The 57,671-nt window shown below is 32.8% G+C and carries 49 protein-coding genes (1 of these 49 running past the window's edge); 46 read left to right on the forward strand and 3 right to left on the reverse strand.

The genetic code is table 11. The features are described from left to right. From pknB to ACJQQZ_RS03275, 4 genes are all read left to right on the forward strand, one after another. Positions 1–86 carry the 3' portion of a Stk1 family PASTA domain-containing Ser/Thr kinase gene (pknB, locus tag ACJQQZ_RS03260; RefSeq protein WP_124228363.1) on the forward strand. The gene continues 1,951 nt to the left of window position 1, outside the view, so 86 of the gene's 2,037 nt are visible here — the last part of the coding sequence; its start codon lies beyond the left edge, outside the window; the stop codon is at positions 84–86. A 137-nt stretch (positions 87–223) separates the two neighbouring features. Continuing rightward, complete coding sequence (gene rsgA, locus ACJQQZ_RS03265) at positions 224–1,099, forward strand: ribosome small subunit-dependent GTPase A (protein ID WP_049424982.1); 876 nt, start codon at positions 224–226, stop codon at positions 1,097–1,099. Beyond that, complete coding sequence (gene rpe / locus ACJQQZ_RS03270; RefSeq protein WP_124228362.1) at positions 1,100–1,744, forward strand: ribulose-phosphate 3-epimerase; 645 nt, start codon at positions 1,100–1,102, stop codon at positions 1,742–1,744. 6 nt (positions 1,745–1,750) lie between these two features. Continuing rightward, positions 1,751–2,389, forward strand: a complete 639-nt coding sequence (locus ACJQQZ_RS03275) for a thiamine diphosphokinase (RefSeq protein ID WP_124228361.1) — start codon at positions 1,751–1,753, stop codon at positions 2,387–2,389. An 84-nt stretch (positions 2,390–2,473) separates the two neighbouring features. On the opposite strand, the gene rpmB is transcribed toward ACJQQZ_RS03275, so the two are convergent. Then, the gene (rpmB, locus tag ACJQQZ_RS03280) at positions 2,474–2,662 is read right to left on the reverse strand and encodes a 50S ribosomal protein L28 (protein WP_002435210.1); all 189 of its coding nucleotides are present in this window, start codon (positions 2,660–2,662) and stop codon (positions 2,474–2,476) included. Positions 2,663–2,969: 307 nt separating this feature from the next. On the opposite strand from rpmB, the gene ACJQQZ_RS03285 reads away from it, so the two are divergent. The 17 genes from ACJQQZ_RS03285 to rplS all read left to right on the forward strand — a co-directional run bounded on the left by ACJQQZ_RS03285 (position 2,970) and on the right by rplS (position 21,518). Continuing rightward, on the forward strand, positions 2,970–3,344 hold the full coding sequence (locus ACJQQZ_RS03285) for an Asp23/Gls24 family envelope stress response protein (protein WP_002466916.1): 375 nt from the start codon (positions 2,970–2,972) through the stop codon (positions 3,342–3,344). Positions 3,345–3,358: 14 nt separating this feature from the next. Continuing rightward, positions 3,359–5,008 (forward strand): fatty acid kinase catalytic subunit FakA, encoded by a 1,650-nt coding sequence (gene fakA, locus ACJQQZ_RS03290; protein ID WP_124228360.1) that lies wholly within the window; start codon positions 3,359–3,361, stop codon positions 5,006–5,008. A gap of 257 nt (positions 5,009–5,265) precedes the next feature. Then, positions 5,266–7,314, forward strand: a complete 2,049-nt coding sequence (gene recG, locus ACJQQZ_RS03295) for an ATP-dependent DNA helicase RecG (RefSeq protein WP_145505186.1) — start codon at positions 5,266–5,268, stop codon at positions 7,312–7,314. Positions 7,315–7,462: 148 nt separating this feature from the next. After that, complete coding sequence (fapR, locus tag ACJQQZ_RS03300; RefSeq protein WP_002450582.1) at positions 7,463–8,032, forward strand: transcription factor FapR; 570 nt, start codon at positions 7,463–7,465, stop codon at positions 8,030–8,032. Continuing rightward, positions 8,025–9,011: a phosphate acyltransferase PlsX gene (plsX, locus tag ACJQQZ_RS03305; RefSeq protein WP_002450581.1), complete on the forward strand. Its 987-nt coding sequence runs from the start codon at positions 8,025–8,027 to the stop codon at positions 9,009–9,011. The genes fapR and plsX overlap by 8 nt, the downstream gene beginning before the upstream one ends. Beyond that, a complete protein-coding gene (gene fabD / locus ACJQQZ_RS03310; protein WP_124228358.1) occupies positions 9,004–9,924 on the forward strand; it encodes an ACP S-malonyltransferase in 921 nt (306 codons plus the stop codon). The genes plsX and fabD overlap by 8 nt, the downstream gene beginning before the upstream one ends. Continuing rightward, positions 9,924–10,658 (forward strand): 3-oxoacyl-[acyl-carrier-protein] reductase, encoded by a 735-nt coding sequence (gene fabG, locus ACJQQZ_RS03315; RefSeq protein ID WP_002450579.1) that lies wholly within the window; start codon positions 9,924–9,926, stop codon positions 10,656–10,658. The genes fabD and fabG overlap by 1 nt, the downstream gene beginning before the upstream one ends. A 519-nt stretch (positions 10,659–11,177) precedes the next feature. Next, positions 11,178–11,411, forward strand: coding sequence for an acyl carrier protein (locus tag ACJQQZ_RS03320; RefSeq protein ID WP_408023065.1), 234 nt, complete (start codon positions 11,178–11,180; stop codon positions 11,409–11,411). A gap of 110 nt (positions 11,412–11,521) precedes the next feature. Next, a complete protein-coding gene (rnc, locus tag ACJQQZ_RS03325; RefSeq protein ID WP_002450578.1) occupies positions 11,522–12,253 on the forward strand; it encodes a ribonuclease III in 732 nt (243 codons plus the stop codon). A 150-nt stretch (positions 12,254–12,403) separates the two neighbouring features. Continuing rightward, positions 12,404–15,973: a chromosome segregation protein SMC gene (smc, locus tag ACJQQZ_RS03330; RefSeq protein WP_145505190.1), complete on the forward strand. Its 3,570-nt coding sequence runs from the start codon at positions 12,404–12,406 to the stop codon at positions 15,971–15,973. Beyond that, a complete protein-coding gene (gene ftsY, locus ACJQQZ_RS03335) occupies positions 15,970–17,214 on the forward strand; it encodes a signal recognition particle-docking protein FtsY (RefSeq protein ID WP_107535785.1) in 1,245 nt (414 codons plus the stop codon). Before smc ends, ftsY begins: the two co-directional genes overlap by 4 nt. Then, positions 17,201–17,533 (forward strand): putative DNA-binding protein, encoded by a 333-nt coding sequence (locus ACJQQZ_RS03340; RefSeq protein ID WP_049424999.1) that lies wholly within the window; start codon positions 17,201–17,203, stop codon positions 17,531–17,533. Before ftsY ends, ACJQQZ_RS03340 begins: the two co-directional genes overlap by 14 nt. A 23-nt stretch (positions 17,534–17,556) precedes the next feature. After that, complete coding sequence (gene ffh / locus ACJQQZ_RS03345; RefSeq protein WP_049425000.1) at positions 17,557–18,924, forward strand: signal recognition particle protein; 1,368 nt, start codon at positions 17,557–17,559, stop codon at positions 18,922–18,924. 453 nt (positions 18,925–19,377) lie between these two features. Beyond that, complete coding sequence (gene rpsP / locus ACJQQZ_RS03350; RefSeq protein ID WP_023375169.1) at positions 19,378–19,653, forward strand: 30S ribosomal protein S16; 276 nt, start codon at positions 19,378–19,380, stop codon at positions 19,651–19,653. Positions 19,654–19,821: 168 nt separating this feature from the next. Continuing rightward, positions 19,822–20,325, forward strand: coding sequence for a ribosome maturation factor RimM (rimM, locus tag ACJQQZ_RS03355; RefSeq protein WP_002450572.1), 504 nt, complete (start codon positions 19,822–19,824; stop codon positions 20,323–20,325). Further along, positions 20,325–21,062: a tRNA (guanosine(37)-N1)-methyltransferase TrmD gene (gene trmD, locus ACJQQZ_RS03360; RefSeq protein WP_145505193.1), complete on the forward strand. Its 738-nt coding sequence runs from the start codon at positions 20,325–20,327 to the stop codon at positions 21,060–21,062. Before rimM ends, trmD begins: the two co-directional genes overlap by 1 nt. Positions 21,063–21,167: 105 nt before the next feature. Then, a complete protein-coding gene (rplS, locus tag ACJQQZ_RS03365) occupies positions 21,168–21,518 on the forward strand; it encodes a 50S ribosomal protein L19 (RefSeq protein WP_002450570.1) in 351 nt (116 codons plus the stop codon). Positions 21,519–21,679: 161 nt separating this feature from the next. On the opposite strand, the gene ACJQQZ_RS03370 is transcribed toward rplS, so the two are convergent. Then, positions 21,680–24,289: a YfhO family protein gene (locus ACJQQZ_RS03370; protein ID WP_145505196.1), complete on the reverse strand. Its 2,610-nt coding sequence runs from the start codon at positions 24,287–24,289 to the stop codon at positions 21,680–21,682. Then, complete coding sequence (locus tag ACJQQZ_RS03375) at positions 24,282–26,882, reverse strand: YfhO family protein (protein WP_242238332.1); 2,601 nt, start codon at positions 26,880–26,882, stop codon at positions 24,282–24,284. Before ACJQQZ_RS03375 ends, ACJQQZ_RS03370 begins: the two co-directional genes overlap by 8 nt. A 300-nt stretch (positions 26,883–27,182) precedes the next feature. Between ACJQQZ_RS03375 and ylqF the strand changes: the two genes are divergently transcribed. From ylqF to infB, 25 genes are all read left to right on the forward strand, one after another. Next, on the forward strand, positions 27,183–28,058 hold the full coding sequence (gene ylqF / locus ACJQQZ_RS03380) for a ribosome biogenesis GTPase YlqF (RefSeq protein WP_408023066.1): 876 nt from the start codon (positions 27,183–27,185) through the stop codon (positions 28,056–28,058). Then, positions 28,051–28,821: a ribonuclease HII gene (locus ACJQQZ_RS03385; RefSeq protein WP_124228352.1), complete on the forward strand. Its 771-nt coding sequence runs from the start codon at positions 28,051–28,053 to the stop codon at positions 28,819–28,821. The genes ylqF and ACJQQZ_RS03385 overlap by 8 nt, the downstream gene beginning before the upstream one ends. 107 nt (positions 28,822–28,928) lie before the next feature. Further along, entirely contained in the window at positions 28,929–30,095 is a 1,167-nt protein-coding gene (sucC, locus tag ACJQQZ_RS03390) for an ADP-forming succinate--CoA ligase subunit beta (protein WP_002450565.1), read from the forward strand. Between the two features lie 21 nt (positions 30,096–30,116). Then, entirely contained in the window at positions 30,117–31,022 is a 906-nt protein-coding gene (gene sucD, locus ACJQQZ_RS03395; RefSeq protein WP_002450564.1) for a succinate--CoA ligase subunit alpha, read from the forward strand. A 221-nt stretch (positions 31,023–31,243) separates the two neighbouring features. Continuing rightward, positions 31,244–32,119, forward strand: coding sequence for a DNA-processing protein DprA (dprA, locus tag ACJQQZ_RS03400; protein WP_408023067.1), 876 nt, complete (start codon positions 31,244–31,246; stop codon positions 32,117–32,119). 177 nt (positions 32,120–32,296) lie between these two features. Next, a complete protein-coding gene (gene topA / locus ACJQQZ_RS03405; protein ID WP_186364154.1) occupies positions 32,297–34,372 on the forward strand; it encodes a type I DNA topoisomerase in 2,076 nt (691 codons plus the stop codon). A 116-nt stretch (positions 34,373–34,488) separates the two neighbouring features. After that, positions 34,489–35,796 carry an FADH(2)-oxidizing methylenetetrahydrofolate--tRNA-(uracil(54)-C(5))-methyltransferase TrmFO gene (trmFO, locus tag ACJQQZ_RS03410; RefSeq protein ID WP_049425631.1) on the forward strand — a complete coding sequence of 436 codons (1,308 nt, stop codon included), beginning with the start codon at positions 34,489–34,491 and terminating at the stop codon, positions 35,794–35,796. Positions 35,797–35,960: 164 nt separating this feature from the next. Beyond that, positions 35,961–36,854: a tyrosine recombinase XerC gene (gene xerC, locus ACJQQZ_RS03415; RefSeq protein WP_002450560.1), complete on the forward strand. Its 894-nt coding sequence runs from the start codon at positions 35,961–35,963 to the stop codon at positions 36,852–36,854. Beyond that, entirely contained in the window at positions 36,851–37,396 is a 546-nt protein-coding gene (hslV, locus tag ACJQQZ_RS03420) for an ATP-dependent protease subunit HslV (protein ID WP_002450559.1), read from the forward strand. Before xerC ends, hslV begins: the two co-directional genes overlap by 4 nt. 87 nt (positions 37,397–37,483) lie before the next feature. Then, positions 37,484–38,887, forward strand: coding sequence for an ATP-dependent protease ATPase subunit HslU (gene hslU, locus ACJQQZ_RS03425; RefSeq protein WP_124228349.1), 1,404 nt, complete (start codon positions 37,484–37,486; stop codon positions 38,885–38,887). A gap of 23 nt (positions 38,888–38,910) precedes the next feature. Next, positions 38,911–39,684, forward strand: a complete 774-nt coding sequence (gene codY / locus ACJQQZ_RS03430; RefSeq protein ID WP_002450557.1) for a GTP-sensing pleiotropic transcriptional regulator CodY — start codon at positions 38,911–38,913, stop codon at positions 39,682–39,684. Positions 39,685–39,991: 307 nt separating this feature from the next. Beyond that, the gene (gene rpsB, locus ACJQQZ_RS03435; protein ID WP_002466032.1) at positions 39,992–40,780 is read left to right on the forward strand and encodes a 30S ribosomal protein S2; all 789 of its coding nucleotides are present in this window, start codon (positions 39,992–39,994) and stop codon (positions 40,778–40,780) included. Between the two features lie 151 nt (positions 40,781–40,931). Beyond that, positions 40,932–41,810, forward strand: coding sequence for a translation elongation factor Ts (gene tsf, locus ACJQQZ_RS03440; RefSeq protein WP_002450555.1), 879 nt, complete (start codon positions 40,932–40,934; stop codon positions 41,808–41,810). A 140-nt stretch (positions 41,811–41,950) separates the two neighbouring features. Then, the gene (gene pyrH / locus ACJQQZ_RS03445; RefSeq protein ID WP_002450554.1) at positions 41,951–42,673 is read left to right on the forward strand and encodes a UMP kinase; all 723 of its coding nucleotides are present in this window, start codon (positions 41,951–41,953) and stop codon (positions 42,671–42,673) included. A 15-nt stretch (positions 42,674–42,688) separates the two neighbouring features. Then, entirely contained in the window at positions 42,689–43,243 is a 555-nt protein-coding gene (frr, locus tag ACJQQZ_RS03450) for a ribosome recycling factor (RefSeq protein ID WP_002450553.1), read from the forward strand. A gap of 233 nt (positions 43,244–43,476) precedes the next feature. Next, complete coding sequence (gene uppS, locus ACJQQZ_RS03455) at positions 43,477–44,247, forward strand: undecaprenyl pyrophosphate synthase (RefSeq protein WP_124228348.1); 771 nt, start codon at positions 43,477–43,479, stop codon at positions 44,245–44,247. Positions 44,248–44,250: 3 nt separating this feature from the next. Next, the gene (locus tag ACJQQZ_RS03460; protein ID WP_002450551.1) at positions 44,251–45,033 is read left to right on the forward strand and encodes a phosphatidate cytidylyltransferase; all 783 of its coding nucleotides are present in this window, start codon (positions 44,251–44,253) and stop codon (positions 45,031–45,033) included. Between the two features lie 240 nt (positions 45,034–45,273). Beyond that, entirely contained in the window at positions 45,274–46,560 is a 1,287-nt protein-coding gene (gene rseP / locus ACJQQZ_RS03465) for an RIP metalloprotease RseP (RefSeq protein WP_107541011.1), read from the forward strand. Positions 46,561–46,579: 19 nt separating this feature from the next. After that, the gene (locus tag ACJQQZ_RS03470; protein ID WP_124228347.1) at positions 46,580–48,283 is read left to right on the forward strand and encodes a proline--tRNA ligase; all 1,704 of its coding nucleotides are present in this window, start codon (positions 46,580–46,582) and stop codon (positions 48,281–48,283) included. A gap of 265 nt (positions 48,284–48,548) precedes the next feature. Beyond that, positions 48,549–52,859, forward strand: a complete 4,311-nt coding sequence (locus tag ACJQQZ_RS03475) for a PolC-type DNA polymerase III (RefSeq protein ID WP_145505348.1) — start codon at positions 48,549–48,551, stop codon at positions 52,857–52,859. Positions 52,860–53,041: 182 nt separating this feature from the next. After that, positions 53,042–53,509: a ribosome maturation factor RimP gene (rimP, locus tag ACJQQZ_RS03480; protein ID WP_049425144.1), complete on the forward strand. Its 468-nt coding sequence runs from the start codon at positions 53,042–53,044 to the stop codon at positions 53,507–53,509. Positions 53,510–53,529: 20 nt separating this feature from the next. Further along, a complete protein-coding gene (nusA, locus tag ACJQQZ_RS03485; protein WP_002450546.1) occupies positions 53,530–54,762 on the forward strand; it encodes a transcription termination factor NusA in 1,233 nt (410 codons plus the stop codon). 19 nt (positions 54,763–54,781) lie between these two features. Continuing rightward, positions 54,782–55,069, forward strand: a complete 288-nt coding sequence (gene rnpM, locus ACJQQZ_RS03490; protein ID WP_002450545.1) for an RNase P modulator RnpM — start codon at positions 54,782–54,784, stop codon at positions 55,067–55,069. Continuing rightward, entirely contained in the window at positions 55,066–55,383 is a 318-nt protein-coding gene (locus ACJQQZ_RS03495; RefSeq protein ID WP_002450544.1) for a L7Ae/L30e/S12e/Gadd45 family ribosomal protein, read from the forward strand. Before rnpM ends, ACJQQZ_RS03495 begins: the two co-directional genes overlap by 4 nt. 4 nt (positions 55,384–55,387) lie before the next feature. Beyond that, the gene (gene infB, locus ACJQQZ_RS03500; protein WP_002450543.1) at positions 55,388–57,553 is read left to right on the forward strand and encodes a translation initiation factor IF-2; all 2,166 of its coding nucleotides are present in this window, start codon (positions 55,388–55,390) and stop codon (positions 57,551–57,553) included. Positions 57,554–57,671 lie beyond the last annotated feature (118 nt).

The following is a 57,671-nucleotide window of genomic DNA, read 5'->3' on the forward strand; positions in this document are numbered from 1 at the left end:
AAATCGAAAAAGGCAAAACAGCTGGTTATACTATCAGAGTAGATAATAAAGTTGTTGCAGATAAAGATGTAGGATATGATGATTAAATCTATACAATATAGTACTACAGGTCAGACGGTGAGTTGAAAATAATACTCACCGTCTTTTTATATATAAAAAGATATATAAATAGTTATGATTTTGATATACTAATAACAGTAAAATAAAATTGAGAGGTGTCCTTTTGAAGACTGGTCGAATTGTAAAATTGATAAGTGGTGTTTATCAAGTTGATGTGAATGGCACTAGGTATAATACCAAGCCTCGTGGCTTATTTAGAAAAAAGAAATTTTCACCAATCGTTGGCGATATTGTTGACTTTGATGTTCAAAATGAAACGGAAGGTTACATCCAACATGTTCATGAAAGAGAGAATGCTTTAAAACGACCACCTGTCAGTAATATAGATACATTAGTTATAGTCATGAGTGCAGTTGAACCACAGTTTTCTACTCAATTATTAGATAGATTCTTAGTCATAGCACATTCTTATGGCTTAGATACTAGAATATTAGTTACTAAAAAAGATATGGCTGACGATAATCAAATTGAAAAAATCAATAGTTATTTAGCTATATATGAAGAAATAGGTTATTCAACTCAATTTGTTGGTATTAATGACGATCAACATGCTTTGGTACAAGAATGGGGAGAGGGTTTGATTGTATTAAGTGGTCAATCTGGTGTGGGTAAATCAACCTTTTTAAATCGTTTTAAACCAGAACTAAATCTTGATACTAACGATATTTCAAAATCTTTGAATCGTGGTAAACATACAACAAGACATGTTGAACTTCACGAAACAGTTAATGGGTTTATTGCAGATACACCTGGATTTAGCGCATTAGATTTTGATCATATTGATAAAGATGAACTTAAAGATTACTTCATCGAAATCGCACAATATGGCACACAATGTAAGTTCCGTAATTGTAATCATTTAAAGGAACCGAAATGTAAAGTCAAAGAAGAATTAGATGTTGGGAATATTGCTCAATTTAGATATGAACATTATTTACAGTTATTCAATGAAATTTCAGAAAGAAAGGTACGATATTAAATGACAAAAGTATTACCTTCATTATTATCAGTAGATTTTTTAAATTTAAAGGATGAATTAGTTAAATTGGAAGAAGCAGGTGTAGATGGCTTACATTTCGATGTAATGGATGGACAATTTGTGCCAAATATTTCAATTGGCATACCTATTTTAGACGCTGTGCGACAACAATCAAAGTTACCAATTGATGTTCATTTGATGATTGAAAATCCAGAACAGTATATTGAACTTTTTGCAGATCATGGTGCAGACTTAATTTCTGTGCATTTAGAAGCGACTGCACATATCCATAGAGCTATCGAACAAATTAAGAATAAAGGGAAAAAAGCAGGCGTAGTGATTAATCCGGGAACACCCGTGAGCCAAATTTTACCTATTATCAATGCAGTGGACTATGTTTTAATTATGACAGTAAATCCTGGATTTGGTGGCCAATCATTTATTGAGGATTGTGTGGATAAAGTGTTGGAATTAAATACTTTAAAAAATGAAAAGCAACTCACTTTTGATATTGAAGTTGATGGTGGAATTAATGCAGAAACAGCCGAAATTTGCGTTAAAAATGGCGCTAAGATGTTAGTGACAGGTTCATACTTCTTCAAACAAGATGATTATCAAGCTGTTACACAAAATTTAAAGGGCTGATTGAATATGAAAATCAATTTATTATGTTCAGATAGACATATCCCTAAAGATCTATTTCAACATCATGCTCAAGAAACATGGGCTGGTATTGATAGGGGAGCATTGATTTTAATTCAGAATCAAATTGACCCTGTTTTCTCAGTGGGGGATTTTGATTCTGTTAATAATCAAGAACGTCAACTTTTAGCAACACAATTGAATATTCATCCTGTTAAAGCTGAAAAAGATGATACAGATTTAGGTTTAGGAGTTGCTCAAGCTGTTGAAGAGGGGTATCAAGATATTCATATATATGGTGCTACTGGTGGTCGATTAGATCATTTTATGGGTGTCATTCAAATTTTGTTGAAATCAGAATATATTAATAAAGGTATCAAATTTAAAATAATAGATGAGCAAAATGAAATCATACTATTGACTTCTGGTATGCACAATATATCACCACATGCGCAATATCAATATGTTTCCTTTATACCCGTGAGTGGAGAACCTATATTAACGTTGGCAGGATTTAAATATAATTTGGAAAAGGAAAAGTTAGTAAGGGGATCGACATTAACGATTTCTAATGAGGTTGAAAAACCTAATGCCAAAATAGAAATTCATAATGGTCTTGTGTTACAAATTAGAAGTAAAGACTTGTAGAAAAAAAGAACTTAAAGGATATCCTTTAAGTTCTTTTAAAATATGTCCTCCACATAAGGACTATTTATATGTGCATTATATTTATTAAACTCTAGTAACTTTACCAGATTTTAAAGCACGTGCAGAAACCCAAACTTTTTTAGGTTTTCCGTCAACAAGAATTCTAACTTTTTGAAGGTTAGCGTTCCATCTGCGTTTGTTCGCATTTAAAGCGTGTGAACGATTATTACCAGTCGAAGCTTTACGACCTGTTACGTAACATTGTTTACCCATGAAAGTACCTCCTTTAATAAATATAAATACACGTCACTACTTATATACTTTATTAAGATACCACAATTGTTTAAGATTAGCAATAAATAGTTATATAAATCATGAATTATATACAGAAACGTTTGATAAATTATGATATAATTGTAAGCTGTGGAGTAATATAGTATGATACTTTAAAGAAATAGGAAATTTAAACATTAAAAATTCGAATGAATTAGTAATAATAATTAATGCAGACTAGCAAAGAGATTGCTTATCTATATAAGACAAGAAACACATAACTTTTATTTTCAGGAGGAATATTAATATGACATTAGAAATTTCAAATGATTACGGTAAAATTGATATTTCGAATGAAGTCATCGCCTCAGTTGTAGGTGGAAAAGCTGTTGAATGTTACGGCATTGTTGGTATGGCATCTAGACAGCAAGTAAGAGATGGCATCGCAGAAATTTTAGGCCATGAAAATTATGCAAGAGGCATCAAAGTTCGTGAAGAGGACGGAAATGTTGATATAGACATGTATATTATAGTAAGTTATGGTGTGAAAATTTCAGAAGTGGCGAACAATGTTCAGTCAACTGTTAAATATACATTAGAGTCTACGCTTAATGTAAAAGTGAATTCAGTTAATATCTTTGTACAAGGTGTTAGATTAAACCAAACGGGCAAAAAGATTTAGGAGGACAACGTGAAATGATTAGCAAAATCAATGGTAAATTATTTGCCGATATGATTATACAAGGGGCACAAAATTTATCTAATAATGCAGATTTAGTGGATTCGCTTAATGTATATCCAGTTCCAGATGGAGATACAGGGACAAATATGAATCTAACAATCACTTCTGGTCGTGAGGAAGTTGAAAATAATTTATCTCAAAATATTGGAGAACTTGGTAAAACATTCTCTAAAGGTTTATTAATGGGTGCAAGAGGGAACTCTGGCGTTATTTTATCTCAATTATTTAGAGGATTCTGTAAAAATATCGAGACAGAATCTGAAATTGATGCACAACAGTTAGCTGAAAGTCTTCAAGCAGGTGTCGAAACAGCTTATAAGGCTGTAATGAAACCAGTTGAAGGGACGATCTTAACTGTTGCTAAAGATGCAGCTCAAGCAGCTATTGATAAAGCTGAGTCATCTAAAGATTGTGTTGAAATCATGGAAGCAACGATTGAAGCTGCTGAAAAGTCATTAGACAATACACCTAATTTACTAGCTGTATTAAAAGAAGTTGGCGTTGTAGATAGTGGTGGTAAAGGATTATTATCTGTATATGAAGGATTCTTAAAAGGTTTAAATGGCGAAACGATTGAAGCAAGTAAACCTAAATTAGATACAGATACGTTAGTTAATGACGAGCATGATTTCCATGGCGTGATTAATACAGAAGATATTGTTTATGGATATTGTACTGAAATGATGGTTCGTTTTGGTAAAGATAAGAAAGAATTTAAAGAAGATGAATTCCGTCAAGATATGAGCGAATTTGGCGATTCATTATTAGTAATCAATGATGATGAAATTGTTAAAGTGCATGTTCATACAGAATATCCTGGACAAGTATTTAATTACGGACAACAATATGGAGAATTAATTAAACTTAAAGTTGAAAATATGAGAGAGCAACACCGTGAAGTAATTAAAAAAGAAGCGAATAATCATAAAGATGACACACCACAAACTGTCGAAACAGCTATTATTACTATTTCTATGGGTGATGGTATCTCAGATTTATTTAAATCAATGGGAGCTACACATATTATCAGTGGTGGACAAACAATGAATCCATCTACTGAAGATATAGTTAAAGTCATTGAGCAATCAGAATGTAAGCGTGCGATTATTTTACCAAATAATAAAAATATTTTAATGGCCAGTGAACAAGCAGCAGAAATTGTTGATGCAGAGGCAGTAGTGATTCCTACAAAATCTGTTCCTCAAGGTATTGCAGCTTTATTCCAATATGACGAAGGTTCTTCATTAGAAGATAATAAGAGTCATATGGTTACTGCATTAGATGTCGTTAAATCTGGTTCGGTTACATTTGCAGTGAGAGACACTAAAATTGATGGTGTTGAAATTAAAAAAGATGAATTTATGGGTCTTGCTGAAGATAAAATCATAACAAGCGATGTTGATCAATATACTGCTACTAAACAATTGTTAGAAGCCATGCTTTCTGAAGATAGTGAAATTTTAACAATTATTGTTGGTGAAGATGCAAATCAACAAACAACAGATCAACTTGTTGAATGGATAGAATCTACGTATCCAGATGTTGAAATTGAAAATCATAATGGTCAACAACCTATTTATCAGTATTTATTTGCTGTTGAATAAACATATTTAATGAATAAAACGAGATTGAAAGTATATTCAGAATAATACTCTGACTACTTTTATCTCGTTTTATTTTTGTTAATCATCATATAACAATAGCATTAAGATACTATAGTATATAGTCCGTAAAAATATTATGTAAACTAAAATACATCAATGCGTTTTAATCCACCATTGAAGGAACTAAATGGTAGAATGAATGTATTATTTAAGTGACAATATAGATTAAAGATTAATACATAATAAGGTGATCGAATATGGCGAAAGTCAATTTAATAGAAAGTCCCTATCCATTAAATCAAATTAAGGGTATAGGACCGAAGCGTTTAGCTGTATTACAAGAATTAAATATTAACACTGTCGAAGATCTCATACTATATTTACCTACGCGTTATGAGGATAATACTGTTATAGATTTAAACGAGGCAGAAGACCAAAGTACTGTAACTGTTCAAGGTGAAGTATACTCCTCTCCAACAGTAGCATTTTTTGGGAGAAATAAATCTAAGCTAACTGTACATATTATGGTGAATCAAATTGCAGTCAAATGCGTCTTTTTTAATCAACCTTATTTAAAAAAGAAAATTGAATTACATGGTACTGTAACGGTTAAAGGGAAATGGAATCGCTCAAAACAAGAAATAAATGGTAATAGAATGTTCTTTAATCAACAGGAAAATCTTAATGATACACAATTAGAGCCCGTTTATCGTATTAAAGAAGGTATTAAACAAAAGCAATTGCGTGATCATATACGTCAGTCATTAAATGATGTAGTCATACATGAGTGGTTATCAGATGAGCTCAGAAATAAGTATAAATTAGAAACTTTAGAATTTACCCTTAATCATTTACATCATCCCCAAGGTAAACAAGACTTACTTAGAGCAAGACGTACTTATGCATTTACAGAATTATTTATGTTTGAATTACGCATGCAATGGTTGAATCGATTAGAAAAGGCGTCAGACGATGCCATAGAAATTGATTATGATATTCAAAAAGTAAAATCATTTATTGATAGTTTACCGTTCGAATTAACAGATGCCCAAAAGACGAGTGTTAATGAAATATTTAGAGATTTAAAAGCATCTATTCGTATGCATAGATTATTACAAGGAGATGTTGGATCAGGTAAAACGGTCGTAGCTGCTATATGTATGTATGCCTTAAAAACAGCTGGATACCAATCAGCACTTATGGTACCTACAGAAATACTTGCTGAACAACATGCCGAAAGTTTAATTCAATTATTCGGTGACACAATGAATGTCGCTTTATTAACAGGATCAGTCAAAGGGAAAAAACGTCGTATTTTGTTAGAACAACTTGAAAATGGAACGATAGATTGCTTAATTGGTACACATGCTTTAATTCAAGATGATGTTGCCTTTGACAATGTTGGTTTAGTCATTACGGATGAACAACATCGTTTTGGAGTGAATCAACGTCAAAAATTAAGAGAAAAAGGTGCGATGACCAATGTCTTGTTTATGACAGCCACACCGATTCCTAGAACATTAGCAATATCAGTGTTTGGAGAAATGGACGTTTCATCTATTAAACAGTTACCTAAAGGTAGAAAACCGATTATGACGAGTTGGGCAAAGCATGAGCAATATGAACAAGTATTAACTCAAATGACAAGTGAATTAAAAAAAGGAAGACAAGCCTATGTCATTTGTCCACTTATTGAAAGCTCTGAACATTTAGAAGATGTACAGAATGTGGTAGAACTATTTGAATCATTACAACAATACTATGGTGAAAACAAAGTAGGTTTATTACACGGTAAACTAAGCAATGAAGAAAAAGATGAAGTCATGCACCGTTTTAGTGAACATGAAATTGATATATTAGTTTCAACGACAGTGGTTGAAGTAGGTGTTAATGTACCTAATGCGACTTTTATGATGATATATGATGCTGACCGCTTCGGTTTATCAACTTTACATCAATTACGTGGAAGAGTAGGTAGAAGTGAACATCAAAGTTATTGTGTGCTCATTGCTTCGCCTAAAACTGAAACTGGAATCGAAAGAATGGCGATTATGACACAAACAACAGATGGGTTTGAATTGAGTGAACGAGATCTAGAAATGCGTGGTCCAGGTGATTTCTTCGGTGTGAAGCAAAGTGGTTTGCCTGATTTCTTAGTTGCCAATATTGTAGAAGATTATCGTATGTTAGAAGTAGCAAGAGACGAAGCAGGTGAATTAATTCAATCTGGTGAATTTTTCAATGAAAATTATGATCATCTTAGACATTTTATCGAAGATAATTTACTTGATATGAGCTTTGATTGATAAAATGCTATCATTTAAAACGAGGAATTTAATAACCAATAAATAAATTTATGTATGTATTATAGTTAATTGTTGAGGGATTGAAATAGAAAGTGTTATGATATGTGAGGAATGTTTAAGACTTGGTACTAAAATGAGGGGTGAGAATGTGAAATTAAAGAAAAATGAACGTAGACAGGCGATTCAGCAAGCCATTGAAAACAACCCCTTTATCACAGACAATGAACTATGTGAAATGTTCCAAGTGAGTATTCAAACCATTCGACTTGATCGAACACATTTGAATATTCCAGAATTAAGAAAACGAGTAAAATTAGTAGCTGAACACAATTACGATCAAATTAAATCAATTGAGGCTAATGAAATTATAGGTGATTTAGTTCAATTGAAACCCAATGATACAGCTACATCGATGATTGAAATTACAAGCGATTCCGTTTTCTCTAAATCACAAATTGCACGTGGTCATGTTTTATTTGCACAGGCCAACTCTTTGTGTGTTGCACTTATACATAATCCAACGGTATTAACGCAAGAAAGTGATGTTAAATTTCTGGATAAAGTAAAATTAAATGATACAGTGAAAGCAGTAGCCAACGTAATCAATCAAACGAACAAACATTATTTAATAGAAGTAAACTCTTATGTGAAAGATAAATTAGTTTTTATTGGTAAATTTAAAATGTTCTATATAAGTGAGGATGAATTAAATGGTTAAAATTGCAGTAGATATGATGGGCGGAGATGACGCACCTGGAATCGTACTTGAAGCTGTTAAAAAAGCAGTCGACGATTTTAAAGATTTAGAAATCATCTTATTCGGTGATCAAGAGCAATATACATTAAATCATGGACGTATCGATTTTAGACACTGCTCTGAAAAAATCGAAATGGAAGATGAACCAGTACGTGCCATTAAACGTAAAAAAGATAGTTCAATGGTTAAAATGGCTGAAGCGGTTAAGTCTGGCGAAGCGGATGGATGTGTTTCAGCTGGTAATACAGGGGCATTAATGTCAGCAGGTTTATTCATTGTTGGTCGTATCAAAGGTGTATCAAGACCAGCATTAGTTGTTACTTTACCTACGATAGACGGTAAAGGATTTGTATTCCTAGACGTAGGTGCGAATGCAGATGCTAAACCAGAACATTTATTACAATATGCTCAGTTGGGTAATATCTATGCACAAAAAATTAGAGGCATCAAACAACCATCAGTTTCATTATTGAATATTGGTACAGAAGCAGCTAAAGGTAATACGTTAACTAAGAAAACTTATGAGTTAATGGAAGCACAAGATGACTTCAAATTTACTGGTAATGTTGAGGCGAAAACATTAATGGATGGTAACGTAGACGTCGTCGTTACAGATGGTTTTACAGGAAATATGGTACTTAAGAACTTAGAGGGCACTGCTAAATCAATTGGCAAAATGTTAAAAGAAACATTATTAAGTAGCTTTAAAAATAAAATAGCAGCCTTAGTACTTAAAAAAGACTTAAATCAATTCTCTCAAAAAATGGATTACTCAGAGTATGGTGGTTCAGTATTATTAGGTTTAGATGGTACAGTTGTTAAAGCGCATGGAAGTTCAAATGCTAAAGCGTTTTATTCAGCTATCCGTCAGGCTAAAATTGCGGGAGAACAACAAATTGTACAAACAATGAGAGAAACGGTAGGTGGAACAAATGGGTAAAACAGCGATCATTTTCCCAGGTCAAGGTGCACAAAAAGTGGGAATGGCACAAGATTTATATAATGTAGATGAAAAAGCTACTGCAGTATTAAACACAGCACAAGAATCAGTAGATTTTGATTTATTAGAAACAATGTTTACAGATGAAGAAGGTAAAATAGGTGAAACTGAAAATACACAACCAGCTTTATTAACGCACAGTGTTGCATTATTAGAAGCGTTAAATCATATCGATGCAGATTATACTATGGGTCATAGTTTAGGCGAGTATTCAAGTTTAGTGGCAAGCGGTGTTTTATCATTTGAAGATGCCGTGAAGATTGTTCGTAAACGTGGTGAACTTATGGCTCAAGCATTCCCTAATGGTGTAGGTAGTATGGCTGCTGTTTTAGGTTTAGATTTTGACGAAGTAGATAAAATTTGTAAAGAACTATCAACAGAAGATCAATTAATTGAACCGGCAAATATTAATTCACCTGGTCAAATCGTAGTTTCAGGTCATAAAACATTAATTGATGAATTAGTTGAAAAAGGTAAATCATTAGGAGCGAAACGTGTATTACCATTAGCTGTGTCAGGTCCTTTCCATTCTTCAATGATGAATGTTATAGAAGAAGATTTTGCGGCATATATTAATCAATTTGAATGGCATGATGCAAAGTTCCCAGTCGTTCAAAATTACAATGCTGAAGGTGAAACTGATGCAGAGGTTATCAAATACCATATGGTAAAACAACTATACTCTCCAGTTCAATTTATCAAATCAACTGAATGGTTAATTGAACAAGGTGTCGATCACTTTATTGAAATTGGTCCAGGAAAAGTATTATCTGGTTTAATTAAAAAAATTAACAGAGACGTAAAATTAACATCAATTCAAACACTAGAAGATGTGAAAGGATGGAATGAATAATGGCTAAAAATGCTTTAGTAACAGGTGCTTCACGAGGTATTGGTCGTAGTATAGCAATTCAATTAGCTGAGGAAGGTTATAATGTTGCAGTCAATTATGCAGGTAACCAAGATAAAGCTGAGGCAGTTGTATCAGAAATTAAAGAAAAAGGTGTCGAAAGCTTTGCGATTCAAGCGAATGTTGCTAACGGTGACGAAGTAAAAGCAATGATTAAAGAAGTTGTAAGTCAATTTGGTTCTATTGATGTATTAGTTAACAATGCTGGCATAACACGTGATAATTTATTAATGCGTATGAAAGAGCAAGAATGGGATGATGTGATTGATACTAACTTAAAAGGTGTATTCAATTGTATCCAAAAGGTTACGCCACAAATGTTAAGACAACGTAGTGGCTCTATCATTAATTTATCAAGCGTAGTAGGCGCTGTTGGTAATCCAGGTCAAGCAAACTACGTAGCTACTAAAGCTGGTGTAGTAGGGTTAACTAAATCTGCTGCACGTGAGTTAGCTTCACGTGGAATTACTGTAAATGCTGTTGCACCTGGTTTTATTGTTTCCGATATGACTGATGCTTTAAGTGATGACTTGAAAGAACAAATGTTAGGTCAAATTCCTTTAGCACGTTTTGGTGAAGATACTGATATTGCGAATACAGTTGCATTCTTAGCTTCTGAAAAAGCAAAATACATTACTGGTCAAACGATTCATGTAAATGGCGGTATGTACATGTAATGAACTACATACAGTTCTATAATGATACAAACTCCTAAAAAATGGAAATTGAAAAAAAGAAATTCAACAAGCAATGCAAGTTGGGGTTGGGGCCCCAACAAAGAGAATTTCAAAAAAAGAAATTCAACAAGCAATGCAAGTTGGGGTTAATAAAGAACGGATTACCTGAGCTAAAGCTCATTACGTAGTAGTTGACTGGTTATCCACTCTATGACTAACCTAGTCACCTTTACGGGGGTAATTCTAAAAAAATCAAATAGATTTAAGAATTACTCCCTAAGAAACACTAATCATTTTAATGATAGAGAAGATGAACACACAAGCTAAAGCTTATGTAACGCAGTAGTTGACTGTCCACTCATGTCAAAAGCCATGATTGAACTAGTCAACCTTGCGGGTGCAAGACAACGAAATCTATAGAATTTCTGTCTTGCAACCAAATTCTACTTGTTTTTTATATTCTAAAATGGGAAAATATAATAGTCTATGGATAGACGCTTTTAAAGGAGGTGAATCGACGTGGAAAACTTCGATAAAGTAAAGGATATCATCGTTGACCGTTTAGGTGTTGATACTGATAAAGTAACTGAAGATGCATCTTTCAAAGATGATTTAGGCGCTGACTCACTTGATATCGCTGAATTAGTAATGGAATTAGAAGATGAATTTGGTACTGAAATTCCAGATGAAGAAGCTGAAAAAATCAACACTGTTGGTGATGCTGTTAAGTATATCAATAGTCTTGAAAAATAATAAACCTATATCTGAGTCGTCATTGCGTCGGCTCAGATTTTTTCTTTTGTTTTGGTGTGATTTCACGTAAAATTAGAGTTAACATATCATTAATTGAGGAGGTATATTTAATGACCAATCATAAAAAGACAGAAATGATTAATCACTTTCGAGAGCAATTTGCACAGAAAATGCATGAACTAGGCTTTGAATATAATAATATAGAATTATATCAACAGGCATTTTCACATTCTAGTTTTATTAACGATTTTAATATGGATCGTTTAGACCATAATGAAAGATTAGAATTTTTAGGTGATGCGGTATTAGAATTGACGGTTTCACGTTATCTATTTGATAAACACCCAGATTTACCAGAGGGTAATTTAACAAAGATGAGAGCAACTATCGTATGTGAACCTTCACTTGTAATATTTGCAAATAAAATAAAATTAAATGAACTGATTTTATTAGGAAAAGGCGAAGAGAAGACAGGTGGTAGAACACGTCCTTCACTTATTTCTGATGCATTTGAAGCATTCGTTGGTGCTTTATATTTAGATCAAGGATTAGATACAGTATGGGACTTTGCTGACAAAATTATATTCCCATACGTAGAAGATGATGAACTAGATGGTGTAGTCGATTTTAAAACACAATTCCAAGAATTTGTACACAGACAAAATAAAGGTGATGTCACTTATCGCTTAATCAAAGAAGAAGGTCCAGCACACCATCGTTTATTTACATCAGAAGTTATTTTAGAAAAGCAAGCTATCGCAGAAGGTCAAGGTAAAACTAAAAAAGAGTCTGAACAAAAGGCAGCTGAACGTGCTTACAAACAGATGAAGACTAAAAAGTAATTAAAAAATCTAATAAATCATCTTAATTGAAATCATTACGATCAATTAAGGTTAAACTTTAAAGGAAGATGTAACGTTAATAACTTTGCATCATATATTAAGTTGATTGTAAAGATATGGATCAACTAGGATTTGGATAAGGAGAATAACATGGTTTATTTAAAATCAATAGACGCCGTAGGATTTAAATCATTTGCAGACCATACTGATGTGCAGTTTGATAAAGGCGTAACAGCTATTGTTGGTCCAAATGGTAGCGGTAAAAGTAATATTACGGATGCAATCAAATGGGTATTAGGTGAGCAATCAGCGAAGTCACTTCGTGGTTCTAAAATGGAAGATATTATCTTTTCAGGTGCTGAACATCGTAAGCCTCAAAATTTTGCAGAAGTAAAATTAAAATTAGATAATCATTCAAAAAAATTACAAATAGATGCAGAAGTGGTAGAGGTTACACGACGTCTTTATAGAAATGGCGAAAGTGAATACTATTTAAATAATGATCGCGCTCGATTAAAAGATATCATTGATTTATTTTTAGATTCTGGTTTAGGTAAAGAAGCATTCTCAATCATATCTCAAGGTAGAGTGGACGAGATTTTAAATGCAAAACCAATTGATCGTAGACAAATTATTGAAGAATCAGCAGGCGTTTTAAAATATAAAAAGCGTAAAGCAGAATCTGTGCAAAAATTAGATCAAACTGAAGATAATTTATCACGTGTAGAAGATATTCTTTATGATTTAGAAGGAAGAGTTGAACCTTTAAAAGAAGAAGCAGCCATTGCTAAAGAATATAAACAACTGTCATCTGAAATGAAAAAAAGTGACGTAATTGTGACTGTTCATGATATTGATCAATATACACAGGATAATAGTCAGTTAGATGAACAACTCAATGATTTAAAAGGGAAACAAGCGAATAAAGAAGCTGAACAAAGTCAAATCAATCAATTATTACAAAAGTATAAAGGCCAAAGGCAAGAGCTAGATCAAAGTATAGAACGATTAAATTATGAACTAGTAAAAGCTACAGAAGAATTCGAAAAGTACTCTGGTCAACTTAATGTGCTTGAAGAAAGAAAAAAGAATCAATCAGAAACCAATGCTAGGTTTGAAGAAGAACAAGATAATTTAATGTCACAATTAGACAACCTTAAATCTGAAAAAGAACAAGCAGTACAAACATTAAACCAATTAAAACAAAAGCAAAAAGAACTTAATCAGACGATACAAACGTTAGAATCAAAGTTATATGTTTCAGACGAACAACACGATGAGAAATTAGAAGAAATCAAAAATAAATATTACACGTTGATGTCCGAACAATCGGATGTCAATAATGATATACGCTTTTTAGAACATACAATCAATGAAAACGAAGCGAAAAAATCACGTTTAGATTCCAGATTAGTTGAAGCATTTAATCAATTAAAAGATATTCAAAATAGTATTTCGAATACCGAACAAGAATATCAACAAGTACAGAAAGATATGCATCAAACTGAACAACAAATCAAAAATGTCGAAAAACAATTAACTGAATCGAAGCAACTACAAACTGAATTCGAAAATAAATTGTATCAAGCGTATAGATATAACGAAAAGTTAAAATCACGTATTGATAGTCTTGCTACTCAAGAAGAAGATTACACTTACTTCTTTAATGGTGTTAAACATATTCTTAAAGCTAAAGATAAAGAATTAAATGGTATTCACGGTGCTGTTGCGGAAATTATAGATGTTCCTTCACAATTAACGCAAGCGATAGAAACAGCTTTAGGAGCATCGTTACAACATGTCATTGTAGAAGATGAAAAAGATGGCCGTCAGGCAATACAATTTTTAAAACAACGTAGTTTAGGACGTGCCACATTCCTGCCTTTAAATGTTATTCAACCGAGGTATTTAGCTGCAGATATTAAATCGACAGCACAAGCTTTTGACGGCTTTGTGAACATTGCTTCAGATGCAGTGAAAGTATCTTCTAAATATAAAAATATCGTGGAAAATTTACTAGGTAATACTATTATTGTAGATGATTTAAAACATGCAAATGAATTAGCAAGATCGATACGTTATCGTACAAGAATTGTGACGCTTGAAGGCGATGTTGTTAATCCAGGTGGTTCCATGACTGGTGGGGGCGCCCGTAAAACTAAAAGCATCTTAACACAAAAAGATGAGCTAACAACGATGCGTCATCAATTAGAAAATTATCAAAAGCAGACACAAGAGTTTGAGAAACAGTTCCAATCACATCAAGCACAATCTGAAAAGTTAAGTGAAAAATATTTTGAGTTAAGTCAAAGTTATAATAACTTAAAAGAAAAAGCACATGGCTATGAGTTAGAGCTTGATCGCTTGAAGAAACAAGAAACACATTTAAAAGATGAACATGAAGAGTTTGAATTTGAAAAAAATGATGGTTATCAAAGTGATAAAAGTAAAGCAACACTGGAGCAAAAACAACAACAACTATCTGAAATTCAATCTCAACTTAAACAATTAGAAGCAGATATTGAAAAATATACGAAGCTATCTAAAGAAGGTAAAGAAACGACTACCCAAACTCAACAACACTTACATCAAAAACAATCTGATCTTGCAGTTGTTAAAGAACGAATTAAAGGGCAACAACAAGAAATCGAGCGCTTAGAAAAACAATTACAAAGTACCGAACAACAACTTGATACAGTTAAAGAAAAAATACAATTATTTAATTCTGATGAAATGATGGGTGAACAGGCTTTTGATAAAATTAAGGCACAAATTGCTGATAAAGAGCGAACTCGAACGGAATTAAATGAACAACTTGATGAAATGAAGCAACGACGAGTTGACTTAAATCAGATGATTGAAGACAATGATAGTAAGCTACAAGAATGTCATCAAGACTTATTATCTATCGAAAACCATTATCAAGATATTAAAGCCAATCAATCTAAATTAGATGTCCTTATTAATCATGCGATTGATCATTTGAATGATGAATATCAACTGACTGTCGAACGTGCACGTATGCTTTATGACAACGATGAGGATATTGATCAGCTACGTAAAAAGGTCAAACTAACTAAAATGTCAATTGACGAATTAGGTCCAGTTAATTTAAATGCGATTGAGCAATTTGAAGAATTAAATGAACGATATACATTTTTAAATGAACAAAGAACAGATTTAAGAGAAGCTAAATCAACATTAGAACAGATCATCAACGAAATGGATAAAGAAGTAGAAGACAGATTTAAAGAAACGTTCCATGCTGTACAAAGTCACTTTAGTGATGTCTTTAAACAACTATTCGGTGGTGGACAAGCTGAATTACAATTAACAGAAGATGATTATTTAGCAGCTGGTGTCGATATTATTGTTCAACCCCCAGGTAAAAAACTACAACATTTATCTTTATTAAGTGGTGGAGAGCGCGCATTAAGTGCAATTGCTTTATTATTTGCTATATTAAAAGTAAGATCAGCACCATTTGTTATATTAGATGAGGTAGAAGCGGCATTAGATGAAGCCAATGTGATTCGTTACGCACAATACCTCAATGAATTATCTGATCAAACACAATTTATAGTTATTACACACCGAAAAGGTACGATGGAATTTTCAGACCGACTATACGGTGTAACTATGCAAGAATCAGGAGTATCAAAATTAGTAAGTGTTAACCTAAATACAATAGATGAGGTTATGAAGGAGGAAGAAGCATGAGCTTTTTTAAACGCTTAAAAGATAAATTTTCAGGACCAAGTGAAGAAGACATAGAAAAGGAATTATCCAGTGAAGAGGTTTCAGATGATTCTTCTAAACAGATGGATGATGAACCACAAGCATCTCAACATGAACAAGAAGAAGATAAACCCAAAAAGAAACCTAGAAAATTAAGTGAAGCAGATTTTGATGAAGATGGCTTAATTTCCATTGAAGATTTTGAAGAGATAGAAGCACAAAAAATCGGTGCAAAATTTAAAGCTGGTTTAGAAAAATCTAGAGAAAACTTCCAAGAACAGTTAAACAATTTAATTGCGCGCTATAGAAAAGTCGATGAAGAATTCTTTGAAGCTTTAGAAGAAATGTTAATAACAGCCGATGTAGGTTTTAATACGGTAATGCAATTAACTGAAGAACTTCGTGCTGAAGCACAACGTCGTAACATTCAAGAAACAGAAGATTTACGTGAAGTTATTGTTGAAAAAATCGTAGAAATTTATCACCAAGAAGATGATAAATCAGAAGCGATGAATCTTGAAGATGGACGCTTAAATGTTATTTTAATGGTCGGCGTCAATGGTGTAGGTAAAACGACAACAATTGGTAAATTAGCATACCGTTATAAAATGGAAGGTAAAAAAGTCATGCTTGCTGCAGGTGATACATTTAGAGCAGGAGCTATTGAACAATTAAAAGTTTGGGGAGAACGAGTTGGCGTTGAAGTTATTAGTCAAAGCGAAGGTTCAGACCCAGCCGCAGTGATGTATGACGCAATTAATGCCGCTAAAAATAAACAAGTAGATATTTTAATTTGTGATACTGCAGGACGTTTACAAAATAAATCTAATTTAATGCAAGAATTAGAAAAAGTAAAACGTGTTATTGGTAGAGCTGTTCCTGACGCACCTCATGAAGCTTTACTGTGCTTAGATGCTACAACTGGTCAAAATGCATTATCACAAGCCCGTACATTCAAAGAAGTAACGAATGTTTCAGGTATCGTATTAACTAAATTAGATGGTACTGCCAAAGGTGGTATTGTTTTAGCAATCAGAAACGAACTTAAAATACCTGTTAAATATGTAGGTTTAGGTGAAAAATTAGATGACCTACAACCATTCAATCCTGAAAGCTATGTTTATGGACTATTTGCTGATATGATTGAACAAAATGAAGAGATTCCAGATGAATTAGCAGAATCTCCATCTGATAATGGAGATGCATCTCATGAGCCAAAATGATTTAGTAAAAACACTACGAATGAATTATCTTTTTGATTTTTATCAAACTTTGCTGACTGATAAACAAAGAAACTACTTAGAATTATTTTACTTACAAGATTATGCATTAAGTGAAATTGCTGATACTTTTAATGTGAGTAGACAAGCAGTTTATGATAATATAAGAAGAACTGGCGATTTAGTAGAAGATTATGAAACTAAATTAGGATTATACAAAAGGTTTGAACAACGACGAGATATTTATGATCAAATGAAACAATCTCTTGATAAACCAGAATTATTGAAGCAATATATAGATCAATTAGAAGAATTAGAATAGCGAAAAAAGAGGAGGGAATAATTATGGCATTTGAAGGATTGTCGGATCGCTTACAGGCATCTATGCAAAGAATGCGTGGCAAGGGTAAAGTAACAGAAGCAGATATCAAAGCAATGATGCGTGAAGTTCGTCTTGCGTTATTAGAAGCCGACGTTAACTTTAAAGTCGTAAAGGATTTCGTCAAAACTGTCTCAGATCGAGCATTAGGCTCAGATGTGATGCAGTCATTAACACCTGGACAACAAGTTATTAAAATTGTTCAAGATGAATTAACTAATTTAATGGGTGGCGAGAATTCAACGATTAAAATGGCTAATAAGCCCCCAACTGTTGTCATGATGGTTGGTTTGCAAGGTGCAGGTAAAACTACAACTGCAGGTAAATTAGCACTTTTAATGCGTAAAAAATATAATAAAAAACCAATGTTAGTTGCTGGAGATATTTATCGTCCAGCTGCCATTGATCAGTTACAAACAGTAGGTAAACAACTAGATGTCCCAGTTTATAGTGAAGGAGATCAAGTTAAACCACAACAAATCGTTCAAAATGCATTAGCACATGCTAAAGAAGAGCATTTAGACTTTGTCATTATTGATACAGCAGGTCGTTTGCATATTGACGAAGCATTGATGAATGAATTGCAAGAAGTTAAAGAAATTGCTAAACCAGATGAAATTATGTTGGTTGTCGATGCAATGACTGGTCAAGATGCGGTTAATGTTGCACAATCATTTGATGAACAATTAGATGTAACGGGTGTGACATTAACTAAATTAGATGGTGACACTCGTGGTGGTGCTGCATTATCAATACGTTCAGTAACTCAAAAACCAATTAAATTTGTAGGTATGAGTGAAAAGCTTGATGGTTTAGAATTATTCCACCCAGAACGTATGGCGTCCCGTATTTTAGGTATGGGTGATGTTTTAAGTTTAATTGAAAAAGCGCAACAAGATGTCGATCAAGATAAAGCTAAAGATTTAGAAAAGAAAATGAGAGACTCGTCATTCACATTAGATGATTTCCTAGAACAACTGGATCAAGTTAAAAATCTTGGACCACTAGACGACATCATGAAAATGATTCCAGGTATGAATAAGATGAAAGGCTTAGATCAACTTAATATGAGTGACAAACAAATCGATCATATTAAAGCGATTATTCAATCCATGACACCAAGTGAAAGAGCGAATCCAGCGATGTTAAACGTTTCTCGTAAAAAACGTATCGCAAAAGGGTCTGGACGTTCTTTACAAGAAGTCAATCGTTTGATGAAGCAATTTAATGACATGAAGAAAATGATGAAACAATTCACTGGTGGCGGTAAAGGTAAGAAAGCGAAGCGAAGCCAGATGGAAAATATGCTAAAAGGTATGAACTTACCTTTCTAATATGAAGTTTTGATTCCAACAGATGTATGTCTGTTGGAATTTTTATATTTAATTAAAATCGAATGTTTGATTAGGGTCATAAAAATCAATTTATTACGTGAATTTAATGAAGATGAAACGCTTGAGATAGATGAATATCATGGTCTAAATTTATATGTGGAGTAGCTGACTGGCAGAAAATACGCTTATTCTAAGCTACTTTCTAGCCTAGTCAACATTGCCGGGGTGAGACATAGAAATAATAACAATTATTTCTGTCTCACTCCCATAACCAACACTAATTTTTCTGAAAGAAAGGAACGCCTTAGCTAAAGCTAATGCATAACCAAATCTACAATTCATTCCATGAATTTAGATTTGGTAAAGCAAAATGTCTTTACAAAGTTTAATATACCTGTTATTATTTATTCTTGTAGAAAATAAAAATTGAAATGTTTAAAGGAGAGTTTTATAATGGCAGTTAAAATTCGTTTAACTCGTTTAGGTTCAAAAAGAAATCCATTCTATCGTATCGTAGTTGCAGATGCTCGTTCACCACGTGATGGTCGTATCATCGAACAAATCGGTACTTACAATCCAGCACACGTTAATGCTCCAGAAGTTAAAATTGACGAAGAATTAGCATTAAAATGGTTAAAAGACGGTGCAAAACCAACTGATACAGTTCATAATATCTTATCAAGAGAAGGTATTTTGAAAAAATTCGATGACCAAAAAAACGCTAAATAATCATAGTCACTTGTGACGTGTTTATATATTTAGTTGAAAGGGCGCCATATATTGGTGTCCTTTTTTATTTTTGATTGATTAAGAAAAAATGCATGTATAACGTATTAATCAATGATATAGTAAAATCATTAATTAACAATATTTAAATTTACAAGGAGGTTAGTCATTATGGAAGTGGAGGTAGGACAAATCGTCAATACCCATGGAATTAAAGGAGAAGTCAAAGTGAAATCTAATTCAGATTTTACAGATACACGTTTTCAACCGGGTGAAGTGTTAACAGCAAAATTAAATCAAATTGAAAAAGAGTTGACTGTGACGTCATATCGTACACACAAAGGATTTCATATGTTGAAATTTGAAGGTATTGACAACATCAATGATATCGAGTATTTAAAAGGCGCTGTACTATATCAAGAACGAGATCATGAAGATATCGAACTTGAAGAAAATGAATTTTATTATTCAGATATTATAGGATGTACTGTATTTGATGATGAACAACAGCCAATTGGTCGCATAACTAGTATTTTTGAAACAGGCGCTAATGATGTGTGGGTTGTAAAAGGAGACAAAGAATATTTAATTCCTTACATAGCAGATGTTGTTAAAGACGTTGATGTAGAAAATAAAACAGTCATTATCACACCAATGGAAGGACTGTTAGATTAATGAAAATCGATTATTTAACTTTATTTCCGGAAATGTTTGATGGCGTACTCAATCATTCTATTTTAAAAAGAGCGCAAGACAAAGAAATTATAAATGTGAATACTATCAATTTTAGAGATTATTCGGTAAATAAACATAATCAAGTAGATGACTATCCATTTGGTGGAGGACAAGGTATGGTATTAAAGCCTGAGCCAGTGTTTAATGCGATGGAAGACATCAATAGGACCGATGATACTCGCGTTATATTAATGTGTCCTCAAGGGCGTCCATTTACGCAAGACATTGCCCAAGAATTAAGTGAAGCCAAACATATTGTGTTTATATGCGGTCATTATGAAGGTTATGATGAACGTATAAGAGAACATTTAGTAACTGACGAAATTTCCATGGGAGATTATGTGTTAACAGGTGGCGAATTACCTGCAATGACTATGACTGATGCTATCGTTAGATTAATTCCCGGAGTACTTGGTAATGAACAGTCACACCAGGATGATTCATTCTCTGATGGATTACTAGAATTCCCACAATATACAAGACCACGTGAGTATAATGGAATGAAGGTACCAGATGTATTATTATCTGGCAATCATGCTCATATTGATCGATGGCGTCATGAACAGAAACTGATTCGCACTTTGAATAAGAGACCTGATTTATTAGAGCAATATGATTTAACAGATAAAGATAAAAAAATAATCCAAACATACAAAAACCAATTGAAAAATGACTAACGTTATGCTAACATAATTTAAGTGTGAAAAAACACTAAAAATCACTATGATCCGCTGCTATACATTTGTCTAGGCAAGAACATAGGTTGAAGAGGAGAATTTATAATGAGTAATCATAAGTTAATCGAAGCAGTAACTAAATCACAATTACGTACAGATTTACCTTCATTCCGTCCAGGTGACACTTTACGTGTACACGTTCGTATCATTGAAGGTTCACGTGAACGTATCCAAGTATTCGAAGGTGTTGTAATTAAACGCCGTGGTGGAGGAATTTCAGAAACTTTCACAGTTCGTAAAATTTCTTCAGGTGTAGGTGTGGAACGTACATTCCCATTACACACTCCAAAAATCGAAAAAATCGAAGTTAAACGTCGCGGTAAAGTACGTCGTGCTAAATTATACTACTTACGTAATTTACGTGGTAAAGCTGCTAGAATTCAAGAAATTCGTTAATCAGCCAATTCGATCAATAAAATGGAATCATAACAGATTCAAACATCAAGCATTAAACTGTTGTCACTTTAGACAAAGTTTAATGCTTTTTTATTTATATTCATATAAAAAAGATGGTCGAGGAACTCACTATTGTGTCCTACGACCATCTTTTTCATCAATTAATTATTCTTTTTCATCTTTCTAGCAAATATCATACTAAGGACAACACCAATAATTGAGATAACAATAAGTAAATAAAAGTGTGGCGGAGTGTATGTTAATCGAATTATTTCTTGGCCTTTATTTACAGGTATAGCTGTCATAATACCATTTGCTTTTTTAACATCCACTGCGTGACCGTCAATCGTTGCCTTCATCCCTTTGGCATACGGGATAGGCATGATTAAATAGCCATTTTGTTGTTTATCTTTTTTAATTGTATAGCCATTTCTTTGTTTATGAATTTCCACTTTTTTCAATTGTTTTGCTGATTTGCGTAAAGTTTGATAGTTTTCCCCATAAATGCCGTTAATCTTAAGTCGATATTTACCTGGTGAAAGCTTAATATTTAATAGGTCAGACGATGTTACTCTCATAGTGACTGGACTTACAAATCTACGATATTTATATGTGAGAGGATTCCTTTCTTGACTATATTCATTAACACCAACGCGATGTTTCTTGTCAGGTGCTAACAATTCGACATCCATTTCTACATATAAATCTTTATAACGTTGTGCATAAGATTTTGGTAATTGAAGCTCTATACCACCGTTATTTTTGGTAACTTCAATCTGATGGTTTTTGATTTGCTTAGCATGATTTAATTTAATATTAGCTTGGGATATAAGGTTAGGGTTTGGCTTAAATGATTTATTTGGTTTTGAACTTTTATCATTCAATACGACGCCTTGAATCATTGCTTGTTCACGGTCTAAAGGTGATTTTAAATCACTTGAATCATAAATTTTATTTGTGATATGTGCTGCAGGATAATCAATCATATTATGTGAATGAATCCATTGATCATCTTTATCTTTTATTAACTTTTCCTTTTCGAATCCATAAGGCATATTTATATCGTTAGGATGTCTAAGACGATCTTCAACACCCCAAAGTGCCATTAAGTTAGCACGATTTCCTAAATAGCGATAGGTACTGTTTTTATCTACTGGCATATTGATTTGCATCATTTTATCGTAATATTTCAAAATGTCTCCATCAAATATACTTGAATAGAGAGAAATACCGTTATAGTGGTAAATAAATGGTGAATTTAAACCATAGAATGACATATAATCTATTCTTGATAATGGATTAGATTGAGATCTTTTAATATGTTGAATAGTTTTATTTAATGCTTTACCTCTGTAGCTTGGGTCATCAATTGTTTTCATCGTTGTTTGGTATGGCTCAATTGTATTTTGCGTAGTGATATGTTCAATACCAAGTTGTTGCATGAATATCAACAACACGAGTGCGATTTGAATCCATCTTTTTGATTGAAGTTGTGGTTGCTTAATCAGTAAAGCTAATAAACATATCAATACGATTGACACTGGAATCCAGAATAAGTTTTTTTCTGCTAATGCAAAATAAACAATCCCGTAAATGGTGATAGGGATAGCAATCAGACTATATCTTTTAAGAGATAATTCACTGATATGTTGTATGAATAATGCGACTAAAGCACTTGAAGAAAGTGTTAAAGCGTATACCCAACGTCTTTGTGGCATCGAAAAACCATTAAAAGCACTATCAAAGTATTGAGATAGAGAACCAATAAGTAATATCCAAGTAATCATCGCAAATAATTTAAAATAATAATGACGATATAATTTAAATGAAAATAAAGCAATAATAGTAATAAACGTAATGGTTATATAAAAGCCATCTGAAAAAATATTAAAATTAGGATTAACAAGATCTGTAAATAATGGTGTTTTAAGTTTAGGATTTTGTGCTCGGTCATTATTAAAAAATGACGATAATCCTGTATATAAGCCTAAAATACTACTCATTACGCTTAATAAAACACCGATAATGAGTAAATAGCATTTTTGCCATCTATTAACGATATCATTAGGGTGAACGACGATGACTCTATACATAAAGTAAAAGCCTAAGACAATTGCTTGATAATAGCTAAAATAGAAATTCATAAATAAAGTTAAAGCAATGACAAAGATAAATAACCCTATTTTCTTCTCTTTGAAGAAGCGTTCCATCGCAAATAATGATAGTGGTAATAGAATTAACAAATTACCGTAAAATGACCATGTAAAGTTATAGTAGATAACTACGGTTGACATACCATACATTATCGTTGCCACTATAATTGCTAGAGGTTTTAACTTTATGTATTTAAAGAAATAAAACGTACAGATAAATGTAATAACTGTTCTAACATATGCCATAATGAGTTGATTAATTGGCCAATAACTAATATCGTGAGGATTTGCTAACCCCATGTTTTCTAATATCCATATCGTTAAAAAGTTTAACCACATTAAAGGCGACATGGAATAATAATATGCCAAGCCCTTTACATAATCTCCACCTAATCCAAAGGATTCATCATAAAATCCTTTGAATTGCGTGAAGTGTTCATATAGATACATTTGAAAGGGCATCATTTGCCTAAAGCCATCACCTTCACCACTAAAGACAATACCTTGAGTGATAAAACGGTAAATGAATGGAATATATATGCATAATGATAAAATGCAACTTAAAATAATAATTGAAGATAATAATAAGAATGGCTTAGAAACAATTTTTTTAAACACTATGTGTCCTCTTCTTTCTCTTTTTAGGATAAATGTATTTAATGAATAACCAACTTATAATAATGCTTAAAATCGAAACGAATATCATTGTATTCCATAAAGGTGGTTGATATTTAATGACTATTGTTTTGGCATTTTTTTCTACTGGTACAGCTGTCATCATGCCATTGGCTTTATAAACATTTTCTTGTTCTCCATCAACAAAAGCTTTCATACCATTTCGATATGGAATGTTAATAGTTGCTATACCTTTTGAATGTTTATCTAAATTAACTTTGACGCCATTTTTAATGTCATGATATTTCAAATTAAAGTTTGCGTTTTCATGTGCTTTTTTGAGCTTATCATAATTTTCACCATTTAGGTTCAATAATTGAAAATCAAAAGTGCCTTTTGGTGATAGTTGAATCGTTATATCACCATTCTTATCGGGTTGTGTTCGGTAAAGTTGTGTATCTACACCGATTCTATAAACAGAATCATTGTATAAACGATTGTTACTATATTGATTAATACCCACTGTATAATTACTATCTGGTAAACCTCTTTTAATTTTCATAGTTAAATAAAAATCAGTATAACGTTTTTGTAAGGACTTAGGTAAATGAAGTTTAACTTTACCTGAAGATTGAGTGACTTTAATATGATGTTTATTTGATTTAACAATGTTTTGACTAGAGATATCAACTTGATTTAATAAATTTTTAGCTTTTTGTTTATAGTTTGTTCCTTTATTATTTAATACCACACCGTCTAACATTGCATGTTCTCTATCTATAGGGGTCTTTAAAGATTTACTATCATAAATATGATTTGTCACTTTAACTGAAGGAAGATTAAGTGCATTTTCGTAAATAGAATATTGACCGGCAGATTTAACTTTTTTAAAGAAACTTGGGATATTATGTTGATACTCTTTCAACATGACGTATCGAATAGAAAACAGACTGGCAATATTTTGTCTACCATTCGTCGATTGATAACGACTCAGTGATTCTTCAGCCATGTTAATCTTTAAATCGTCATAATAATCATCGAGTATATTATGATGGAAAATACTTGAATACAAACTTAATCCTTTGAAATGTTGATACATAGGTGTGTTGTCCTGTTCGTTGACACGCCAATCAATACGCTCATCATTACGTTTAGAATCATTCATTTGCTTAACTAACGCGCGTTGTAATTCGGAACTATACATATTGGAATTAAGGTAGTACGTATTTGCTCTATCTTTATGATCTTCAAAGTATATTTGATTCTTTATAAAAACAAATGACACCATAATGTTAAGTATGGCAATGGCAATAATAAATAGATAGGTCAATTTGGTACGACTCGTTCTATCGTTGATAATTAAAATACATAAACCAATGATAGATACGATAGGCACCAATATAATCCATGCAACATACGTATGATATATAATTGCACTAATAAATATGACGCTTTGAGCCAATATACTTGTGATGAGATATGATTTAATCGATATAGTTTTAAAATATTTTACATAAAGGCCTATAAGCATTGCTGAATTAAATGCAATGATAAAATGCCATCTTTTTTGAGGTGCAGAAAACCCATTAAATAATTGGTCTATAAATGGAATAAAATTAAAACATATAAATATAATAGTTAAAATGGCAAATATTCGATAATAAAAGTGTTTATATAATTTGAAACTTAAAATAGCTTGGATAGTTATAAATAAAATGACGATTAAATAATTATCAAAAAATAAATTTGTATTTGCATCCAAATGTTCAAAGTGTGGCACCTTACCTGAGAAAGGTACTCTACGGTTATTTAAATAACTTTGAACACTATGGTAAAAAATAAAAAGACTATTACCGAACGATAAAAAACCACTGATACCAAAGATACAGAGCGCTTGCTTACGATTGGCTAAATCATTAGGATGTCTAAAGAGAATTCTAAGAATGATATAACCAGCACCAATGATAAGTAAGTAATAAGCAAAATAAAAATTATTAATCAATATGAGCGACGTTGTAACAATAAATAAACCTATTTTTTTACATGTCAAATATCGTTCTATAGATAAAAGTAACAAAGGCATGAAAATGAAAACATCACTAAAAAATGGCCAGTATACGGTGAATCTAAAATATAACGGTGATATTACAAATAAAAAGGCCATAAGTAGACTGATAAGATGATGTTTTGTCAGATGCTTTGCAAATAAATATGTACAATAAAGTGCAATACTTGCTTTAATAATAGAAACGATAAGTGCGTTATTCATCCAAAATAATAATTGAGATGTGTCTAAATGAATAAACAGCTTGAACAGCATAATGACGAATGCGTTGATTATAAAGAGTATATTTGTAGAAAAGTAATAGCTTAAATCGGTGAAGAAGTCACCACCTAATCCAAAATCTGATGAATAAAACCAGTTACCGTGACTCCATTGATTAAATAGAAACATTTGGATAGGAACTATTTGTTCCATACCATCATTAGGTCCGGTAAAAAGTATGCCATCATGATAAAATTTATATATAACGTAGCTATGACCAACAAGTGATAAAAGTACGAATATGAATATGTATTTAAGTAATTTTTTCATGTCTTTCTCCTACTTGCATATATTTATCATGAGCATGTTTTACACTACCAAAAGTTAAGTGGTTTATATGTTAATTTTAAATTCATGCTTATTATCAAATTGTAGGTGATAGTATGATTGATGAAAAGTATTTATGCTTTTGTTTTAGACATTTTACAAAATCTTAAAATATAAAAATTGAAGTAAAATGGTCAAACAAGCTTATCGTGTTAAACTAAACCTAGTCTAGATGAAGATGTTAGCGTATAATTTGAACAATATGTATTTTAGAAAAATTGATAGTAACGAAAGGTGATAACTATGGCAATTCAATGGTATCCAGGACATATGGCTAAAGCCAAAAGGGAAGTAAGTGAGCAATTAAAAAAAGTTGATGTTGTGTTTGAACTTGTCGATGCTCGTATTCCTTATAGCTCAAGAAACCCAATGATTGATGAAGTAATTAAACAAAAACCTAGAGTGGTTATTTTAAATAAAAAAGATATGACAAACTTAAAAGAACTAGAAAAATGGGAACAATTTTTTGAAGAGAAAGGGTATTATCCAGTTGCTGTAGATGCGAAGCATGGTAAAAATTTAAAAGATGTTGAGAAAGCAGCAATACAAGCTACTAAAGAGAAATTTGAGCGTGAAAAAGCGAAAGGTTTAAGACCAAGAGCGATAAGAGCAATGATTGTTGGTATACCTAATGTTGGTAAATCAACACTCATTAATAAACTTGCCAATCGTAATATTGCACAAACTGGTAATAAACCAGGTGTTACGAAACAACAACAATGGATTAATGTAGGTAATTCTTTACAATTATTAGATACACCAGGAATTTTATGGCCAAAATTCGAAGACGAAGAAGTAGGTAAAAAATTGAGTCTAACAGGTGCAATTAAAGATAGCATTGTTCATTTAGACGAAGTAGCCATTTACGGTCTTCAATTTATGATTGAAAGAGATTTAGATGGATTAAAAAATCACTATAATATTGACGTTGATGAACAAGCTGAAATATTAGAATGGTTTGATGCAATTGGTCGTCGTAGAGGCCTTCTACAAAAGGGTAACGAAGTAGATTATGAAGCAGTTATTGAACTTATTATTTATGAAATTCGTAATGCTAAAATTGGTACATATTGCTTTGATATTTTTAAAGAAATGAAGCGTGACATAGAACATGAGTAAAACAATTAAAGAGATGAAATCAATTATTGATCAAATTGATTCTCTAGAGGTGCTTGAACAACATGAATGTAATAACGATGCGCGTAAAGGTGTTCAAAAAGCCATTGCTTCACGTAGAAAACAATTAGAAAAAGAATTAGCATTAATTCGTAATTATGAAGATATGAATTGGTATGAAAATGATATATTAGCTCAAAATAACAAAGCAATTATTTGCGGTATTGATGAAGTTGGAAGAGGACCGCTTGCTGGACCGGTCGTGGCATGTGCAGTGATTTTAAATCCAGGACATCGATATCTAGGTCTAAACGATTCAAAAAAAGTATCTGCCAAAAATAGAGCAATCTTGAATCAACAATTAAAAGAGGGTGTGACAGATTATGCATATGGCATTGCGACATCAGCAGAAATTGATGAAATGAATATCTATCAAGCAACGCGGTTGGCTATGCAACGTGCTATTGATCAATTAAACGTTCGACCAACTCAATTATTAATTGATGCGATGATTTTAGATAATGAGATTAGCCAAACTTCGATTATTAAAGGTGATGCTAAAAGTGTATCTATTGCAGCTGCAAGTATCATGGCCAAAGAGTACCGAGATCATTATATGAAGGAATTAGCGAAACAATATCCTGGTTATGATTTCGAAAAAAATGTTGGTTATGGTACTAAAGCTCATCTTGAAGGTATAGCTCAAAATGGTGTCATATCAGAGCATCGTAAAACTTTTGAACCGATTAAATCAATCTTACAATAGTTTGAATTTTAAATTAATTGCAAAAAAGATGGTGTATCAGTTTACAATAACGCTTACATTTTTTATAATTAAAAGGGAACTTAACCTAAGAAACAGGAGGATGGAAGATGAATATCCACGAGTATCAAGGTAAAGAAATATTTCGTTCAATGGGCGTAGCCGTTCCAGAAGGACGAGTAGCATTTACTGCTGAAGAAGCGGTGGAAAAAGCGAAAGAATTAGATTCAGATGTATATGTGGTTAAAGCACAAATACACGCTGGGGGTAGAGGTAAAGCAGGCGGTGTTAAAATTGCTAAATCACTATCTGAAGTTGAAACTTACGCTAATGAATTATTAGGTAAACAATTAGTTACACATCAAACAGGACCTGAAGGTAAAGAAGTTAAACGCTTATATATCGAACAAGGTTGCGATATTCAAAAAGAATATTATGTAGGTTTTGTAATTGATCGTGCTACTGACAAAGTGACTTTAATGGCTTCAGAAGAAGGCGGTACTGAAATTGAAGAAGTAGCTGCTAAAACACCTGAAAAAATCTTTAAAGAAACAATTGATCCAGTTGTAGGATTATCACCTTACCAAGCACGTAGAATTGCTTTCAATATTAATATTCCTAAAGAATCAATTAATAAAGCAGCGAAATTCTTAATTTCACTTTACAATGTATTTATTGAAAAAGATTGTTCAATCGTTGAAATTAACCCACTAGTAACTACTGGTGATGGTGATGTTTTAGCATTAGATGCTAAACTTAATTTCGATGATAATGCTTTATTCAGACATAAAGATATTATGGAATTAAGAGACTTAGAAGAAGAAGATCCAAAAGAAATCGAAGCGTCTAAATATGATTTATCATATATCGCTTTAGATGGAGATATTGGTTGTATGGTTAATGGTGCAGGTTTAGCCATGGCTACAATGGATACAATCAATCATTTTGGTGGAAATCCGGCTAACTTCTTAGACGTTGGTGGCGGTGCTACTAAAGAAAAAGTTACTGAAGCATTCAAAATCATCTTAGGTGATGAACATGTTAAAGGTATCTTTGTAAATATCTTTGGTGGAATCATGAAATGTGACGTCATTGCTGAAGGTATCGTTGCAGCAGTTAAAGAAGTAGAGTTAACTTTACCACTTGTAGTACGTTTAGAAGGTACAAACGTAGAACGCGGTAAAGAAATCTTAAATGATTCAGGTTTAGCGATTGAACCAGCATCTACTATGGCTGAAGGTGCTCAAAAAATTGTTAAACTTGTGAAAGAATCATAAGGAAAGGATGGGAACACTAAGATGAGTGTATTTATAGATAAAAATACTAAAGTAATTGTACAAGGTATTACAGGGTCTACTGCCCTTTTCCATACAAAACAAATGTTAGATTATGGAACACAAATTGTCGCAGGGGTAACACCTGGTAAAGGTGGACAAGTAGTAGAAGGTGTTCCAGTATACAATACTGTAGAAGAAGCAAAACAAGAAACTGGTGCTAATGTATCAGTAGTTTATGTGCCTGCGCCATTTGCTGCAGACTCAATTTTAGAAGCAGCTGATGCAGAATTAGACATGGTTATTTGTATTACTGAGCATATTCCTGTTGTAGATATGGTTAAAGTTAAACGTTATTTACAAGGTAGAAAAACACGTTTAGTAGGACCAAACTGCCCAGGTGTTATTACAGCAGATGAATGTAAAATTGGTATTATGCCAGGTTATATCCATAAAAAAGGTCACGTAGGTGTTGTATCTCGTTCAGGTACATTAACATATGAAGCAGTTCACCAATTAACTGAAGAAGGTATTGGTCAAACAACTGCTGTAGGTATCGGTGGTGACCCAGTTAACGGTACTAACTTCATCGATGTATTAAAAGCATTCAATGAAGACCCTGAAACTAAAGCGGTTGTTATGATTGGTGAAATCGGTGGTACAGCTGAAGAAGAAGCAGCTGAATGGATTAAAGCCAACATGACTAAACCAGTTGTAGGATTCATTGGTGGTCAAACAGCACCTCCAGGAAAACGTATGGGCCATGCTGGTGCCATTATTTCTGGTGGTAAAGGTACTGCATCAGAAAAAATTAAAACTTTAAATAGTTGTGGTGTAGAAACAGCTAACACACCTTCTGAAATTGGTACAACATTAATCGAAGCAGCTAAAAAAGCTGGTATTTACGAAGAATTATTAACTGTAAAATAATCAGTATGAATAATGTTTGTTATGAGCTTAGACACTTCTAAAAGTGTCTAAGCTTTTTTGTGAGCATTATATTATTACGATTATTTTTTCATATGTCATTTCAGTTGTATAAAGAGTTGATAGTTTTACTTCTTAAAAGTACGTTACAATTAGTGCTAAGATGTTTTTCAACTGTAATATTTTAATGAGTTATTTCTTTGTATAATTAAGTTAAAGGAGTAATGAACTTGAACGAATACTTTTTACTTAAATTATACTGGTCGCAATTTACAACCTCTCAAATCCATCAATTCTATCGGTACTACCCACATATTTTCCAAATGACTCCTAAAGAACAAGAAACGTCATTATTACGCTGGATAACACATCATCATCCTATGTTTCTTTCTAAATTTCATAAATATAAACAAATAAATATACAAGAAATTATGAAAATTCTTCGACAATTACATGTAAAATATATCACTTGTTTCGACCAAGGTTATCCACATTTATTAAAAGAAATCTATGATTATCCATTAGTTCTATTTTATAAAGGAGATGAAAAGCTATTTTTAAGTAGTCAAACTCTAGCCATAGTTGGGTCTAGGAAATGTACACATTATACTCAAGAAGCGCTTCATTTTCTTTTTCCTTCATTTAAAGATAAAAATATTACAATCATTTCTGGACTAGCAGAAGGCGCTGATAGTGAAGCACACATACAAGCATTGAAAAATCATTTACCAACCATTGCAGTACTAGGTTTTGGACACCATTATTATTATCCTAGATCCTCGGTTTCATTAAGAAATCGGATTGAAAAAGAGGGGTTAGTCATTTCAGAATATCCACCTTTTTCGCCAATTGCTAAATATAAGTTTCCAGAAAGAAATAGGATTATTAGTGGTTTGTCAAAAGGTGTATTACTAACTGAGGCAAACGAAAGAAGTGGTAGCAGAATTACAATTGATTGTGCAATAGAACAAAATAGAAACGTGTATGTTTTACCAGGTAAATTATTTGATTCCAAAACAAAAGGCAATTTATTATTACACCAAGAAGGGGCTACTATAGTCGTTAGTGAAGAAGATATTTTACAAGACTATTTAAATTGATAAAATAGTTTGTATGAGACAATTAGACATTATGAAAATGGATTAAAATCATTAAAGAAATGATTGGGAAATTAAATAAAAGATAAAACAAAATGCTTGATAAAATATTAAAACATTGACAAAAACAAAATTAAACGTTTATCATTTATCTTTAGTAATTAGATTAGCAAGGGGGAAATCACTTTGGCAGATAATTTAGTCATAGTTGAGTCGCCTGCAAAAGCTAAAACCATTGAAAAGTATTTAGGAAAAAGATATAAAGTTATTGCTTCAATGGGACACGTTCGTGATTTACCTAGAAGTCAAATGGGCGTGGACACTGAAGATAACTATGAACCCAAATATATAACAATACGTGGTAAAGGTCCTGTCGTTAAAGAATTGAAAAAGCATGCTAAGAAAGCAAAAAAAGTTTTTCTAGCTAGTGACCCTGACCGCGAAGGTGAAGCGATTGCTTGGCATTTATCAAAAATTTTAGAATTAGAAGATTCAAAAGAAAACAGAGTAGTATTTAATGAAATAACTAAAGATGCAGTAAAGGATAGTTTCAAACACCCTAGAGGTATTGAAATGGATTTAGTAGATGCGCAACAAGCACGTCGTATACTTGATAGATTAGTGGGTTATAATATTTCTCCAGTCTTATGGAAGAAGGTTAAAAAAGGTTTATCAGCTGGACGTGTACAATCTGTAGCATTGAAACTCGTAATTGATAGAGAAAATGAAATAAGAAACTTTAAACCAGAAGAATATTGGACAATTGAAGGTGAGTTTAGATATAAAAAGTCTAAATTTACAGCCAAATTCCTTCATTATAAAAACAAATCATATAAATTAAATAAAAAAGAAGACGTTGAAAAAATTACTGCAGCGTTAGTTGGAGACGAGTTTGAAATAACAAATGTTAATAAAAAAGAAAAAACACGTAATCCAGCTAATCCATTTACAACGTCTACACTTCAACAAGAGGCAGCACGTAAACTGAATTTTAAAGCACGTAAAACAATGATGATTGCACAACAACTATATGAAGGTATTGATTTGAAACGACAAGGAACAGTTGGTTTAATTACCTATATGCGTACTGATTCAACTCGTATCTCAGATCAAGCTAAATCAGAAGCTAAAAATTATATCATTGACAAGTATGGCAATGAATATGTATCTAATAGGAAAGCATCTGGTAAACAAGGGGATCAAGATGCCCATGAAGCTATAAGACCTACAAGCACACTAAGAACACCAGAAGAAATGAAACCGTTCTTAACACGTGACCAACATCGATTATATAAATTGATATGGGAACGTTTCGTAGCTAGTCAAATGGCTCCAGCAATTTTAGATACTATTGCTTTAGATGTCACTCAGAATGATATTAAATTCAGAGCGAATGGTCAGACAATAAAATTTAAAGGTTTCATGACATTATATGTTGAAACTAAAGATGATAAAGACAGTGATAAAGAAAATAAATTACCTAAATTAGAACAAGGTGATAAAGTCACTGCTACACAAATTGAACCTGCACAACATTTTACACAACCACCACCAAGATATACCGAAGCACGGTTAGTTAAAACATTAGAAGAATTGAAGATTGGACGACCTTCTACGTATGCACCAACGATAGATACAATTCAAAAACGTAACTACGTTAAACTTGAAAGTAAACGTTTCATGCCAACAGAATTAGGTGAAATCGTTTATGAACAAGTGAAAGAATACTTCCCAGAAATTATCGATGTCGAATTTACAGTTAATATGGAAACATTACTTGATAAAATTGCAGAAGGTGACATGAATTGGAGAAAAGTTGTTGGTGACTTCTACAATAGTTTCAAACAAGATGTTGAACGTGCTGAAGAGGAAATGGAAAAAATTGAGATAAAAGATGAACCTGCTGGAGAAGACTGTGAAGTTTGTGGCTCTCCAATGGTTATTAAAATGGGAAGATACGGAAAATTCATGGCATGTTCCAATTTCCCAGATTGTCGAAATACAAAAGCAATTGTTAAGACTATCGGTGTTAAGTGCCCTACGTGTAAAGATGGAGAAGTAGTTGAACGTAAATCTAAGAAAAATAGAATTTTTTATGGTTGTTCTAATTATCCAGAATGTGATTTCATCTCATGGGATAAACCGATAGGCAGAGATTGTCCAAAATGTAATCATTACCTAGTTGATAAGAAAAAAGGTCGAAGTAGCCAAGTGACTTGTTCAAATTGTGATTACAAAGAAGAAGTACAAAAATAGATATGACTTATATAAAAATAGCTACACAATCAAGTTGTGCGAGCTATTTTTATAGTTTGAATAAAGATCATAAATCGTTAAAATATAACCAAACGAATTCTACAGGAGGCATAAGCATGACACAAACAGTCAATGTAGTTGGTGCAGGTTTAGCTGGTTCCGAAGCTGCATATCAATTAGCAGAAAGAGGAATTAAAGTTAATTTAATAGAAATGCGCCCAGTTAAACAAACACCTGCGCATCATACAGATAAATTTGCAGAGTTAGTATGTTCAAACTCATTAAGAGGTAATGCACTTACAAATGCTGTAGGTGTATTAAAAGAAGAAATGCGACGCTTAGATTCTTTAATTATAAAAGCTGCAGATAAAGCCAGAGTACCGGCAGGAGGGGCCCTTGCAGTTGATAGACATGATTTTGCTGGCTATATCACAGACACACTTAGAAATCATCCCAATGTGACAGTTTTAAATCAAGAAGTACACAGTATTCCTGAAGGATATACAATCATAGCGACAGGACCACTTACTACAGAAAACTTAGCACAAGAAATCGTGGATATTACAGGAAAAGATCAATTGTACTTCTATGATGCTGCAGCACCTATTATCGAAAAAGATTCAATTGATATGGATAAAGTTTATTTAAAATCTAGATATGATAAAGGAGAAGCAGCATATTTAAATTGTCCGATGACCGAAGAAGAGTTTGACCGTTTTTATAATGCCGTATTAGAAGCAGAAGTCGCTCCCGTTAATGAATTTGAAAAAGAAAAATACTTTGAAGGTTGTATGCCGTTTGAAGTAATGGCAGAACGTGGTAGAAAAACATTACTATTTGGGCCAATGAAACCAGTTGGATTAGAAGATCCTAAAACTGGTAAACGACCATTTGCAGTTGTTCAATTAAGACAAGATGATGCAGCAGGCACGTTATATAATATTGTTGGTTTCCAAACACATTTAAAATGGGGTGCTCAAAAAGAAGTTATCAAATTAATACCAGGATTAGAAAATGTAGATATCGTACGATATGGTGTGATGCACAGAAATACATTTATTAATTCACCAGATGTCTTAAACGAAAAGTATGAATTAATTGGTCATGAAAATATTTACTTTGCAGGACAAATGACAGGTGTGGAAGGTTACGTTGAAAGTGCAGCAAGCGGATTAGTTTCAGGGATTAACTTAGCACATAAATTACTAGATAAAGGTGAGGTTATTTTCCCTAGGGAAACAATGATTGGTAGCATGGCTTACTATATTTCACACGCTAAAAATGAAAAGAACTTCCAACCAATGAATGCCAACTTTGGTTTATTACCATCATTAGAAAAGAGAATTAAAGATAAAAAAGAAAGATATGAAACACAAGCAAATCGTGCATTAGAATATCTTGAAAATTATAAAAAAACTTTATAATTTTTAAGAACATAAACTAGGTGGCGTATGCTATCTAGTTTTTTGTTGGTTATGATTGCTGACGGTATATGTTACAATTCTCGAAAGATTTTGAATTGAATATCAAATCACTGTAAGCCCTACCACGGATATGCTACAATTCTATATGATGGAGGCGAAATTTATTGAATGATATTCAAAAAGCGTTTCTCTATATGTTAAAAGTAGAACGACATTTTTCTGATCACACACTCAAGTCTTATCATGATGACATTGTGCAATTTAATGATTTTTTATATCAGGAATCTTTAGATTTAAATGACTTTGAATATAAAGATGCAAGAAATTATTTAAGTTTTTTATATTCGAAAAATTTGAAAAGAACTACAGTTTCACGTAAAATTTCTACGTTACGAACTTTTTATGAATATTGGATGACACAGGATGAGTCCGTTGTTAATCCATTTGTTCAACTTGTACACCCAAAGAAAGAACAGTACTTACCACAATTTTTTTATGAAGAAGAAATGGAAGCTTTATTTAAAACGGTAGATACTGATAGTAAAAAGGGTATGCGAGATAAAGTAATACTTGAACTATTATATGCAACAGGTATTCGTGTTTCTGAATTGGTGCATATCAAAACACAAGATTTAGATATGAAGTTACCTGGAGTTAAAGTATTAGGTAAAGGTAATAAAGAAAGATTTATTCCTTTTGGAGAATTTTGTAAGCAAAGTATAGAACGGTATTTAAAGGAATTTAAACCTTTAAAACATGTTGATCATGACTATTTAATCGTTAATATGCAAGGTCAACCAATAACAGAAAGAGGAGTTAGATACGTACTTAATGATGTAGTAAAACGTACGTCTGGTGTAACGAATATTCACCCCCATAAATTACGACATACCTTCGCAACACACTTGTTAAACCAAGGAGCTGATTTGAGAACAGTGCAATCTCTACTAGGTCATGTTAATTTATCAACCACTGGGAAATATACACACGTATCTAATCAACAATTAAGAAAAGTTTATCTTAATGCACATCCTCGAGCAAAAAAGGAGAATGAATGATGGATAACTCATTACATGCAACTACGATATATGCTGTAAGACATAATGGTGGCGCAGCAATGGCCGGAGACGGACAAGTCACATTAGGACAACAAGTAATAATGAAACAAACAGCAAGAAAAGTGAGACGCTTATACGATGGAAAGGTACTAGCAGGTTTTGCAGGTAGTGTTGCTGATGCGTTTACACTTTTTGAAAAGTTCGAAACAAAACTTCAACAATTTAGTGGTAATCTTGAAAGAGCAGCCGTTGAACTTGCACAAGAGTGGCGAGGAGATAAACAACTGCGTCAGTTAGAAGCAATGTTAATAGTAATGGACAAAGATGCCATATTAGTTGTTAGCGGTACAGGAGAAGTGATTGCCCCCGATGATGATTTAATAGCGATAGGTTCAGGCGGAAATTATGCATTAAGTGCAGGTCGAGCACTAAAACGACACGCAGGACAAATGTCAGCAGAAGAAATGGCTTATGAAAGTTTGAAGGTGGCATCTGACATTTGTGTGTTCACAAATGATAATATTATAGTTGAAACATTATAAAAATCTATAATCAATCGAGCAAATTGATTTGTAGTAAGTATAAATAGCATTAATTTCAGAAAGTAAGAAATTGGAGGTCATCCATATATGGATACAAATGGTATAAAATTAACACCGAAAGATATTGTATCTAAATTAAACGAATATATCGTAGGACAAGATGATGCGAAAAGGAAAGTAGCCATTGCCTTACGTAATAGATACAGAAGAAGCTTATTAGATGAAGAATCTAAACAAGAAATAGCACCCAAGAATATTTTAATGATTGGACCAACAGGTGTAGGTAAAACAGAAATAGCACGTAGAATGGCCAAAATTGTAGGTGCACCGTTTATTAAAGTTGAAGCAACTAAATTTACAGAGGTTGGTTATGTAGGTCGTGACGTAGAGAGTATGGTCAGAGATTTAGTTGATGTGTCAGTGCGATTAGTTAAAGATGAAAAGAAAGAAATGGTCAAAGATGAAGCAACGCAAAAAGCTAACGATAAATTAGTGAAATTACTCGTTCCTAGCATGAAGAAAAAAGCATCTCAAGGTAATAATCCATTAGAATCTTTATTCGGTGGAGCAATTCCGAATTTTAATCAAAATAATGAAGAAGAGGAAGAGCCACCAACAGAGGAAATTAAAACTAAACGTACAGAAATCAAAAAACAACTTGAAGAAGGCAAACTTGAAGAAGAAAAAGTGCGTATCAAAGTTGAACAAGATCCAGGTGCTTTAGGAATGTTAGGTACAAATCAAAACCAACAAATGCAAGATATGATGAATCAACTTATGCCTAAAAAGAAAGTTGAACGTGAAGTTCCAGTTAAGACGGCACGTAAAATACTTGCAGATGACTTTGCAGATGAACTCATCGATCAAGAAACAGCAAATCAAGAAGCATTAGAGTTAGCTGAACAAATGGGAATTATCTTTATCGATGAAATCGATAAAGTGGCTACAAATAATCAAAATAGTGGTCAAGATGTTTCAAGACAAGGTGTTCAACGTGATATCTTACCAATTCTTGAAGGTAGCATGATTCAAACTAAATATGGTACTGTAAATACTGAACATATGCTATTTATTGGCGCTGGTGCATTCCACGTGTCTAAACCTAGTGATTTAATTCCAGAGCTTCAAGGACGATTCCCAATTAGAGTCGAACTTGATAGTTTATCAGTAGAAGATTTCGTTAGAATTCTTAAGGAACCTAAATTATCACTAGTAAAACAATATGAAGCGTTACTTCAAACAGAAGAAGTAACAGTTAACTTCTCAGATGAAGCAATTACACGATTAGCTGAAATTGCATATCAAGTCAATCAAGATACTGATAATATTGGTGCGCGTCGATTACACACAATTTTAGAAAAAATGTTAGAAGATTTATCATTCGAAGCACCGAATATGCCACATGCTGTTGTTGATATTACGCCACAATATGTTGATGATAAATTAAAATCAATCTCAACAAATAAAGATTTAAGTGCATTTATTCTATAAAAATAAAAAGAAGGAGAAAAATTATGAGCTTATTATCTAAAACAAGAGAGTTAAACACGTTATTACAGAAACACAAAGGCATCGCAGTAGATTTTAAGGACGTTGCCCAAACGATTAGTAGCGTTACAGTAACTAATGTATTTATTGTGTCGAGAAGAGGTAAAATTTTAGGGTCGAGCTTAAATGAATTACTGAAGAGTGATCGAATCATTCACATGCTTGAAGATAGACATATCCCTGCAGAATATACTGATCAATTAATGGATGTTAAAGAAACACAATCTAATATTGATATTGATAATGTTTTAACGGTATTCCCACCAGAAAATAGAGAAGTGTTTGTAAATAGTAGAACAACAATATTCCCTATTTTAGGTGGAGGAGAAAGATTAGGTACGTTAGTTTTAGGAAGAGTTCAAGATGATTTCAATGAAAATGATTTAGTTTTAGGCGAATATGCTGCAACTGTCATTGGTATGGAAATTTTACGTGAAAAGCACAATGAAGTTGAAAAAGAAGCACGAGATAAAGCTTCAATCACAATGGCCATTAATTCATTATCTTATTCAGAAAAAGAAGCCATCGAACATATCTTTGATGAATTAGGTGGTAATGAAGGGTTATTAATTGCTTCTAAAGTTGCTGATAGAGTCGGTATTACACGTTCAGTAATTGTAAATGCACTACGTAAACTAGAAAGCGCTGGTGTGATTGAGTCACGTTCACTAGGTATGAAAGGTACATTTATCAAAGTTAAAAAAGAAAAATTCTTAGATGAATTAGAACGTAATAAATAAATTTATTAAGGTTTAGGTGCTACCATTGGAATGCCTAAACCTTAATTTTTTGTAAATAAGGGATAATGATTTTTAGTAACACTTCATCGATGAAAAATAAATAATAAATGACACTAGATGATGTTTGATTTAATCAATCATCTATTAGACGAAAGGCATTGCAATCAATGTCGAATTATGATATATTTATTTTCGGCTATAAAGCCAATACACACATAATAAATGTAAATATAGAGGGTGCAGTATTTAATTACTGTCTTTATATGAGTTTGTTATGGAGGTAATTAACCAATAGGAGGAATTTATAATGGCAGTTATATCAATGAAACAATTGTTAGAAGCTGGTGTTCACTTCGGCCATCAAACACGTCGTTGGAACCCAAAAATGAAAAAATATATCTTCACTGAGAGAAATGGTATTTATATCATTGACTTACAAAAAACAGTGAAAAAAGTTGAAGAAGCATATAACTTCATCAAACAAGTATCAGAAGATGGCGGTAAAGTCTTATTCGTAGGTACTAAAAAACAAGCACAAGATTCAGTTAAAGCTGAAGCAGAACGTGCTGGTCAATTCTACGTTAACCAAAGATGGTTAGGTGGAATCTTAACTAACTATAAAACAATCTCAAAACGAATCAAACGTATTTCTGAAATTGAAAAAATGGAAGAAGACGGCTTATTCGAAGTATTACCTAAAAAAGAAGTTGTTGAACTTAAAAAAGAATACGACCGTTTAATTAAATTCTTAGGCGGTATTCGTGATATGAAAACTATGCCTCAAGCATTATTCGTAGTTGATCCTCGTAAAGAGCGCAACGCAATTGCTGAAGCACGTAAATTAAATATTCCAATCGTGGGTATTGTTGACACTAACTGTGACCCAGATGAAATTGATTATGTAATCCCAGCAAACGACGATGCTATCCGTGCCGTTAAATTATTAACTGGTAAAATGGCAGACGCTGTTTTAGAAGGTCAACAAGGTGTATCAAACGAAGAAGTAGCTGCAGAACAAAACATCAATTTAGATGAAAAAGAAGAATCTGACAAAGCAGAAACAACTGAAGAAAACACTTCTGTTGAATCAAACTAAGTTATAGTTTAAATGGGTGATAAGATACTAATGCTTATCACCTTTTTTTAAAAAATAAATTAATAGTATAGAGTATTGGAAATTTTACTAGGAATAATGGTAAAATTTAAATATATCTGTAACAGAATTATATATACTGGAGGAATAATTAATGGCAATTTCAGCTAAACTTGTAAAAGAATTACGTGAAAAAACTGGCGCTGGCATGATGGACTGTAAAAAAGCGCTAACTGAAACTGATGGTGATATGGACAAAGCTATCGATTACTTACGTGAAAAAGGTATTGCTAAAGCAGCTAAAAAAGCTGATCGTATCGCAGCAGAAGGTCTTGTACATGTTGAAATCAATGGTAACGAAGCAGCTATCGTTGAAATCAACTCAGAAACAGACTTCGTTGCTCGTAACGAAGGTTTCCAAAACTTAGTAAAAGAAATTGCTAACCAAGTACTTGCTACTAAAGCAGAATCTGTTGAAGCATTAATGGAAACTAAATTCGAAGACGGTAAAACTGTTGACGAAAAAATGAAAGAAGCTATTTCAACAATCGGTGAAAAATTAAGCATCCGTCGTTTTGCAGTTAGAACTAAATCAGATAACGATGCATTCGGTGCATACTTACACATGGGTGGACGTATCGGTGTGTTAACTGTAATTGAAGGTACTACTGATGAAGCAGCTGCTAAAGATGTAGCTATGCACATTGCTGCTATCAATCCTAAATATGTTTCATCTGACCAAGTAAGCGAAGATGAAATTAATCATGAAAGAGAAGTACTTAAACAACAAGCATTAAATGAAGGTAAACCAGAAAACATCGTTGAAAAAATGGTTGAAGGTCGTTTACGTAAATACTTACAAGAAATTTGTGCTGTTGACCAAAACTTCGTTAAAAACCCAGATGAAACAGTTGAAGCTTTCTTAAAATCTAAAGGTGGTAAACTTGTTGACTTCGTAAGATATGAAGTAGGCGAAGGTATGGAAAAACGCGAAGAAAACTTTGCTGATGAAGTTAAAGGACAAATGAAATAATAAGTCATATTGTTAACAAGAAAGAAGACACCTGAAAGGTTTTCTCAGATTAAAAGCAGTAGTTTTTAATTTAGAGAGGACGTCCGTGTCTTCTTTACTTATATACTTTTACATATTTCTACTATAGAGAGGATAAGAAAATGGCTCAAACTTCTAAATATAAACGTGTAGTCTTAAAACTTAGTGGTGAAGCACTTGCAGGTGACAAAGGATTTGGCATTAACCCAATGATTATTAAAAGTGTTGCTAAGCAAGTAGCCGAAGTAGCAAAAATGGATTGCGAAATTGCTGTAATAGTTGGTGGCGGTAACATTTGGAGAGGTAAAACAGGAAGCGATTTAGGAATGGATCGCGGTACTGCTGACTATATGGGAATGTTAGCCACTGTTATGAATGCACTTGCCCTACAAGATAGCCTTGAACAATTAGAATGTGATACGCGTGTTTTAACTTCTATTGAAATGAAGCAAGTTGCTGAACCTTACATTCGTCGTCGTGCCATTCGTCATTTAGAGAAAAAACGTGTTGTTATCTTTGCAGCAGGTATTGGTAACCCTTATTTCTCTACTGATACAACAGCGGCACTAAGAGCGGCTGAAGTAGAAGCAGACGTTATATTAATGGGTAAAAATAATGTTGATGGTGTTTACTCTGCAGATCCTAAAGTAGATAAAGATGCAGTTAAATATGAACATTTAACACATATTCAAATGCTTCAAGAAGGTCTACAAGTTATGGACTCAACAGCTTCTTCATTCTGTATGGATAACAATATTCCATTAAATGTGTTCTCTATTATGGAAGAGGGTAATATTAAACGAGCTGTAATGGGCGAGAAAATTGGTACATTAATTACAAAATAATATGAGGTGTAAAAAATGAGTGACATTATTAAAGATACTAGAGCAAGAATGCAAAAATCTATCGATAATTTATCTAAAGAATTAGCTAATATCAGTGCAGGTAGAGCGAATTCTAATTTATTAAATGGTGTAAATGTTGATTATTATGGTGCACCAACACCAGTACAACAATTAGCAAGTATTAATGTTCCAGAAGCAAGATTACTTGTTATTTCTCCTTACGATAAATCTTCTGTGGCTGATATCGAGAAAGCAATTAATGCGGCTAATCTTGGTGTTAACCCAACTAGTGACGGAGAAGTTATTCGTATTTCTGTTCCTGCTTTAACAGAAGAGCGTCGTAAAGAATTAGTTAAAGATGTTAAAAAAATTGGTGAAGATGCCAAAGTTTCAATTAGAAACATTCGTCGTGATGTTAACGATCAACTTAAAAAAGATGAAAAGAACGGCGACATTACTGAAGATGACTTAAGAAGTCAAACAGACGACGTTCAAAAAGCAACGGATAATTCAATTAAAGAAATTGATCAATTAGTTGATGACAAAGAAAAAGACATTATGTCAGTATAATCTTCTGACAAACTTAAAAGTCATATTAACTTATTGTAGATGGCACTTATACAGTGTTAATGTAAGACAAAATGATGCAATATTCATTCTAGTCTAAACTGTACCAAGTAAGACTTTGGTACAGTTTTTTTATTTGCTTATTCAATGCTATAAATGAGTATGATAAAATGGTAGATGATTGTTTAAACAACCTATACAATAATACAGAGATGATCAGGCTCGGAGGAAAGACCATGTTTAAAAAGCTTAGAAATAATAATAAGAGTGAAAGTAATCAATTTAATGATTTAGATTTACATAATATACCTGAACATGTTGCAATTATCATGGATGGTAATGGCCGTTGGGCTAAACAACGCAAAATGCCTCGTATTAAAGGACATTATGAAGGTATGCAAACAATCAAGAAGGTCACACGAGAAACTAGTGATATCGGTATTAAATATCTTACCTTATACGCTTTCTCCACTGAAAATTGGTCTAGACCTGAAAGTGAAGTAAACTATATTATGAATTTACCAGTTAACTTTTTAAAAACATTTCTACCAGAATTGATAGAGAAGAATGTTAAAGTTGAAACAATTGGTTTTCAAAAAGGGTTACCGACATCAACAATCGAAGCTATTGATCATGCCAAAGAAAAAACGAAAAATAATACAGGATTAAGATTAATTTTTGCCATCAATTATGGTGGGCGTGCTGAAATCGTTCAAAGTTTTAAAACGATTGTAGATGAAATCCAACATAAAGGATTGAGTAGTGATGATATTAACGAAGATTTAATTAATCAACACTTGATGACTAAGAATTATCCTGATCCAGAATTATTAATTAGAACTTCTGGTGAGCAACGAATAAGCAACTTTTTAATTTGGCAAGTTTCATATAGTGAATTCATATTTAATGAAAAATTATGGCCAGACTTTGATGGTGACGAATTGAAAAATTGTTTAAAAATTTACCAATCACGCCAAAGACGTTTTGGAGGATTGAGTGAGGAGTAAAGTATGAAAGTAAGAACATTGACAGCGATTATTGCTTTATTAATTTTCTTGCCTATCCTTTTAAAGGGTGGATTAGTACTAATGCTTTTTGCTTATTTATTAGCATTAATTGCATTAAAAGAACTTTTAAATATGAATATGATTAAATTTATTTCAATTCCCGGGATAATAAGTGCAATCGGTTTAATTATTATTATGCTTCCTCAAGATGCCGGAGATTGGGTACAAGTCATACAGTTGAAAAGTTTAGTCGCAATGAGTTTTATAGTACTCAGTTATACTGTTTTATCAAAAAATAGATTTAGTTTTATGGATGCAGCATTTTGTTTAATGAGCGTTGCCTATGTCGGAATTGGTTTTATGTACTTTTATGAAACGCGTTCAGAAGGATTACACTACATTTTATATGCATTCTTAATAGTTTGGTTAACAGATACTGGTGCTTACATTTTTGGCCGTTTAATGGGCAAACATAAGTTATGGCCAGTTATAAGTCCAAACAAAACAATTGAAGGATTTATTGGTGGTCTTTTCTGTAGTTTACTTGTACCGCTAGTAATGCAGTTTTTTGTAGATTTTAATTTAAACGTGTGGTTATTGTTAATTGTGACCATCATCTTAAGCATGTTTGGACAATTAGGTGATCTAGTAGAATCTGGATTTAAACGTCATTTCGGTGTGAAAGATTCTGGAAGAATTTTACCAGGACATGGTGGTATATTAGATAGATTTGATAGTTTCATGTTTGTTTTACCATTGTTAAACATTCTTTTAATTCAAATTTAATATCTTGAAGCATTTTTTAATAAATAAAATGTTATAATGGGGGAGTTATTGAGATGTTCATAGCATTTCTTAACTCCTTTTCATAACTTATACATAATTTTCATTGGTACAAAAGTATAATGAACATGATTAGCCAAATTAATATGCTAATTAAGTCAAACGTAATATAATGTCTTATATTATCTTTTAATAATTAATCGAGAGAAATTTGAAATATTACTTAAAATAGAGGTGTAGCGAGTGAGCTCATTAATAACAATATTAGCGTTCATCATCGTTTTTGGTGTTCTTGTAACTGTCCACGAATATGGACATATGTTCTTTGCTAAGAGAGCGGGCATTATGTGCCCAGAATTTGCCATCGGTATGGGACCGAAAATCTTTAGTTTTAGAAAAGATGAAACGTTATATACAATTCGTATTTTGCCTGTAGGCGGATATGTGCGTATGGCAGGTGATGGTCTTGAGGAGCCGCCTGTTGAACCAGGTATGAACGTAAAAATTAAATTAAATGATCATGATCAAATTACACATATCATTTTAGATGATCAACATAAATTCCAACAAATTGAAGCTATTGAAGTGAAAAAATGTGATTTTAAAGATGATCTTTTTATTGAAGGTATCACATCATATGATGAAGAGCGTCATCATTTCAATATCGCTAAGAAAGCATATTTCGTTGAAAATGGTAGCTTAATTCAAATAGCACCTAGAGAACGTCAATTCACACATAAGAAGCCGTTACCCAAATTTTTAACATTATTTGCCGGCCCGTTATTTAACTTTATTTTGGCTATCGTACTATTTATTGGATTAGCATATTATCATGGTACACCTACAACAACAGTAGGCGATTTAGCCAAAGGTTATCCCGCTGAAAAAGCAGGATTAAAAGCAGGCGACAAAATTGAACAAATTGGTAACCACAAAGTTAAAGATTATAATGATATTTCAAACATTTTAGATAAAAATAAATCTGCTAAAACTACTGTTAAAGTTGAACGAAACGGTAAGATGAAATCAATCGATATCGAACCTAAGAAAACTGAAATCAAACAAACAAAGAATAAATCTGAGACAGTTTATCAAATTGGATTCAAACCGAAAACAGAACATACGGTATTTAAGCCTCTTGTCGCAGGAGTTGAACAGTTCTTTAAAGCAGGTACGTTAATATTTACAGCAGTCGTTGGCATGCTTGCGAGTATCTTTACTGGTGGTTTTTCATTTGACATGTTGAATGGGCCAGTAGGTATTTATCATAATGTGGATTCAGTTGTGAAATCGGGAATTATTAACTTGATCACATATACAGCATTATTAAGTGTAAACTTAGGTATTATGAATTTATTACCAATTCCAGCATTAGACGGTGGAAGAATTTTATTTGTGATTTACGAAGCAATATTTAGAAAACCTATTAATAAAAAGGCAGAAACAGGTATTATTGCAGTCGGTGCAATCTTTGTAGTTATCATTATGATTCTAGTAACATGGAACGATATTCAAAGATATTTCTTATAAATAGGGAGGCAAAGTAACTATGAAACAATCTAAAGTTTTTATACCAACTATGAGAGAAGTGCCAGCAGAAGCTGAAGCTTTAAGTCATCGTTTATTATTAAAAGCAGGTTTAATTAAACAAAGTACAAGTGGAATATATAGCTATTTACCATTAGCTACACGTGTTCTGAATAATATTTCTAAGATTATACGTGAAGAAATGGAAAAAGTAGATGCAGTAGAAATTTTAATGCCAGCGCTCCAACAAGCTGAATTATGGGAAGAATCAGGCCGTTGGGGTGCATATGGTCCTGAATTAATGCGATTAAAAGACCGTAATGGACGCGAATTTGCATTAGGACCAACGCATGAAGAAGTAGTGACATCACTTGTTAGAGATGAGTTAAAGTCATACAAACGTTTACCTTTAACGTTGTTCCAAATCCAATCTAAATTTAGAGACGAACAACGTCCACGTTTTGGGTTACTTCGTGGTAGAGAATTTATCATGAAAGATGCTTATTCTTTCCATGCTGATGAAGCATCATTAGATGAAACTTATCAAGATATGTATAACGCGTATGATCGTATATTTAAACGAGTAGGCATCAATGCACGACCTGTTGTAGCAGATTCAGGGGCAATTGGTGGTAATCATACACATGAGTTTATGGCTTTAAGTGAAATTGGTGAAGACACTATCGTTTATAGTAATGAAAGTGATTATGCTGCCAACATTGAAAAAGCAGAAGTGGTTTATACAGCTAACCCTAAAAATACTGAAGTTGCTGAATTGAAAAAGGTAGAGACACCTAATATAAAAACAGCTGAAGAAGTAGCTGAATATTTAAATCGTCCGCTAGATGAAATTGTGAAAACAATGACATTTAAAGTGGATGGCGAGTTTATCATGGTACTTGTAAGAGGACATCATGAGTTGAATGACGTGAAATTAAAAGCATACTTTGGTACAGACCAAATTGAAATGGCTAGCCAAGATGAAATTGTTAATATTGTGGGTGCACATCCAGGTTCATTAGGTCCTATTCATGATAAAGATATTAAAATCTATGCTGACCATTTTGTTCAAGACTTAAATAACTTTGTGATTGGTGCAAATGAAGATGGATATCATTTCGAAAATGCACAATTAGATCGTGATTTTAAAGTTGACGAATTTGGAGACTTTAGATTTATCTTAGAAGGTGAACCTTTAAGTGATGGTTCTGGAAATGCACAATTTGCAGAAGGAATAGAAGTTGGACAAGTCTTTAAACTCGGAACAAAATATTCTGAATCAATGAATGCGACTTTCTTAGATAACCAAGGTAAAGCACAACCGCTCATTATGGGTTGTTATGGTATTGGCGTGTCTAGAACATTGAGTGCTATAGTAGAACAACACCATGACGATAACGGTATTATTTGGCCTAAATCAGTTACACCATTTGATTTACATTTAATTACAATTAACCCTAAAAAAGAGGAACAACGTGAGCTAGGTGATCAATTATATGATCAATTAATGAATAACTATGATGTACTATATGATGATCGCCAAGAACGTGCGGGTGTTAAATTTAACGATGCTGATTTAATAGGTTTACCATTGAGAGTTGTAGTTGGTAAACGTGCAGAAGAAGGTATTGTAGAAGTTAAACAACGTTCAACAGGTGAAAGTGAAGAAATTCATATTGATGATTTAGAAAATTATATTAAAGATTTATATTTAACATTAAACTAAATATGAACATTTGACCTTTTAGGTTTTATGTATTGGGAGTGTGATGATGGATTCAATTAGAATTCTTATCCACTCCTTATTTTTCGTAAATGTATTTAATTCATATCGATGAAATCTATACCAATTAAGCGTATAATAAGATATAAATTTGCTTTGAACTTCGAACGATTCATCAGTATAATTTGTATGATTGATTTCATAATTCCAAATTACTAATTCAAGCAATGTTAAAGAGTATAAATTTAAGGTGGTTTTCATATTGGCAATGACAAATCAGGAAAAATTTAAAGTACTTGCTGATCAAATTAAAATTTCTAATCAATTAGATTCAGAAATCCTACAGCAAGGAGAACTAACTAGAATTGATGTCTCAAGTAAAAATAGAACATGGGAATTTCATATTACATTGCCATATTTCTTATCTCATGAAGATTATTTACTTTTTAATCATGCGATTGTAGAAGAATTTAAAGAAATAGCGGATGTAAGCTGTCATTTCACGATAGAAAACACTGATAATCAAGATGAACAGGCAATTAAATATTTTGCACATTGTATCGATCAAACTGCCTTATCTCCTAAAGTAAAAGGGCAGTTAAAACAAAAACGCTTGATTATGTCAGGTAATGTTCTAAAAGTAATGGTTTCCAATGATATTGAACGTAACCATTTTGATAAGGCATGTAATGGTAGTTTAGTCGCTGCTTTTAAAAAATGCGGATTTAAAATAGATAAAGTCGTATTTGAAACAGATAATACTAACCATGATGAAGATCTAGCATCATTAGAAGCGCATATTCAAGAAGAAGATGAACAAAGTGCACGTGAGGCTACTGAAAAACTTGAAAAAATGAAAGCGGAAAAAGCAAAACAACAAGATAACAACGAAAGCGATGTAGATAAATGTCAAATTGGTAAACCAATTCAAGTTGAAAATTTAAGATCAATAGAATCGATTATAGAAGAAGAATTTAAAGTGGCAATTGAGGGCGTTATATTTGATATTAATTTAAAAGAATTGAAAAGTGGACGTCATATCGTAGAATTGAAAGTAACGGATTATACAGATTCATTAGTATTGAAAATGTTTACTCGTAAAAATAAAAATGATTTAGATCATTTTAAAGCCTTAAGTGTAGGAAAGTGGGTTCGTGCACAAGGTCGTATTGAAGAAGATACTTTTGTTAGAGATTTAGTTATGATGATGTCTGATATTGAAGAAATTAAAAAATCGCCTAAAAAAGATAAGGCAGAAAATAAAAGAGTTGAATTCCATTTACATACATCAATGAGTCAAATGGATGGCATACCTAATATTGGCGGCTATGTAGCGCAAGCAGCTGATTGGGGTCATCAAGCGATTGCTGTGACAGATCATAATGTTGTTCAAGCATTTCCAGATGCCCATGCTGCTGCTGAAAAACATGGTATCAAAATGATATATGGTATGGAAGGTATGTTAGTGGATGATGGTGTACCTATTGCTTACAAACCTACAGATCGAGATTTAAAAGATGCTACATATGTTGTTTTTGACGTAGAAACGACTGGTTTATCTAATCAATATGATAAAATTATCGAATTAGCAGCTGTTAAAGTACATAACGGAGAAATCATAGATAAGTTTGAAAGATTTAGTAATCCTCATGAGAAATTATCAGAAACAATTATTAATTTAACTCATATTACAGATGATATGCTAACTGATGCTCCTGAAATAGAAGATGTACTTACAGAATTCAAAGAATGGGTAGGAGATGCCATATTCGTGGCCCATAACGCCTCATTCGATATGGGATTCATTGATACAGGTTATGAACGCCTTGGATTCGGCCCTTCAACTAATGGTGTAATTGATACACTAGAATTATCTCGTACTATAAATACTGATTATGGTAAGCATGGTTTGAACTTCCTTGCTAAAAAATATGGTGTGGACTTAACACAACATCATAGAGCGATATATGATACTGAAGCTACTGCATATATTTTTATTAAAATGGTTCAACAGATGAAAGAACTTGGCGTGACAAATCATATAGATATTAATCAAAAACTATCTAATGAAGATGCATATAAACGTGCTAGACCATCACATGTCACATTAATAGTTCAAAATCAACAAGGTTTAAAAAATCTTTTCAAAATTGTGAGTGAATCATTAGTAACCTATTATTATAGAACACCAAGAATACCGAGATCTTTATTAAATGAGTATAGAGAAGGTTTGCTTGTTGGAACGGCATGTGATGAAGGTGAATTATTTACAGCTGTCATGCAAAGAGATCAATCAGAAGTAGAAAAAATAGCAAAGTATTATGACTTTATTGAAGTACAACCACCAGCACTTTATCAAGATCTTATTGATCGTGAACTCATTAGAGATACTGAAACACTTCATGAGATTTATCATCGTTTAATTGAAGCTGGAAAGAGTGCTAATATTCCTGTTATAGCAACAGGTAATGCACACTATTTATATGAACACGATGCCATCGCTCGTAAAATTTTAATTGCTTCCCAACCGGGGAATCCTTTAAATCGTTCAACTTTACCAGAAGCACATTTTAGAACAACCGACGAAATGTTGGATGAATTACATTTCTTAGGTGAAGAAAAGGCTTATGAGTTAGTTGTAACAAATACTAATGCCTTAGCAGATCAAATTGAACGTGTTGTACCAATTAAAGATAAATTATATACACCACGAATGGATGGTGCGAATGAAGAAATAAGAGAATTAAGTTATAGCAATGCCAAAAAGTTATATGGTGAAGATTTACCTCAAATTGTTATTGATCGTTTAGAGAAAGAACTAGATAGTATTATAGGGAACGGTTTCTCAGTTATTTATTTAATTTCACAACGTTTGGTTAAAAAATCTTTAGATGATGGTTACTTAGTAGGTTCACGTGGTTCTGTAGGATCAAGCTTTGTAGCGACTATGACAGAAATCACTGAAGTTAACCCATTGCCGCCACATTACATTTGTACGCATTGTAAAACGAGTGAGTTTTTCGACGATGGTTCTGTTGGTTCAGGATTCGATTTACCCGATAAAAAATGTCCTGAATGTGGCAATGAGCTAATTAAAGAGGGGCAAGATATACCTTTCGAAACGTTCTTAGGATTTAAAGGTGATAAGGTACCAGATATCGACTTAAACTTCAGTGGTGAATATCAACCTAATGCACATAACTATACAAAAGTATTATTCGGTGAAGACAAAGTATTCCGTGCAGGAACAATTGGTACAGTTGCCGAAAAAACTGCATTTGGATTTGTTAAAGGTTATCTTAATGACCAAGGTATTCATAAACGTGGAGCAGAGGTGGATCGTTTAGTTAAAGGTTGTACAGGTGTTAAACGTACAACTGGACAACACCCTGGTGGTATTATCGTAGTTCCAGACTACATGGATATTTATGATTTTACACCTATACAATATCCAGCAGATGACCAAAGTTCTGCTTGGATGACAACACATTTTGATTTCCATTCTATCCATGATAACGTCTTAAAACTCGATATACTTGGACACGATGATCCAACTATGATACGTATGCTACAAGATTTATCTGGCATTGATCCTAAAACGATTCCTGTGGATGATAAAGAAACTATGAAAATATTTAGTAGTCCAGAAAGTTTAGGTGTGACTGAAGAAGATATTTTATGTAAAACAGGGACATTTGGTGTACCGGAATTTGGTACGGGATTTGTAAGACAAATGCTTGAAGATACTAAACCAACAACATTTTCTGAATTAGTACAAATTTCTGGACTATCACATGGTACAGATGTTTGGTTAGGTAACGCACAAGAACTAATCCGTGCAGGTATTTGTGATTTATCATCAGTTATTGGTTGTCGTGACGACATCATGGTATATCTGATGTATGCAGGATTAGAACCATCTATGGCCTTCAAAACAATGGAATTTGTACGTAAAGGACGTGGCTTAACTGATGAAATGGTTGAAGCTATGAAAGAAAATGACGTTCCTGATTGGTATCTAGATTCTTGTCGTAAAATCAAATACATGTTCCCTAAAGCCCATGCGGCAGCCTATGTATTAATGGCAGTCCGTATCGCATACTTTAAGGTACATCATCCTTTATATTATTATGCGTCTTACTTTACAGTTAGAGCATCTGATTTTGATTTAATTACTATGATTAAAGATAAAACAGGTATTAAAAACACTGTAAAAGATATGTACTCTCGCTATATGGATTTAGGTAAAAAAGAAAAAGATGTATTAACAGTATTAGAAATAATGAATGAAATGGCTCATCGAGGTTATCGTATGCAACCGATTAGTTTAGAAAAAAGCCAAGCGTTTGATTTCATTATTGAAGGTGATACATTGATTCCACCATTTATAGCCGTACCAGGACTAGGTGAAAATGTTGCCAAACGAATTGTTGAAGCAAGAGAAGAAGGACCATTTTTATCTAAAGAAGATTTAAATAAAAAAGCAGGTTTATCACAAAAGGTTATTGAATATCTAGACGATTTAGGCTCATTACCAGGATTACCTGATAAAGCACAATTATCTATTTTTGACATGTAATGTAAAACAATAAAGAAGTTATTAAATTATTAAGTGTATACAGGGATGTTCCCATTAATTAGGGTGTGATTTGTTTACTAGTATAACTTATGGTATACTTAGATTGCTTAAAAAATTAGTAACTCAGGCAAAAGAGTGGGCATAAACCCGCTCTTTTCTATTTGCCTAAAAGGGAGGCCTGTATGAGTAAAATAGCTGAACAAGTTGAACCTATTATTCAACCCGTATTAGATGACCTTAACTTTGAACTAGTTGAAATTGAGTATGTTAAAGAAGGTAAAGATCATTTTTTAAGAATTTCAATAGACAAAGAAGGTGGCGTCGATCTTAATGATTGTACGTTAGCCTCAGAAAAGATTAGCGAAGCGATGGATGAAAATGATCCAATACCTGAAATGTACTACTTAGATGTAGCATCTCCAGGTGCTGAAAGACCTATTAAGAATGAGAAAGCGCTTAAAGATGCAATATCACATCCCATTTTTATTTCACTTTATGTACCAATCGAAAATGAAAAAGAATGGTTAGGTATTTTAAAAGAAGTCAAAGAGGATATTATATTAATAGAAGTCAAAGAAAAATCTAAAACAAAAACGATAGAGATACCACGCAATAAAATTGCAAAAGCACGTCACGCAGTAATGCTATAACGTGGTGAGGAGGAAGAGCCGTGTCAAGTAATGAATTATTATTAGCTACTGAATATTTAGAAAAGGAAAAGAAAATTCCAAGAGAAGTATTAATTGATGCTATTGAAGCAGCTTTAATTACTGCTTACAAAAAAAACTATGATAGTGCCAGAAATGTTAGGGTAGAACTTAATATGGACGAAGGTACTTTCAAAGTTATTGCTAGAAAAGAAGTTGTTGAAGAAGTATTCGATGATAGAGAAGAAGTTGATATTAGTACTGCATTAGTTAAAAATCCAGCATACGAGATTGGTGACATATATGAAGAAGATGTGACGCCACAAGATTTCGGACGTGTTGGTGCTCAAGCAGCTAAACAAGCAGTCATGCAACGTTTGAGAGATGCTGAAAGAGAAATTCTTTATGATGAATTTATCGATAAAGAAGAAGACATCTTAACGGGTGTGATCGATCGTGTAGACCATAGATATGTTTACGTTAATTTAGGTCGTATTGAAGCAGTATTGTCTGAGGCAGAAAGAAGTCCGAATGAAAGCTATATCCCTAACGAAAGAATTAAAGTCTTTGTTAACAAAGTTGAACAAACAACTAAAGGACCTCAAATTTATGTTTCAAGAAGCCATCCAGGCTTATTAAAACGACTATTTGAACAAGAAGTACCTGAAATCTTTGATGGTACCGTTATTGTTAAATCAGTAGCACGTGAAGCAGGAGATCGTTCTAAAATTAGTGTGTACTCTGATAATCCTGAAATCGATGCAGTAGGTGCTTGTGTCGGATCAAAAGGTGCTCGTGTTGAAGCTGTAGTAGAAGAACTTGGTGGAGAAAAAATTGATATTGTTCAATGGAATGAAGATCCTAAAGTATTTGTAAGAAATGCTTTAAGTCCATCACAAGTGTTAGAAGTTATCGTAGACGAAGAAAATCAATCTACAGTAGTAGTTGTACCAGACTATCAATTATCATTAGCAATTGGTAAACGTGGTCAAAACGCACGTTTAGCTGCTAAACTAACTGGTTGGAAAATTGATATTAAATCTGAAAGTGATGCTCGTGAAGCAGGCGTTTATCCTGTTATTGAATCAGAAGAAATTGCTGATGAAGTTGTAAATACTGGTGATGAAGACATTGAATTTGAAGATGTGAATTTAGAAGAATCAAATTTAACTACTGCCGAATTAGCAGCTGAAACAGATGAAACGTTAGAAGATACGGATGAAGTTACTACTGAAGATAAAGATACAGAAAAATAGGTTGGAGTGATGATTGAACATGAAAAAGAAAAAAATTCCAATGCGTAAATGTATCATATCTAATGAAATGCATCCAAAGAAAGATATGATTAGAGTTGTAATTAACAAAGAAGGCGAAATATTCGCTGATGCTACTGGTAAAAAACAAGGCCGTGGTGCCTATGTTTCAAAAGATGTTCAATTAGTAGAAAAAGCACAACAAAAGGAAGTTTTAGAAAAATATTTTAAAGCTTCTAAAGAACAATTAGAGCCTGTATATAAAGAGGTTATTCGTTTAATTTATAGAGAAGAGATTCCAACAAAATGATTAATGAGAAGATATTTAATTTTTTAGGTCTTGCGATGAGAGCAGGTAAAGTGAAAACGGGTGAATCAGTTATTGTCAATGATATGCAAAAAGGCAATATAAAGTTAGTTATATTAGCTAATGATGCTTCTCCAAACACTATGAAATTAATTAAAAATAAAACTTCGAGTTATAAAGTGCCTTTAAGGGTATTTGGAACTAGAGAAGAATTAGGGATAGCACTTGGTAAAGGCGAGAGAGTCAACGTTGGCATTACTGATCAAGGTTTTGCCAAAAAGTTGCTGTCTATGATAGATGAATATCGTGAGGAGTGATTATATGAGTAAACAAAGAATTTACGAATATGCGAAAGAATTAAATCTAAAGAGTAAAGAGATTATAGATGAATTAAAGAGTATGAACGTTGAAGTGTCGAACCATATGCAAGCTTTAGAAGATGACCAAATTAAAGCTTTAGACAAAAAGTTCAAACCAGGACAAAGTAACGAAACACAAAAGAATACTCAAAATAATCACAATAAATCTGAAAATAAGCAACAAAGTAACCAAAAACAAAATAATAATAAATCAAATAATCAAAACAAGCAGAATAATAACAACAAAGGTAAACAACAAAGTAATCAAAACAACAATAACAATAAGAAGAATAATAAAAATAACAAAAACAACAAAAATAATAAAAAGAATAACCAAAAGCAAAGTGCTCCACAACAAGCAGAACCTAAAGAAATGCCATCTAAAATTACGTATCAAGAAGGCATTACAGTAGGAGAATTAGCAGATAAACTGAATGTTGAATCTTCAGGTATTGTAAAAAAATTATTTTTATTAGGTATTGTTGCTAACATTAACCAATCATTGGACCAAGAGACACTTGAGTTAATTGCAGATGACTATGGTGTTGAAATTGAAGAGGAAGTCATCATCGAAGAAGAAGATTTATCTATTTATTTCGACGATGAAACTGAAGATCCAGATGCAATTGAACGTCCTGCAGTTGTTACTATTATGGGACACGTTGACCATGGTAAAACAACATTATTAGATTCAATTCGTCATACTAAAGTAACTGCAGGTGAAGCGGGTGGTATCACACAACATATTGGTGCTTACCAAATCGAAAATGAAGGTAAAAAGATTACTTTCCTTGATACACCTGGACACGCGGCATTCACTACAATGCGTGCACGTGGCGCTCAAGTTACAGATATTACAATCCTAGTAGTAGCTGCAGATGACGGTGTTATGCCTCAAACAATTGAAGCGATTAATCACGCTAAAGAAGCGAATGTTCCTACAATTGTTGCAGTTAATAAAATAGATAAACCAACCGCAAATCCTGACCGTGTAATGCAAGAGTTAACAGAGTACGGTTTAATTCCAGAAGACTGGGGTGGCGATACGATCTTCGTACCACTATCAGCATTAAGTGGAGACGGTATCGATAGCCTATTAGAAATGATTGGTTTAGTTGCAGAAGTTCAAGAGTTGAAAGCAAACCCTGATAAACAAGCAGTAGGTACTGTGATTGAAGCTGAATTAGATAAATCAAGAGGACCTGCAGCATCATTACTAGTACAAAATGGTACATTACATCAAGGAGATTCAATTGTTGTAGGTAATACGTATGGCCGTATTCGTGCGATGGTTAATGACTTAGGTCAACGAATCAAAACTGCTGGTCCATCTACACCAGTTGAAATTACAGGTATTAATGATGTACCACAAGCTGGCGATCGCTTTGTAGTATTTAAAGATGAAAAACAAGCGCGTCGTATTGGTGAAGCACGTCATGAAGAAAGCGTTATTCAACAACGTCAAGAAAGTAAAAACGTTACGTTAGATAACTTGTTCGAACAAATGAAACAAGGTGAAATGAAAGACTTAAACGTTATTATTAAAGGTGACGTACAAGGTTCAGTTGAAGCATTAGCAGCATCATTAATGAAAATAGATGTTGAAGGTGTGAATGTACGTATTATTCATACTGCTGTAGGTGCAATTAATGAATCTGACGTTACTTTAGCCAATGCATCAAATGGTATTATCATCGGATTCAATGTACGTCCTGATGCTGGTGCTAAGCGTGCAGCTGAAGCAGAAAACGTAGATATGCGTTTACACCGTGTCATTTATAACGTTATTGAAGAAATTGAATCAGCTATGAAAGGTCTACTTGACCCTGAATATGAAGAGCAAGTCATTGGTCAAGCAGAAGTACGTCAAACATTCAAAGTTTCTAAAGTTGGTACAATTGCAGGTAGTTATGTTACTGAAGGAAAAATTACTCGTAATGCAGGCGTACGCGTTATTCGTGATGGCATTGTTCAATTTGAAGGTGAATTAGACACATTAAAACGTTTCAAAGACGATGCTAAAGAAGTAGCCCAAGGTTATGAATGTGGTATTACGATTGAAAAATATAACGACCTAAAAGAAGGCGACATTATTGAAGCGTTCGAAATGGTTGAAATCAAAAGATAATCGCTAATTTTGCGATGAAGTTTGGAGGTTGAGACAGGCGAGATATATTAGAGCATTAAACCATGTTCTAATAAATAATTGTCTTATGTCTCACCTCTTATTTAAACTCAAAAATAAA

The sequence above is a fragment of the Staphylococcus sp. KUGN1 genome (assembly GCF_045984185.1).
GTDB lineage: Bacteria > Bacillota > Bacilli > Staphylococcales > Staphylococcaceae > Staphylococcus > Staphylococcus warneri_A.

Bases quoted from the DNA above. Each gene is read 5' to 3' on its own strand.
- hslU (WP_124228349.1), top strand. From the start codon at position 37,484: ATGGATACAAATGGTATAAAATTAACACCGAAAGATATTGTATCTAAA.
- rpe (WP_124228362.1), top strand. From the start codon at position 1,100: ATGACAAAAGTATTACCTTCATTATTATCAGTAGATTTTTTAAATTTA.
- dprA (WP_408023067.1), top strand. From the start codon at position 31,244: ATGAACTTGAACGAATACTTTTTACTTAAATTATACTGGTCGCAATTT.
- trmD (WP_145505193.1), top strand. From the start codon at position 20,325: ATGAAAATCGATTATTTAACTTTATTTCCGGAAATGTTTGATGGCGTA.
- ACJQQZ_RS03385 (WP_124228352.1), top strand. From the start codon at position 28,051: ATGAGTAAAACAATTAAAGAGATGAAATCAATTATTGATCAAATTGAT.
- ACJQQZ_RS03495 (WP_002450544.1), top strand. From the start codon at position 55,066: ATGATTAATGAGAAGATATTTAATTTTTTAGGTCTTGCGATGAGAGCA.
- rpsB (WP_002466032.1), top strand. From the start codon at position 39,992: ATGGCAGTTATATCAATGAAACAATTGTTAGAAGCTGGTGTTCACTTC.
- ftsY (WP_107535785.1), top strand. From the start codon at position 15,970: ATGAGCTTTTTTAAACGCTTAAAAGATAAATTTTCAGGACCAAGTGAA.
- sucC (WP_002450565.1), top strand. From the start codon at position 28,929: ATGAATATCCACGAGTATCAAGGTAAAGAAATATTTCGTTCAATGGGC.
- ACJQQZ_RS03285 (WP_002466916.1), top strand. From the start codon at position 2,970: ATGACATTAGAAATTTCAAATGATTACGGTAAAATTGATATTTCGAAT.
- ACJQQZ_RS03340 (WP_049424999.1), top strand. From the start codon at position 17,201: ATGAGCCAAAATGATTTAGTAAAAACACTACGAATGAATTATCTTTTT.
- frr (WP_002450553.1), top strand. From the start codon at position 42,689: ATGAGTGACATTATTAAAGATACTAGAGCAAGAATGCAAAAATCTATC.
- ACJQQZ_RS03475 (WP_145505348.1), top strand. From the start codon at position 48,549: ATGACAAATCAGGAAAAATTTAAAGTACTTGCTGATCAAATTAAAATT.
- rpsP (WP_023375169.1), top strand. From the start codon at position 19,378: ATGGCAGTTAAAATTCGTTTAACTCGTTTAGGTTCAAAAAGAAATCCA.
- ACJQQZ_RS03375 (WP_242238332.1), bottom strand. From the start codon at position 26,882: ATGAAAAAATTACTTAAATACATATTCATATTCGTACTTTTATCACTT.
- rimM (WP_002450572.1), top strand. From the start codon at position 19,822: ATGGAAGTGGAGGTAGGACAAATCGTCAATACCCATGGAATTAAAGGA.
- codY (WP_002450557.1), top strand. From the start codon at position 38,911: ATGAGCTTATTATCTAAAACAAGAGAGTTAAACACGTTATTACAGAAA.
- fakA (WP_124228360.1), top strand. From the start codon at position 3,359: ATGATTAGCAAAATCAATGGTAAATTATTTGCCGATATGATTATACAA.
- tsf (WP_002450555.1), top strand. From the start codon at position 40,932: ATGGCAATTTCAGCTAAACTTGTAAAAGAATTACGTGAAAAAACTGGC.
- infB (WP_002450543.1), top strand. From the start codon at position 55,388: ATGAGTAAACAAAGAATTTACGAATATGCGAAAGAATTAAATCTAAAG.
- smc (WP_145505190.1), top strand. From the start codon at position 12,404: ATGGTTTATTTAAAATCAATAGACGCCGTAGGATTTAAATCATTTGCA.
- ylqF (WP_408023066.1), top strand. From the start codon at position 27,183: ATGGCAATTCAATGGTATCCAGGACATATGGCTAAAGCCAAAAGGGAA.
- rpmB (WP_002435210.1), bottom strand. From the start codon at position 2,662: ATGGGTAAACAATGTTACGTAACAGGTCGTAAAGCTTCGACTGGTAAT.
- plsX (WP_002450581.1), top strand. From the start codon at position 8,025: ATGGTTAAAATTGCAGTAGATATGATGGGCGGAGATGACGCACCTGGA.
- ACJQQZ_RS03470 (WP_124228347.1), top strand. From the start codon at position 46,580: ATGAAACAATCTAAAGTTTTTATACCAACTATGAGAGAAGTGCCAGCA.
- trmFO (WP_049425631.1), top strand. From the start codon at position 34,489: ATGACACAAACAGTCAATGTAGTTGGTGCAGGTTTAGCTGGTTCCGAA.
- rplS (WP_002450570.1), top strand. From the start codon at position 21,168: ATGAGTAATCATAAGTTAATCGAAGCAGTAACTAAATCACAATTACGT.
- pyrH (WP_002450554.1), top strand. From the start codon at position 41,951: ATGGCTCAAACTTCTAAATATAAACGTGTAGTCTTAAAACTTAGTGGT.
- ffh (WP_049425000.1), top strand. From the start codon at position 17,557: ATGGCATTTGAAGGATTGTCGGATCGCTTACAGGCATCTATGCAAAGA.
- sucD (WP_002450564.1), top strand. From the start codon at position 30,117: ATGAGTGTATTTATAGATAAAAATACTAAAGTAATTGTACAAGGTATT.
- ACJQQZ_RS03460 (WP_002450551.1), top strand. From the start codon at position 44,251: ATGAAAGTAAGAACATTGACAGCGATTATTGCTTTATTAATTTTCTTG.
- rimP (WP_049425144.1), top strand. From the start codon at position 53,042: ATGAGTAAAATAGCTGAACAAGTTGAACCTATTATTCAACCCGTATTA.
- rnpM (WP_002450545.1), top strand. From the start codon at position 54,782: ATGAAAAAGAAAAAAATTCCAATGCGTAAATGTATCATATCTAATGAA.
- uppS (WP_124228348.1), top strand. From the start codon at position 43,477: ATGTTTAAAAAGCTTAGAAATAATAATAAGAGTGAAAGTAATCAATTT.
- fabD (WP_124228358.1), top strand. From the start codon at position 9,004: ATGGGTAAAACAGCGATCATTTTCCCAGGTCAAGGTGCACAAAAAGTG.
- recG (WP_145505186.1), top strand. From the start codon at position 5,266: ATGGCGAAAGTCAATTTAATAGAAAGTCCCTATCCATTAAATCAAATT.
- ACJQQZ_RS03275 (WP_124228361.1), top strand. From the start codon at position 1,751: ATGAAAATCAATTTATTATGTTCAGATAGACATATCCCTAAAGATCTA.
- fabG (WP_002450579.1), top strand. From the start codon at position 9,924: ATGGCTAAAAATGCTTTAGTAACAGGTGCTTCACGAGGTATTGGTCGT.
- rnc (WP_002450578.1), top strand. From the start codon at position 11,522: ATGACCAATCATAAAAAGACAGAAATGATTAATCACTTTCGAGAGCAA.
- hslV (WP_002450559.1), top strand. From the start codon at position 36,851: ATGATGGATAACTCATTACATGCAACTACGATATATGCTGTAAGACAT.